This is a genomic window from Pseudoalteromonas sp. 2CM32C, assembly GCF_023161925.1.
Lineage (GTDB): Bacteria > Pseudomonadota > Gammaproteobacteria > Enterobacterales > Alteromonadaceae > Pseudoalteromonas > Pseudoalteromonas marina.
In genome coordinates this window covers 1-57671 of sequence record NZ_JALNTI010000005.1, presented here as the reverse complement: position 1 = coordinate 57671, position 57671 = coordinate 1, and the positions used below count along the sequence as shown (strand labels likewise).

Annotated in this window: 53 protein-coding genes, 1 tRNA gene and 1 pseudogene (1 of these 55 running past the window's edge); 21 read left to right on the top strand and 34 right to left on the bottom strand. The window is 39.6% G+C overall.

The window, feature by feature from the left end:
* The 6 genes from MTF67_RS11010 to MTF67_RS10985 form a co-directional block, all read right to left on the bottom strand.
* Positions 1-1587 carry the 5' portion of an efflux RND transporter permease subunit gene (locus MTF67_RS11010; protein WP_248519550.1) on the bottom strand. Its footprint begins 1533 nt before the window's first position, so the window shows 1587 of its 3120 coding nt (coding positions 1-1587); the start codon lies at positions 1585-1587; its stop codon lies off the left edge, out of view.
* Positions 1584-3077 carry an efflux RND transporter periplasmic adaptor subunit gene (locus MTF67_RS11005; protein ID WP_248519549.1) on the bottom strand — a complete coding sequence of 498 codons (1494 nt, stop codon included), beginning with the start codon at positions 3075-3077 and terminating at the stop codon, positions 1584-1586. Before MTF67_RS11005 ends, MTF67_RS11010 begins: the two co-directional genes overlap by 4 nt.
* Positions 3067-4434: a TolC family protein gene (locus tag MTF67_RS11000; protein ID WP_248519548.1), complete on the bottom strand. Its 1368-nt coding sequence runs from the start codon at positions 4432-4434 to the stop codon at positions 3067-3069. Before MTF67_RS11000 ends, MTF67_RS11005 begins: the two co-directional genes overlap by 11 nt.
* A gap of 149 nt (positions 4435-4583) precedes the next feature.
* Positions 4584-4958, bottom strand: a complete 375-nt coding sequence (locus tag MTF67_RS10995; RefSeq protein ID WP_248519547.1) for a hypothetical protein — start codon at positions 4956-4958, stop codon at positions 4584-4586.
* Between the two features lie 59 nt (positions 4959-5017).
* Positions 5018-5635 (bottom strand): paraquat-inducible protein A, encoded by a 618-nt coding sequence (locus MTF67_RS10990; RefSeq protein WP_006791208.1) that lies wholly within the window; start codon positions 5633-5635, stop codon positions 5018-5020.
* Positions 5636-5637: 2 nt separating this feature from the next.
* Positions 5638-6903 carry an HDOD domain-containing protein gene (locus tag MTF67_RS10985; RefSeq protein WP_248519546.1) on the bottom strand — a complete coding sequence of 422 codons (1266 nt, stop codon included), beginning with the start codon at positions 6901-6903 and terminating at the stop codon, positions 5638-5640.
* Positions 6904-7056: 153 nt separating this feature from the next.
* Here MTF67_RS10985 and MTF67_RS10980 point away from each other — a divergent pair, with 153 nt between their 5' ends.
* Both MTF67_RS10980 and MTF67_RS10975 read left to right on the top strand, forming a co-directional pair.
* On the top strand, positions 7057-7806 hold the full coding sequence (locus tag MTF67_RS10980; protein ID WP_248519545.1) for a transporter substrate-binding domain-containing protein: 750 nt from the start codon (positions 7057-7059) through the stop codon (positions 7804-7806).
* Positions 7807-7880: 74 nt separating this feature from the next.
* Entirely contained in the window at positions 7881-8447 is a 567-nt protein-coding gene (locus tag MTF67_RS10975) for an alkylphosphonate utilization protein (RefSeq protein WP_008130442.1), read from the top strand.
* Positions 8448-8541: 94 nt separating this feature from the next.
* On the opposite strand, the gene rlmJ is transcribed toward MTF67_RS10975, so the two are convergent.
* Positions 8542-9381: a 23S rRNA (adenine(2030)-N(6))-methyltransferase RlmJ gene (rlmJ, locus tag MTF67_RS10970; protein ID WP_039037970.1), complete on the bottom strand. Its 840-nt coding sequence runs from the start codon at positions 9379-9381 to the stop codon at positions 8542-8544.
* A gap of 448 nt (positions 9382-9829) precedes the next feature.
* Here rlmJ and zapB point away from each other — a divergent pair, with 448 nt between their 5' ends.
* From zapB to MTF67_RS10930, 8 genes are all read left to right on the top strand, one after another.
* Positions 9830-10060, top strand: a complete 231-nt coding sequence (gene zapB, locus MTF67_RS10965; protein ID WP_006791213.1) for a cell division protein ZapB — start codon at positions 9830-9832, stop codon at positions 10058-10060.
* Entirely contained in the window at positions 10060-10365 is a 306-nt protein-coding gene (locus MTF67_RS10960) for a cell division protein ZapA (protein ID WP_006791214.1), read from the top strand. The genes zapB and MTF67_RS10960 overlap by 1 nt, the downstream gene beginning before the upstream one ends.
* Positions 10366-10427: 62 nt before the next feature.
* Positions 10428-11450: an MBL fold metallo-hydrolase gene (locus MTF67_RS10955; protein ID WP_248519544.1), complete on the top strand. Its 1023-nt coding sequence runs from the start codon at positions 10428-10430 to the stop codon at positions 11448-11450.
* A 55-nt stretch (positions 11451-11505) separates the two neighbouring features.
* The gene (locus MTF67_RS10950) at positions 11506-12993 is read left to right on the top strand and encodes a LysM peptidoglycan-binding domain-containing protein (protein WP_248519543.1); all 1488 of its coding nucleotides are present in this window, start codon (positions 11506-11508) and stop codon (positions 12991-12993) included.
* Between the two features lie 66 nt (positions 12994-13059).
* Positions 13060-13548 carry a peptidylprolyl isomerase gene (locus tag MTF67_RS10945; RefSeq protein WP_006791217.1) on the top strand — a complete coding sequence of 163 codons (489 nt, stop codon included), beginning with the start codon at positions 13060-13062 and terminating at the stop codon, positions 13546-13548.
* Between the two features lie 20 nt (positions 13549-13568).
* Positions 13569-14297 (top strand): SDR family oxidoreductase, encoded by a 729-nt coding sequence (locus MTF67_RS10940; protein ID WP_248519542.1) that lies wholly within the window; start codon positions 13569-13571, stop codon positions 14295-14297.
* Complete coding sequence (locus MTF67_RS10935) at positions 14294-15133, top strand: amidohydrolase family protein (protein ID WP_248519541.1); 840 nt, start codon at positions 14294-14296, stop codon at positions 15131-15133. The genes MTF67_RS10940 and MTF67_RS10935 overlap by 4 nt, the downstream gene beginning before the upstream one ends.
* 51 nt (positions 15134-15184) lie before the next feature.
* Positions 15185-15553: a hypothetical protein gene (locus MTF67_RS10930; RefSeq protein ID WP_248519540.1), complete on the top strand. Its 369-nt coding sequence runs from the start codon at positions 15185-15187 to the stop codon at positions 15551-15553.
* A 72-nt stretch (positions 15554-15625) separates the two neighbouring features.
* Here MTF67_RS10930 and MTF67_RS10925 read toward each other — a convergent pair whose 3' ends face one another.
* From MTF67_RS10925 to MTF67_RS10910, 4 genes are all read right to left on the bottom strand, one after another.
* Positions 15626-16801 (bottom strand): mandelate racemase/muconate lactonizing enzyme family protein, encoded by a 1176-nt coding sequence (locus MTF67_RS10925; protein WP_248519539.1) that lies wholly within the window; start codon positions 16799-16801, stop codon positions 15626-15628.
* A gap of 26 nt (positions 16802-16827) precedes the next feature.
* Positions 16828-17595: a class II aldolase/adducin family protein gene (locus tag MTF67_RS10920; RefSeq protein ID WP_006791222.1), complete on the bottom strand. Its 768-nt coding sequence runs from the start codon at positions 17593-17595 to the stop codon at positions 16828-16830.
* A gap of 141 nt (positions 17596-17736) precedes the next feature.
* On the bottom strand, positions 17737-18060 hold the full coding sequence (locus MTF67_RS10915) for a c-type cytochrome (protein WP_008128263.1): 324 nt from the start codon (positions 18058-18060) through the stop codon (positions 17737-17739).
* Between the two features lie 180 nt (positions 18061-18240).
* The gene (locus MTF67_RS10910) at positions 18241-18780 is read right to left on the bottom strand and encodes a DUF2058 domain-containing protein (protein WP_006791224.1); all 540 of its coding nucleotides are present in this window, start codon (positions 18778-18780) and stop codon (positions 18241-18243) included.
* Positions 18781-18976: 196 nt separating this feature from the next.
* Between MTF67_RS10910 and MTF67_RS10905 the strand changes: the two genes are divergently transcribed.
* Entirely contained in the window at positions 18977-20125 is a 1149-nt protein-coding gene (locus tag MTF67_RS10905) for an MFS transporter (RefSeq protein WP_248519538.1), read from the top strand.
* Here the strand turns inward: MTF67_RS10905 and MTF67_RS10900 are convergent.
* Together MTF67_RS10900 and MTF67_RS10895 are read right to left on the bottom strand one after the other, a co-directional pair.
* Complete coding sequence (locus MTF67_RS10900; RefSeq protein ID WP_248519537.1) at positions 20092-20592, bottom strand: prolyl-tRNA synthetase associated domain-containing protein; 501 nt, start codon at positions 20590-20592, stop codon at positions 20092-20094. The two genes, MTF67_RS10905 and MTF67_RS10900, sit on opposite strands and share 34 nt — an antisense overlap.
* 2 nt (positions 20593-20594) lie before the next feature.
* A complete protein-coding gene (locus tag MTF67_RS10895; protein WP_039037961.1) occupies positions 20595-20990 on the bottom strand; it encodes a hypothetical protein in 396 nt (131 codons plus the stop codon).
* 166 nt (positions 20991-21156) lie between these two features.
* Here MTF67_RS10895 and MTF67_RS10890 point away from each other — a divergent pair.
* The 4 genes from MTF67_RS10890 (at position 21157) to MTF67_RS10875 (ending at position 27764) form a co-directional block, all read left to right on the top strand.
* A tRNA-Ala gene (locus MTF67_RS10890) sits at positions 21157-21232 on the top strand.
* A gap of 151 nt (positions 21233-21383) precedes the next feature.
* Complete coding sequence (locus MTF67_RS10885) at positions 21384-22646, top strand: extracellular solute-binding protein (protein ID WP_010556683.1); 1263 nt, start codon at positions 21384-21386, stop codon at positions 22644-22646.
* Positions 22646-25510 (top strand): ATP-binding protein, encoded by a 2865-nt coding sequence (locus tag MTF67_RS10880; RefSeq protein WP_248519536.1) that lies wholly within the window; start codon positions 22646-22648, stop codon positions 25508-25510. The genes MTF67_RS10885 and MTF67_RS10880 overlap by 1 nt, the downstream gene beginning before the upstream one ends.
* Before the next feature lie 46 nt (positions 25511-25556).
* The gene (locus MTF67_RS10875) at positions 25557-27764 is read left to right on the top strand and encodes an EAL domain-containing protein (RefSeq protein ID WP_248519535.1); all 2208 of its coding nucleotides are present in this window, start codon (positions 25557-25559) and stop codon (positions 27762-27764) included.
* A gap of 58 nt (positions 27765-27822) precedes the next feature.
* On the opposite strand, the gene MTF67_RS10870 is transcribed toward MTF67_RS10875, so the two are convergent.
* Entirely contained in the window at positions 27823-29070 is a 1248-nt protein-coding gene (locus MTF67_RS10870) for a glutamate-5-semialdehyde dehydrogenase (protein ID WP_248519534.1), read from the bottom strand.
* Positions 29067-30173 (bottom strand): glutamate 5-kinase, encoded by a 1107-nt coding sequence (proB, locus tag MTF67_RS10865; protein ID WP_006791232.1) that lies wholly within the window; start codon positions 30171-30173, stop codon positions 29067-29069. Before proB ends, MTF67_RS10870 begins: the two co-directional genes overlap by 4 nt.
* An 831-nt stretch (positions 30174-31004) precedes the next feature.
* Here proB and MTF67_RS10860 point away from each other — a divergent pair.
* Positions 31005-32846: a sodium:proton antiporter gene (locus MTF67_RS10860; protein WP_006791234.1), complete on the top strand. Its 1842-nt coding sequence runs from the start codon at positions 31005-31007 to the stop codon at positions 32844-32846.
* 100 nt (positions 32847-32946) lie between these two features.
* Here the strand turns inward: MTF67_RS10860 and MTF67_RS10855 are convergent, their stop codons facing one another.
* The 15 genes from MTF67_RS10855 to cutA all read right to left on the bottom strand — a co-directional run bounded on the left by MTF67_RS10855 (position 32947) and on the right by cutA (position 48459).
* The gene (locus MTF67_RS10855) at positions 32947-33585 is read right to left on the bottom strand and encodes a tetratricopeptide repeat protein (RefSeq protein WP_008128241.1); all 639 of its coding nucleotides are present in this window, start codon (positions 33583-33585) and stop codon (positions 32947-32949) included.
* 111 nt (positions 33586-33696) lie between these two features.
* A complete protein-coding gene (locus tag MTF67_RS10850; RefSeq protein ID WP_008128387.1) occupies positions 33697-35010 on the bottom strand; it encodes an adenylosuccinate synthase in 1314 nt (437 codons plus the stop codon).
* A 211-nt stretch (positions 35011-35221) separates the two neighbouring features.
* Positions 35222-36100, bottom strand: coding sequence for a protease modulator HflC (gene hflC / locus MTF67_RS10845; protein ID WP_006791238.1), 879 nt, complete (start codon positions 36098-36100; stop codon positions 35222-35224).
* 14 nt (positions 36101-36114) lie between these two features.
* Positions 36115-37275, bottom strand: a complete 1161-nt coding sequence (gene hflK, locus MTF67_RS10840; RefSeq protein WP_006791239.1) for an FtsH protease activity modulator HflK — start codon at positions 37273-37275, stop codon at positions 36115-36117.
* A gap of 100 nt (positions 37276-37375) precedes the next feature.
* Positions 37376-38665 carry a ribosome rescue GTPase HflX gene (hflX, locus tag MTF67_RS10835; protein WP_010556689.1) on the bottom strand — a complete coding sequence of 430 codons (1290 nt, stop codon included), beginning with the start codon at positions 38663-38665 and terminating at the stop codon, positions 37376-37378.
* Between the two features lie 15 nt (positions 38666-38680).
* A complete protein-coding gene (hfq, locus tag MTF67_RS10830; RefSeq protein WP_006791241.1) occupies positions 38681-38944 on the bottom strand; it encodes an RNA chaperone Hfq in 264 nt (87 codons plus the stop codon).
* A gap of 81 nt (positions 38945-39025) precedes the next feature.
* Positions 39026-39943 (bottom strand): tRNA (adenosine(37)-N6)-dimethylallyltransferase MiaA, encoded by a 918-nt coding sequence (gene miaA, locus MTF67_RS10825; RefSeq protein ID WP_248519533.1) that lies wholly within the window; start codon positions 39941-39943, stop codon positions 39026-39028.
* Between the two features lie 10 nt (positions 39944-39953).
* Positions 39954-41786: a DNA mismatch repair endonuclease MutL gene (mutL, locus tag MTF67_RS10820; RefSeq protein WP_248519532.1), complete on the bottom strand. Its 1833-nt coding sequence runs from the start codon at positions 41784-41786 to the stop codon at positions 39954-39956.
* 36 nt (positions 41787-41822) lie between these two features.
* Positions 41823-43166, bottom strand: coding sequence for an N-acetylmuramoyl-L-alanine amidase (locus tag MTF67_RS10815; RefSeq protein WP_248519531.1), 1344 nt, complete (start codon positions 43164-43166; stop codon positions 41823-41825).
* A 31-nt stretch (positions 43167-43197) separates the two neighbouring features.
* Positions 43198-43662, bottom strand: a complete 465-nt coding sequence (gene tsaE / locus MTF67_RS10810; protein ID WP_248519530.1) for a tRNA (adenosine(37)-N6)-threonylcarbamoyltransferase complex ATPase subunit type 1 TsaE — start codon at positions 43660-43662, stop codon at positions 43198-43200.
* A gap of 126 nt (positions 43663-43788) precedes the next feature.
* Positions 43789-45129 (bottom strand): acetyl-CoA carboxylase biotin carboxylase subunit, encoded by a 1341-nt coding sequence (accC, locus tag MTF67_RS10805; protein WP_006791246.1) that lies wholly within the window; start codon positions 45127-45129, stop codon positions 43789-43791.
* Between the two features lie 26 nt (positions 45130-45155).
* Positions 45156-45623, bottom strand: a complete 468-nt coding sequence (gene accB / locus MTF67_RS10800; RefSeq protein ID WP_008128370.1) for an acetyl-CoA carboxylase biotin carboxyl carrier protein — start codon at positions 45621-45623, stop codon at positions 45156-45158.
* Positions 45624-45666: 43 nt separating this feature from the next.
* Positions 45667-46119 carry a type II 3-dehydroquinate dehydratase gene (aroQ, locus tag MTF67_RS10795; protein ID WP_006791248.1) on the bottom strand — a complete coding sequence of 151 codons (453 nt, stop codon included), beginning with the start codon at positions 46117-46119 and terminating at the stop codon, positions 45667-45669.
* Positions 46120-46348: 229 nt separating this feature from the next.
* The gene (locus MTF67_RS10790; protein ID WP_006791249.1) at positions 46349-48139 is read right to left on the bottom strand and encodes a protein-disulfide reductase DsbD; all 1791 of its coding nucleotides are present in this window, start codon (positions 48137-48139) and stop codon (positions 46349-46351) included.
* Entirely contained in the window at positions 48139-48459 is a 321-nt protein-coding gene (gene cutA / locus MTF67_RS10785; RefSeq protein ID WP_006791250.1) for a divalent-cation tolerance protein CutA, read from the bottom strand. Before cutA ends, MTF67_RS10790 begins: the two co-directional genes overlap by 1 nt.
* A 170-nt stretch (positions 48460-48629) precedes the next feature.
* Here cutA and MTF67_RS10780 point away from each other — a divergent pair, with 170 nt between their 5' ends.
* From MTF67_RS10780 to groL, 3 genes are all read left to right on the top strand, one after another.
* A complete protein-coding gene (locus tag MTF67_RS10780; protein WP_006791251.1) occupies positions 48630-49106 on the top strand; it encodes an FxsA family protein in 477 nt (158 codons plus the stop codon).
* A 110-nt stretch (positions 49107-49216) separates the two neighbouring features.
* Positions 49217-49504, top strand: a complete 288-nt coding sequence (locus MTF67_RS10775; protein ID WP_006791252.1) for a co-chaperone GroES — start codon at positions 49217-49219, stop codon at positions 49502-49504.
* A 49-nt stretch (positions 49505-49553) separates the two neighbouring features.
* On the top strand, positions 49554-51203 hold the full coding sequence (gene groL, locus MTF67_RS10770) for a chaperonin GroEL (RefSeq protein ID WP_006791253.1): 1650 nt from the start codon (positions 49554-49556) through the stop codon (positions 51201-51203).
* Between the two features lie 281 nt (positions 51204-51484).
* Here groL and MTF67_RS10765 read toward each other — a convergent pair whose 3' ends face one another.
* Entirely contained in the window at positions 51485-53017 is a 1533-nt protein-coding gene (locus tag MTF67_RS10765; RefSeq protein ID WP_248519529.1) for a hypothetical protein, read from the bottom strand.
* Entirely contained in the window at positions 53017-53922 is a 906-nt protein-coding gene (locus MTF67_RS10760) for an ABC transporter ATP-binding protein (protein WP_039037945.1), read from the bottom strand. Before MTF67_RS10760 ends, MTF67_RS10765 begins: the two co-directional genes overlap by 1 nt.
* Positions 53923-54764: 842 nt before the next feature.
* Between MTF67_RS10760 and MTF67_RS10755 the strand changes: the two genes are divergently transcribed.
* Both MTF67_RS10755 and MTF67_RS10750 read left to right on the top strand, forming a co-directional pair.
* A complete protein-coding gene (locus MTF67_RS10755) occupies positions 54765-54920 on the top strand; it encodes a hypothetical protein (RefSeq protein ID WP_170865579.1) in 156 nt (51 codons plus the stop codon).
* Positions 54921-55007: 87 nt separating this feature from the next.
* Positions 55008-55514 carry a hypothetical protein gene (locus MTF67_RS10750; RefSeq protein ID WP_248519528.1) on the top strand — a complete coding sequence of 169 codons (507 nt, stop codon included), beginning with the start codon at positions 55008-55010 and terminating at the stop codon, positions 55512-55514.
* Positions 55515-55525: 11 nt separating this feature from the next.
* On the opposite strand, the pseudogene MTF67_RS10745 reads toward MTF67_RS10750, so the two are convergent.
* Together MTF67_RS10745 and MTF67_RS10740 are read right to left on the bottom strand one after the other, a co-directional pair.
* Positions 55526-56992: pseudogene (locus MTF67_RS10745) on the bottom strand (NAD(P)H-hydrate dehydratase).
* 316 nt (positions 56993-57308) lie between these two features.
* Positions 57309-57671: elongation factor Tu (locus tag MTF67_RS10740; protein ID WP_248519527.1), on the bottom strand; the 363-nt coding region annotated here is incomplete at its 5' end.

Below are 57671 nucleotides of genomic sequence, written 5' to 3'. Positions count from 1 at the left end.
TGGAAAATTAAGCACCCATCTGAGCAAAGGCCGATAAGCCGCTACAAGTAATCTATTTACGGGATTTTTATTTTCAGGTATTACCTTTCCTCTTATAAAATAACCCATTAATACAGGCACTAGGGTGATCGCTAATCCTGCTGAAGCCGCCATTGCATAAGTTTTAGTGTAAGCAAGAGGTGAGAACATTCGCCCTTCTTGCGCTTCTAAAATAAATACAGGCAAAAAACTCACGGTAATAATTAATAAACTAAAAAACAGCGCAGGGCCTACTTCGCTTGTCGCTTTAATAACGACTTCCCAACGGTTTTGATCAGTCAGAGGCGTTTTTTCCATATGCTTATGCATATTTTCAATCATTACTATGGCGCCATCGGTCATTGCCCCTATGGCAATCGCAATCCCGCCCAAAGACATAATATTAGCGTTAATTCCTTGCCAATACATCACAATAAACGCCGTTAAAATACCCAGCGGTAAGGTAACAATAGCCACCAAAGATGAGCGCACATGAAACAAAAACACAACACACACAAGCGCTACAACAATCAGCTCTTCAACAAGTTTGCTTGTCAGATTACTTATTGCGTTGTTAATTAAGTTTGAGCGGTCGTAAACGGGAATAATCTCAACGCCCTCTGGTAATCCTTTTTTAAGCGATTCGAGTTTAGCCTTAACCAGTTCAATGGTTTTTTGTGCATTTTCGCCGTAGCGCATAACAACAATACCACCGGTAGCTTCGCCTTCACCGTTAAGATCACTCACGCCACGGCGCATTTGTGGGCCTAGGCGAATATTTGCGACATCACGTAACTGCAAAGCCGTGCCATTTGCATTAGTACCTAATGGAATAGCCTCTAAATCGGCAACACTTTTTATGTACCCTGTGCTGGTAACCATGTATTCAGCTTCGGCCATTTCAATAACAGAGGCGCCTGTTTCTTGGTTTCCTTGCTGTATTGCAGTTTGAATAAGACTCAACGGAATGCCGTAAGCACGCAGCTTATTAGGATCTACATTTACTTGATACTGCTTAACCATTCCCCCTACAGAGGCTACTTCAGAAACACCCGGCACAGTTTGTAATTCAAACTTTAAAAACCAATCTTGTAAGTCTCGCAATTGGCTAATATCAAGCGTATTTGTTTTATCAATAAGGGCATATAGGTAAACCCAACCAACACCCGTTGCATCAGGTCCAAGCTCTGGCGTTGCACCTTCAGGCAGACGGTTTGCAGCTTGGGTTAGGTATTCTTGCACTCGGCTACGCGCCCAGTACAAATCAGTGCTGTCATCAAAAATAATATAAACATACGAGTCGCCAAAAAATGAAAAGCCTCTTACGGTTTTTGTCCCTGGCACCGATAACATAGCAGTAGTAAGCACATAAGTAACTTGGTCTTGAACCACTTGTGGTGCTTGCCCTGGATACGATGTTTTTACAATAACTTGCACATCAGATAAATCGGGCAAGGCATCTACGGGCGTATTTTTAACGGCAAACACACCACCGCCCACTAAAATTAATGTAAGCAACAATACCAGTAACCGGTTATGAACAGACCAGCGGATAACAGCAGTAATCATTTTACTTCCTCGCCCATCGTATGTTGCATTGAGGAGTGATCTATTGCGTCTATATTATTTAAAGCGGTGATCACAAAATCATCATTAATAATACTAAACGTGAAATCAATGGTTTGACCTTTAATAAGAGAGTTAACCTCTATATGCGGTGCCAGAACAAAATTCATTGTTGCTGGACCTCGGTTCCACTTTGGAATAGCTTCACGACTAATATTTACAACTCGATTTGCTGCATCAATTGTATTTATAACGCCATTTACGGTTGCACTTTGAGAGTTGTCATCGTTACTACTATCAGCAGCTGGCATCTCCATTCGCTTAAAGTCTGAAAGTTTACTCGACTCAGAATCTATTAAAAATTGTGCAGAGGTAACCACGCTATCGTTTACCACCACACCTGATAAAATAATCGTTTCATCAACGCTTGTTTGTCCTACTTGCACTTCAACAGATTTAAAGCGCCCTTCGCCTAATGCTACAACTACGCGGTTTTGATGTTGCGTACGAATTACAGCTTCTTTTGGTACTACAAGCTGAGGTTCACTCGCTTTTGTATGAATAGTCACCTGAGCAAACATATTCGCTTTTAGCTTAAGGTCTTTATTTGTAAATCGGAGCCTAACCCGGAGTGTTCTATTTTGAGCATCCAGCGCCGGATAAATATAATCGACCTGTCCTTGCCATATTTTTCCCTTAAAATAATCAAGGGTCATGGTTACCGGTAGGCCAACACTAATAAGCGACGATTGACGTTCAAATATTTCCGCCTCCACCCATACTTCATCAAGTTGAGCAATACTCATCATAGATGTACCCGGCTTTACATAAAAACCTTCTCGCACATTCAGCTCATCAACAATCCCACTTTGACGCGCATAAAAGGTAATATTTTGCATTATTTGCTTATTTTTTTGTAAGCGCTCAATAAATTCAGCAGATACATTTAACGACTCTAAACGTGCCTTTGCAGCACGAATTAGTACATTGTTATTTCTATTTACTGCCAATAAAAACTCTTCTTGTGCATTAACTAGCTGCGGTGAATATAAGGTATACAAAGGTTCGCCGGCGCTTACCTTATCGCCTTGCGCTTTTACATATAAATCTTCAAGCCACCCTTCTACACGAGGGTGAATATGAGTAATTTTATCTTGGTTATATTGCACATAACCCACTGTATTGATGTTACTTTGCAGTGCTTTTAACTGCACCTTAGTGGTTTTAACTCCTAAATTGTTAATTACCGCTGGCGAAATAGTAATCGCTCCTTTTTCACTTTCACTATTACCAACTTCGTCGTAAACGGGCACTAAATCCATTCCCATAGGAGAGAGGCCTGGAGCGTCACGCCTATAATTGCTGTCCATGGGTGCCACCCAATATAAGGGTTGTTTTACGGCCGGTTTTTCATCAGCTATAATTTGCGTAAAACCAGCCCATAAACCAGCCCCTACAATAGCGGCAATGAATAGTTTCAAATTAGTGTTCATCAGGCTGCTCCTCGCGTAGTTCGCCCATAACTTGGGAGTCTAAGCTACTCATATAATAATTTAAGCGTGCAATAATAATGTGTTGATCGACTTGGATGTTAAGCGCGTCAATTTTGGCATTTAACTCACTAATACGTGCTTGCATAACATCAGAAAAGTCACCGTCATCACGCGTATAAGCATTTAAAGTTGCTTGTGATTGCTCAGCCATTTGTACTAATAAAATATTTTGATATAGCGTATTTCGTTTTTGTAACTGGGATAGCTGACTGTATTCTTTAAAATACATACCTTTGAGCTTTTGCAAAGCGACCCTTTTTTGTGTTTTAGTCGCTTCCTTAATCGATATAGCCGATTTAACGTGTTGGTCTTGCCTGTTATCCGTAAATAAAGGGAGATCAATGCTAACACCCACAGAAAGTAAATCGGCTCTTGATTGGCCCATTGGGGTGTCTGCTCGATAGCCATACCCCACATTAACCCCTATCTGTGGCTTATAACTTTGTTTCGCTAAGCTCACTTGTGTTTGCTTTGCCAACACACTTTGCTCTATAGCAACAATAGCTGGATGAGCCATAAGTAATTGCATAAGTTGACTAAATTCAAGGGTATTAAAATCAGTAAGCGCCACAGGAGGTATAAATTTATCGTCTAAAGATTTTACTAACATTGTTATGGGTAACCATTGCGCTAGCCGGTTTTTAGCACTGTGAAGTTGCTGTTCAAGTATGAGTAGCTTATCTTCTAAGCGGGTAAGCTCTAACTGAGCACGAATAATATCTTGCTGGCGTGTTTTACCCTGTGTACTTGCGTAGCTGGCCTCAGTTATTTGAATAAGCTGAGTAAATAACTCTTTGTCTTTCTCAATCAAATTAATACTGTACTGAGCCCTATAAGCATTTAACCAAAACTCAGTAACCATCGCTTTCACTTGAGCCAACCTATCAGCTCGCTGCCATGGATATTGCTTAGACGACTGAAAAAGCGACTTTTGTTTCAGTGATAGACTATCACCGCGGCTAAATTTTTGGCTTAGACTCACTTTAAATTGAGTCATCCCTTCTTGGTCAAACGCATAACCATTTGTTGGTAAGTTCATAAGACCAAGCGTTAGTGTTGGGTCGGGTAAAGTACCCGCCATAATACTTTGCGCCATAATGGCTTGCTCTTGGTGGCGGCTTGCCGATAACCACGGATCATTTGCAAGTGCATAGGTAAGGGCGTGAGATAAGTTTAGCGTACGTACAGAGCTATACTCATCTATTGCGCCAGTCGTTTTTTCTTCTTGGGTATTTGCCGCACTACTGAACAAAGTCAAACAACATAGCACTGCATTTATTTTCAAAGCGTAATTCATCACTTGCTCCATTTAAAAATTAATAAAAAATTTAAATTGGCAAGAAAGGTGTTTATATCAGCCGCACCTAATACGAAAACTAATCACGTTTTCAAAAGATAAAAATCAGCTTGAGGTTCCATAAAATTTAAACACACCTATCCTGCTATTTAAGCAAACATTGGAGGTCGGTAAAGTGATTTGGGAGAGGTTGTTTGAGCAAGCGATTCGCACGCATTAACTTTTTCAGTACTCATAACTGCAATAATCATTAGAATATCAACATTGAGCATTGAGTTAGCGGTACAGCCATTAACAGGGCAACTGCATTCATTTTGAGCAGTCGCTTCATCATCGCAGCAATCCATTTGCATCATGGAATGGTGAGCGCTGTTATTCTCTGCGCTACTATTGCCCAAATGCATATTAACGTGAGCATTAGACTGATGAGGCATTTCACATTCACTTGCTACAGACGCAAACGACTGACCCACGAACGTGAGCAGTAAAGTAAGCGTAAGTAAAATAGTGTACAAGCGTTGCAAAATAGTACCTCAATCAAAAAAGGGGATTTTAAAGTAACTTATAAACGACTACAAATAATTTAGGGCGTGTTTTGTAGTTTGGTTTGGGGTTTAATTAAATAACTGGCAATTACTGTAAATATACAATAGCCACTAAAATACCAAAACCCTTCACCAAATTGTGCATTCATAACAAGTAATTCACCACTTTTACCGTGTGCATTGCCCGCTAAATACGTAACAATTAATGCTATTACAAATACATCAACCATACTCCATTTGCTGAGTGCACAAACAATATTGCCACATACTTGCTTAAGTCTATTCACTGGTAAGCAGCAATACAGTAGCTGTAATAATAGCTTTAAGCTTGGCACCACAACTGAAAAAAGACCAACCAAGGCAGCCACAAGTAAATTATTATTATTTGCTAGGTCTGTGATAGTGCCGTAAATACTTTGCGTTTTGCTATAAGCGCTAATCTCACCGTCTAACTTATCCAGGCCCAACATGTTTGAAAACATCATTAGCATGCTGCGCGTTCGGCCATCGCCCTCTTCAGCTAACATTTCAATCCCCGCTTGAGCAAGTTTTGATTTATCAATATTCCCTTCAATTGTTAGCACGGGTTTTGTAATACCCGGAAATAACAAACATAAAGCAATAACTACACTTACAACAGATAAAAAATTACGCATACTTATTCGCTCATAACTTCTATTACATCATCACTATAAAGCATTGACTCTAATATAAAGCTGTATATTTTTTCTATTTCCATCTCTGGGTTAACCAACTTAAGTTGTGTTTCAACCACTGCCCAGTTTTTAGTTTCAATCGCTTTTGCCAGTAATAAGCAATCACCCAGCAAACCGGTTTGCAGTAGCAAAGCATCTGTTATGCTTTTATCTAGCGTAAACTCTTTTACAATAGTTGCTAGCTCAATATCTAATATCGCATCAAGCATCGAAAACAAACCCACTAAGTAACCTTGCTGAGATAAATTTTTGTTTGTTTCAGCTAATATAAGCTCTATTAACCGAGCGCGTACAAGAGCAAATTTAGTCAACTCTGTTGGTTTATCTATTCCTAAATCGCTAACAGCTAATACACGCACAAATTGGCGAATTACGTCCTCACCTAAATAAACAACAGCTTGCGATATGGACGTAATAACTAAATTACTATTATTAGAACGTGCATTTGCCAAACGTAAAATTCGCGCCGTTATTCCTACATCTTTAGCTACACGCTGATGAATTTCTTCAAAGCATAACGATTCTTTTGCTATTGCTTTAAGGAGTTCGAAAACGGTAACTTTTGAAGGATCGACCCCACTGTAAGTTAGCATTTCTGGGCGGGCAAAAAAGAATCCCTGAAAATAATCACAACCTGCATCACGTAAGTTTATAAACTGATCGTAAGTTTCTATTCGCTCTACTATTATTTTGCAATGAGGGTAACTTCGTTTCAGCTTTTTAACCCGCATATTAGTTTTAATAATAGGCTCTTCAGCCTCAATTTTTATATAACTAACAAGGGCGAGTAACGGCTCCCATTTTTCATCGCCGTCATAATCGTCCAGTGCAAATACATAACCCTGACCTTTCAGCGCTTTAATACGACTAGCAACCGCTGCAATATTTACCGTACGCTCCACAATTTCTATTACAGTATGTTCAGGGTTTAATAGTTTAGGGAATTCATCCAGCAAAGCGTCTGTAGAAAGGTTTACAAAAGCAAGTTGGTGAGCTGTAAGCTTTTCTGCACCAACTAGCATTAAGGTATTAAAAAACAAACGGCTGGTCGCGTGTTCATCGCTAGTACCTATAGGAAACGCATTATTTGCTGAGTTTCGGTAAAGCAACTCATAAGCAAACACTGCCTTGTCTGCATCAAATATTGGTTGCCTAGCAACATATTGTGTCAACGTAGGCGTTAACGACGGAGTGTCAGACACGTTCAATAGAATTCACCTATAAGTTTGTGCAAAATTAAAGCTAATCTTTTGAGTCTAATCTATGTTAAAGATTAAAAGTATAGTAAATGCATCTTAATCGTTGCAAAATTTTGCAAAGTAAATAAAACTAATAAAAAAGTTCGTAGTACAGGAGCGGGTTTGCTTATTTTAAAGTGGTTATTGATATTATGTTTAGCATTGAGCTCGCTTCCTAATATTGCAGCACAAAGCAACAATACCCTAAAGTACAACATTAGCTCATCTGGAAGTCATTACCCTTTCTACACCAACAATCCTAAACGCCCGGGTGTGTTACCAGAAATCATTGAAAAAGTATTGATTGACGCTAATATCTCTGCTTCTCATGAATCGCTACCAGCAAAGCGAATCACTAAATACCTTAATGAAGGGATTATTGACTTTGATGTGATCTCGCTTGATTGGCTACCTCAAAGTGAAAGAACCAACACCCAATATGTATTTTCTGACCCATTAATTACAGTAACAGAAATGCTTGTAACGCTGCCCGAAAACACAAAAAAATGGCAACATGTGTCCAACATGGAGGGTAAAAATGTAGGCACAGTATTAGGTTATTATTATCACAATGCTGATACATTTAAACGCGTTGATTTTCCTTCGGAAAAAGAACTCATAGAGGCGCTAGTTCGAAAAAGAGTAGATGTTGCCATAATAGGTGAGTTGCCAACCTTATATTGGTCACAAAAACTTAATATCAACATTGGTTTTGGTGCTCAATATTCTCATGGTTTTTTGAGAATTCGCCTACTTAGCAAACATAAGCACTTAATGCCTATCATTAATAAAGTAATAAAAAACCTCCACAGCATTGGCTATATAAACAACATAGCTGAAAAATACATGAAAGAAATACCCATACAAAATTAAGGGATTTATAACACACACCCAGTGCGCTGAGTTATACTATGCAAAAATATTAACCCGACCAAAAAAGTAGTCCTATGAGTATTGAAAAAGCCTTAATTGAACGCAGCAACAACCAGTGTGAATTGTGTGCAGCTACCAATGACTTATCTGTTTATGAAGTTCCACCTGTAACCGAAACACATTCAGACAAATGCATTTACACTTGCAAAACATGCAAAGAACAAATTGAAAACACCGTAGATGTAACGCCGACGCATTGGCATTGTTTAAATGACAGCATGTGGAGCCAAACACCTGCGGTTCAAGTTGTTGCCTATAGAATGCTATCGCGCTTAGCACCTGATAACGGTTGGGCACAAGATGCGCTAGACATGGTATATCTAGAAGAAGAGACTCTGGCTTGGGCTAATAAAGCACTTGCTGAAGATGACGATGTTAAACATGTCGATAGTAATGGCGTGGTTCTTCAAGCTGGCGATACCGTGACACTCATAAAAGATTTAGATGTAAAAGGCAGTAGCCTTACAGCAAAACGTGGTACTGCGGTGCGCAACATTGGTTTAACCAGTAACCCTGAGCACATTGAAGGGCGTGTTGATGGCCAGCGCATTGTCATTTTAACTAAGTTTGTTAAAAAGTAGGCAGTCAATAACTCACACTATCTTCGCTTTTAACTGTGAGTAATAAGTTAGAACAAAAATGCCCAGCAGTGCTGGGCATTTTTGTAAGTAGTGGTTATTCATCAACCAGTTGCTCACACCTATAAAAGCCAGTAGGTTCACTTAACAATGACACTAGCTCAGGCAATACATTATCCATAGTTTGTTTAAGCTTCCATGGCGGATTAATCACTATCATACCTGATGCAGTCATGCCATGAACGTCAGTATCGGCCTCGGTTCCCAGCTCAAATAACTGAATATTTCGCATACCGGAATCAATTAAACCCTGCTCCATATTGTTAATGCGCTCCCGATCAACAACCGGATACCAAATCATATAAGTACCCGTTGCAAATCGTTGATGTGCTTTAATTAATGTTTTTACAACGCGTTCATAATCATCTTTAATTTCGTATGGTGGGTCGATTAATACGCACGCTCTTCGAGACGCAGGTGGCAGTAGCCCTACCAAACCAGTGAACCCGTCTTCACCGCGCACTCGAATAGAGCGCTTACCCTGCATATTACTTTCTAGCAAGACTAAGTCTCTTGGGTGCAATTCAAAAAACCAACCTTTATCTTGACGACGTAAATAATGTTCAGCAATTTTTGGTGAACCCGGATAAAAATCGAGGTCACTCGTATTATTGAACGATTTAATTAGGTCAATGTATTCGTTAAGTGCCTCATGCTCACTTGTGTGCGCCCACAACTTTTCAATACCGTCTTGGTATTCTTGCGTTTTTTGAGCATCAGCTGCTGCGAGTTCAAAAAAGCCTGCGCCAGAGTGCGTATCAATGTAATCTAGCGGCTTATCCTTAACTGTTTGATATTTAAGCACCTCAGCCAATACAAGATGTTTTAGAACATCGGCCGGATTACCCGCATGAAATGAGTGTCTGTAACTAAGCATTATTTATTTTCGCCATACGCAATTTAATATCGCAAGTGAACCATAAGCACTGGGCTTTAGCAACTTGCACTAGGGTCTGTTAACCGTTCGAGATTAAAGTTTAAGCGGCCTGTTTGATATTTAGGCAAAGTAGAGCCTACATAGTGCGGTTATACTTACATGAATTTAAGCCGGTAGAATAACGCGGGAGCAGTTACCGAGTCCACTGAGTTACAAACCTCGCGCCACGATTAAATACCCCCTAGTTTGAACAAACTTTAATCCGCAAAATTCAACAACCTCTTGGATAAAGGGTGTTTAAATGAACCATATATGAACAAAAAAGCACGTTGTATGAATTATCCCTTAACAAAGAAGAAAAATCAGCTAAAACTCGCGTAAATGCTAGTAAATTAATGTACTTTGCTTTACATTTGCAAGACATTAATTACAGTTATATGAGCGCCTTATGGACAACAATACTCTTCAACAACTCGAACAACTGATCGATTCACTTATTGAACGCAATAATCAATTACAAACTGACGTTGCTAGCTTAAAAGAACAAAACAGCAAACTTGCTGATGATAATGAGCTTTTACAACTAGAAGCGCTTGAAAACGAAGAAAAGCAAAAAGATGCCAGCACAACATTAACTGGCTTGCTTGATAAATTACAAAGCGCACAACAGGCTAGCTAATGTCTGAGCTGCAAAACCAGCGGGTCACTGTTGAGTTGCTAGGTAAAGAGCAGCAATTTGCTTGTCCGCAAGGACAAGAAGAGGCATTGATAGCAGCAGCTAAAAATCTAAACGACTTAGTTGAACAAATGAAACAGCGTTCAACCGTTCGAAACGATCAAAAAGCATTGCTTATGGCAGCACTTAATTTAAGCCACGATTTGCTTGAAGCAAAAACACAAGCAACTGTTGAGCAGCAACACCAAGACCAACTTGTTGATAAACTCAGCCAACATTTGGCAAGTGACCCCGAACAAAAAAAATAAAAAGCGCAACCTGCGCTTTTTGTTTATCATTAGGGTAATAAATGGCCTGCAAGAGATCGCAAATGAAGTACTCCTTACTCACTATTCACTCATCGTTAAAATATACACTCCTGATGATAGGTTTACTTTTTGCCACAGCCAATTCAAATGCAGCTATTAGCTGGCAAACTATTAATAACAATATCCAATTTTTAAAACAACAGGACGATTTACGCTTTTACGACTCAAACCAAGTTTTAATTGAAGGCGCTGAATGCGCCCTACTTGTTGATACCAGCGGGAATTTTGCCGGTGTTGAACAACTTGTCGTTGAACTAAAAAAACGTCTTAAAACGCCTCTTTGTTATTTAGTTGCAACTCATTATCACGACGATCACTTACTAGGAATGGCGGTGGTTCAACACTACTATCCAAACGCTAAACTCATTACCCACCAGCAAGTGAGCGCTGATTTTAAAACCTATCAAAAAGCCTACATCAATAAACTCGACAGCTATGAAAAAAGCATTGAACTGAGTTATCAGCGTTTAGCTTCAATTCCCAAAGAAGAACAAACAGCATGGCGAGAAAAGCTAGAACTGGCTAAAGCACGACTTTTTCGCTGGCGCGAATATAAGCTTAATCCACCAAAAATAGCATTAGCAGTAAGTAAAACGCTTAATTTAGGGAACTTTGAGATAAATATCACACCACACAAAGCGCATACTACGGGTGATTTAACCATTACTACAAACAATGGGAGCACGTTAATTGGTGGTGATATTGTTGATTGGCTGCCTTACCCAGGCCACGGTGAACTTAAAAGCTGGCAAACGTTGCTTAAACAATACATAAGTAATGAAAAGCTATCACTCATTATACCAGGCCATGGTGATACTCTAAATAAACAACAACTAAATCAACCACTGGCGTTTTTAAATGCCCTGACTGAACACGTCAAAAGTAATCAAAACCTAACAACTGAAGCACTCATAGAATCTTTTCCACAAAATGTGCTCGCTCCTTATCAACAAGACACGCTAAACCAAAAGTCGAGCCAGTTTTTTTTACAAGCAGGACTCAATCGCGCTAAAAGCTCACAATAACCCAACACAACGGATTGTGTTAAAATAATAAAAGGAATTTATTCAAGTGATCACTATGCGCAGTTTGATATTATGCTTTTTAGTACTTTTTTTGTTTGGTTGTGAATCAACTGAGCAAAAGCAGGCAGAGGCACCTCAAATATTTACTCATTTTGAGCCTGATTACGCTAATCACCAAAACGTAGATGAACCGATACCCCAAAAGCAACAAGCACTTCTTATTGAAGAACAAAGCACGCCACTAAAGGTTAAAAATAGAGTCGTAAAAAAGCGCCCACCAAAAACGACTGATTTATGGGTGCACATTGCTAACAACTTACACTTTACGGTTTATCAAAATCGGGCTTTAAAAAAACGCATTAAGTGGTATCTAAAACAGCCTAAATACCTAACAACGGTAAGTAAGCGTGCAGCACCCTATTTATACCACATTGTAAAAAAGATCGAGCAAAGAAACCTCCCTATGGAAATAGCGTTACTGCCTTTTGTGGAAAGTGACTTTAGACCTACCGCTGCCTCATCGCAGCAAGCTGTTGGCGTATGGCAACTTGTCGGTGCAACCGCGTATCACTTTGGTATAAAGTCAGATCAATGGTACGACGGACGCCAAGATGTACTTGCTTCAACCGATGCTGCGCTGGATTATCTGAGTTATTTACATAAACGTTTTAATGGTAACTGGCTACATGCATTAGCCGCCTACAATAGCGGTGAAGGACGCGTAAAACGGGCCATAGAGAAAAATACTAAACGAGGAAAAAGCACTGACTTTTGGTCGCTCAGCTTGCCAAAAGAAACTGCTGATTACGTACCAAAATTACTCGCTTTAAGTTATTTAGTTAAGCATCCACAAACAGGCATGAAGCAACCAAAACTTGCTTATAAACCACTCACCACACAAATGAATATAGGTCAGCAATTCGATTTTTCAGTTATTGCTAAGCTGTCTGGAATTGGCTCAAAGCAGTTACATGCAATTAACCAAGGGTATTTAAAAAATCAAAGTTCGCCAAACGGACCACATACCTTACTACTGCCAATAGGCCAAGAGGCACTTTTAAAAAGTCAGTTTTTTAAATCTAACTTTGCTGGTGAATACATAGTAAAGCAAAACGATACACTTTATGGCATTGCAAAGCGTTATAGTATGTCGGTCAAAGCGCTTAAACAGCTTAATAACAAAGCCAATAACTTTATTGGTATAGGCGAAAAGTTATTGGTTGGGCAACCCAAAACCTTACCAAGCTCTTTAACCATAGATTACAAAATAAGCCCTTATCTAGAACCTCAAGAAGATATTGTCATCCCAACAATAGAAATAGACTACACCGTAAAAACCGGAGATAGCCTGTGGAGCATTAGCCAACTTTACGACGTACCACATAGCGATTTAGCTAAGTGGAATAAATTATCAGCCTCAAGTATTTTAAAGCCCGGCAGTCAGCTAGTACTTTTTATTCCTCAAGCTGAAAAACCTAAAGCCAAGCCAATCAAAAAAGACCTACTGCTTGATCTGCAAAAAACACTAAATCAACCACGTTAAGTTTATAAACCAATCTATTTCGCGTAAAATCACGCCCTAACATAGTTATTATTGAAAGAGATCAGCATGCAAATTAGTAAAAATTCGGCAGTAGAGTTTCACTACACACTCAGTGAAGCAGGTGAGCAAATTGAAAGTAGTGTAAATGATGCACCACTTAGCTACATCCATGGCAGCGAAGGCATGCTTGCGGGTTTAGAAAAAGCCCTTGAAGATAAAAGTGCCGGCGATAAATTTAGTGTAACACTTGAACCAAGTGAATCTTATGGTGAGCGTGTTGATGACTTAATTCAACGCATTCCACTAAAGCATTTACAAGGCGATGTTAAAGTGTGGAAACCAGGTATGACCGCAATGGTTCAATCTAACCAAGGCCGTCATCAAGTCACAATTGTTAAAGTTGGTCGTTTTAATGCCGATTGTGACCTAAACCACCCATTTGCAGGTAAAACTCTAACATTTGATGTTGAAGTTGTATCGGTACGCGAAGCAACCAGCGAAGAAATTTCGCATGGCCATGTTCACGCTGAAGGCGGTTGTGGCCACGCTCACTAATTAGCGAAAAAGGAACAAGTATGTCAAAAGTTGCAATTGTAACAGGTGGTACAAAAGGGATTGGCCTAGCGGTAGTAAAGCGCTTACTAGCTAGTGGCTATGAGGTACATAACCTTGATATCACACCAAGTGATGTAGGTGTTTTTCATCATTGCGATGTAAGTGATGTAGAAGCTGTCCGCCGCTCAATAAGCGTGATACATGAACAATCTCAACGTATTGACGTACTGGTTTCTAATGCTGGAAAACACTTAAGCGCAAATATAGAAAGCACTGATGAGCAAACGCTCGATGCGCTATTTGCGCTTAATGTAAAAGGCGCCTATGCGGCGGTACAAAGCGTACTCCCAACGATGAAGGCAAATAATACGGGTTCTATTATATTAATAGCATCCGACCAAGCATTAGTTGCCAAGCAAAATTCATTTGCCTACAACCTCACTAAACATGCCCTCGCCTCAATGGCAAAAACTACGGCACTTGATTATGCACGCTTTAATATTCGTGCTAATGCAGTGTGTCCAGGCACCATTGAAACCCCTTTATTTCATAACGCAATAGACGCTTACTGCGATAAAAGCGGTGCAAACAAAGCCGATATAGTGGCAGAGGAAGCCAGTCTTCAACCGCTAAACCGATTAGGTCAAGCCGATGAAGTAGCCGCTCTTGTGAGTTTTCTAGCAAGTGACGATGCAAGCTTTATTACTGGCAGCTTACAAAGTATTGATGGCGGCTATACAGCCCAATGAGTACAAATATAATTGACCCGCATGTTCATTTTTTTAATTTACTCGATGGTCAATACACTTGGCTACAAGGAAGCAATCCTCCTGCGTGGCCCAATTTAGAAAAAATAAAACGGCCTATTAGCGCACAACAACTTGCCAACAGTACCGACTTTAAATTAAAAGGCCTTGTACACATAGAAGCAGGCTTTGATAACTCAGCCCCAATTGAGGAGCTAAATTGGCTAAGTAAGCACTTAAGTGAAATGCCATTTAAAGCCATTAGCTTTAACCAAATAAATGCCCCTGCTGAGCAATTTAGTAATGCACTAAATGCGCTTGCTCATTCAAGCTTATGTGGCATTAGAGATATAACCGAAGGGGATGACGCATTAAGGCTAAAAAGCCCTCGTTGTATTCATAATCTTGACTTATTAGCAGCAAACAAATTGCATTTTGAAGCGCAATTTGAGTTACACAATATTAGTGTGGCCAATCATATTGCTCACTGTGCAAAACAATTACCTCACCTACAAATTATTCTTAACCATGCAGGGTTGCCTGATGATTTGATTTCTTGGCAAAAAGGCGTTGAACTACTTGCCCAATATAGCAATATTGCCATTAAGTTTTCTGGCTTTGAATTATTAGACCTGACACAATCACAACAAGAAGCCTGCTTTAAGTGGCTTTTACAACATTTTGGCGAGCAGCGTATTATGTTTGCTAGTAACTTTCCGGTATGCCAAATAAACACGCATTACAATGCCCTATGGCATCAGAATTATGCGTTATGTAATAGCCATAGCCTTTGGCATAAGCTCAGCTACGCAAATGCAAAGCATTACTACCAAGTGTAAGTAAAACTCGTTATATTTAATTTCTATTATGCTTAAAATGGCGTAGGTTTTATGAAAAACACATTATTCATTTCGAGCTTAGCTTTGTGCGCTTTATTAAGTGGCTGTGTATCGCAACACGCTGAACCCACTCCAAAATTACAACATGCATTACTTTTAGCGCCTAATCAAAGCGCGGTTAACAAAGTAATCAATACCCTTATGAATATGCAAAATATAACGTTAGATGACGATGTATTTACAATAAACAGTGTGGTTACGCTGAGTAATTTAAACGAAAATAACATAATAAAAAGTCATCAGCTTAATCCACCCGACCAATTTGAGCTGATGATAAAAAACAAACAATGCTTTATACGGCACGTAGATAGCAAAGCAACTCAAGAGCTCAAAGGTGTTGAGTGCGTAATTAACGAATGACCTTAATTCTGCTAATAAAAAGCCGGTAAGTGAATAGTCACTTACCGGCTGTTATAATAACAAGCTTAGTTATTATTTTATTTCTACACGTTGCGACCGCATTACAATCTCATCGTTTAGCTCAATACCCAAACCTGGCTCTTCAGATACTTCAAAGAAACCATTTTTAGGTTGTGGGTCTTGTAAACACAACTCGCGGTTCCACTTTTTAATTGCGTACGTGTGATGCTCATGAATTAAAAAGTTAGGAATAGCTGTTTCTAAATGCAGTGATGCAGCCGTTGCAACTGGCCCACCACATACGTGCGCCTGAATGCGTACATCAAAAATATCAGCGTAATCGCATACCTTTTTAGTTTCAGTAAAACCACCACATAAACCGATATCGGGCTGAAGTACGTCAATACTCTGATCTTCTAAATAAGGACGAACCCCCCAGCGGTTATACAAGCGCTCACCACCTGCAATTGGCACATTAACTTTATCTGCTACTTTGGCATGCAATGAGTGATTTAAGTAGTTCACAGGCTCTTCAAAGTACATACAATCAAATTCTTCGGCTATTTCACCAATTTGAATTGCAGATGTAGCACCCGGTAAACTATGGCATTCAAAAATAATATCCACTTCATCACCCACGGCTTCACGAATAGCTTGCATACGCGCGCGATACAACTTCATTTCTGGGCGTGAAATAATATTAGTTCGGTCGTAATAGGTATTACCGTCTTTATCGTATTGAATTGGATCTACCTTTACTGCATCGTAACCCTCAGCCATGGCTTTTAATGCTGCCTCTGCATATTCTTGTGGCTGAACTAGCGCTTTAAATTCGCTATCCCAGTCAAACTGCAGTTGCGATGCATAAGTACGAAGCTTGTCGTTAACCTTACCACCAAGTAATTGATATACCGGTAACCCGAGCGCCTTACCTTTAATATCCCAAAGCGCAGTATCAATAGCACTCATTGCAGCGTACACAACGGGTCCACCACCTAAACCCCAAAAGCTTTCTCGTAACATGCGAGACCATAGTTTTTCTGTCTGAAATGGGTCGTGACCAATTAAAAAAGCATCTGCCATTTCTTTGATCATGGCGGCAGCTGCGCTATGACCTAAATCATAAGCAAGACCCGCCTCACCCACACCACTAATGCCTTCATCAGTATGAATGCGAACGAATACAGGTGTCCATGCTGGGCGCTCTGGACAATGAATATCAAATACTTCTACGCGATTTACCTTCATAAAAATTCCTTATTAACCTGTTAAGGTTATTTTGCAAAACTGGGATCAAGCCGATACGCTTTACGTAGCATAGCAGGCCAAGCAAGCTGGCCTCCGGTGCTGCCGCTATGAACCACATTGGCTTGATTATAAATATTGTCGATAATTGGTTGAGGCACGGGAATTACCTCTTGCGAGCTAGCTTGCAGCGCTAATTGTATTTCGCAGGCGCGCTGTAAGTCGTAAAAACGCATAAACGCATCGCCTACAGTAGGGCCTACGGTTAACCCACCATGGTTAACTAATAACATGTGATTAGTTGAGCCTAGATCATCCTGAAGGACTTTGCGCTCATCATCATTAACTGCAAGGCCTTCGTAACCGTGATATGAAAGCGACGGCAATGAAAACATAGAATACTGGCTCAATGGTAATAAGCCCTTTTTTTGCGTAGCCACAGCAATGGTTTCTTTGGTGTGCAGGTGAATAACGCAATGCGCATCTTCTCTTACTTCGTGTATTGCACTATGAATAGTAAAACCAGCAGGGTTAATGCTAAAGGGAGTGTCGTCGATTATATTCCCGTTTAAGTCGACCTTAACTAAGTTTGACGCGGTTACTTCGTCAAATGTTAACCCAAAAGCGTTAACAAGATAATGGTCAGTGCCCGGCAAACGCGCTGATAAATGCGTGTAAATTAAATCTCCCCAGCGAAAGTGATCCACTAGCCGGTAACAGGCAGCAAGGTCGACACGAAGTTGCCACTCTTGAGCAGATACTTTATTTTTTAAATCGAGTTGGGGTAAATCAAACATAGTAAGCCTTTTAAAATACACACATAACAAGTGCGAATAGATGTTTAGAAGTCTAAAACACTCTGTCTTTTATAGCAATCAACAAACAAAAACAGCCACACGTATGCGGCTGTTTTTTAAAGGGTGAATAACTGCTTTGAGTTATTTTACTTTAGATAAGTAGTCTGCAATAGCTTCAAACTCTTCGTCTGTTACTGTAGCAACCATTGCTTTCATCGCCATAGACATACCATTATTACGCGCACCCGACTTAATGTCTTTCATTTGTGCAACTAAATAATCTTTGTTTTGGCCATTAAGTTTAGGGTACATACCCATGATTGGTGCTTTACCATCTGCACCATGGCAGGTTTGACAATTTTTTGCAGTGTAAAGAGCGGCGCCATCGGCAGCAGCTGCATTAAACGAGAAACTTGCGGCTAAACTAATGCCCGCGCCTAGTATTAGTGTTTTCATCTTGCTCATTGTATTTACTCTTCTTTTTTGACGGTTAGAAAAAACTGTTCAATTGATTGTAGTCAACAATCAAATAAAAAGCATACGTTAGAAACGATGCTAGACGATCAACTTAATCCTACACTGCTAGCTCGTTTTATGCTCATAATTAGTTTAGCAAATAAATATGAGCAGACGCTTAACTGATTGTTACCATACTAAATCGTCTGGCACTTCAAAATCTGCGTACGGATCGTCTTCATCTTTTGGTTTATTTTCAGCTTCAACATGAAAAACAATGTATTTTTCGTCAACTTCAGCCACCTTGCGAGCGGGTTCGTCTTCTAATACATAAAACTGCCCTTCTAGGACACAAATTGCTAAACGACCACCCGACAATGCTTTTTGAGTGTTTTCATTCACTTCAATACTTTTAACTTTTTTGTCGTAAGTAAAATTAAAGGTTCGCTCACCACGAATAGCATCTTGGTTGTTGTGCTCTAAAATTTGTTTAACGCGCGCTTCTTGCTCACGCTGTTTAAGGCTAACTTGGCGAACTTGGTTAAGCTCTTCTGCTTTTTTCTGCTGCTCAAGTTTAGTTTGTTGAATATGCTTTTGCAGATCACTAGGGTTACTTGTCGCCCCCTTTTTTTGTTTTTTTTGTTGCTTACGTTTTTCTGATTTAGCAACTTTAGCTTTATGCGATGTTGTTAACCCTGCTTGAAGCAATTGGTCTTGTAATGAACCCATGGCATTGTTCCAGTAAAAACTAATATTACGCTCATTTTAATCATCAACGCGTTTAAATAACAGTGCTATTGGTATTAATCTAACAAACTCCTTCATACTAAGCATGATATAAAACAATAATCGTACTTTTAATTATCAATTAGAGTTAACTTTCAATACAATTAAGTAGCCAACTAGCTAACTCATAAGCCAAATAATGCGCTTAATTCATCTACTTGCTTGCTCCATTGTTATATTTTTTGTGCTTTATGCACCTCAACCGTTACTGAACTTATTTGCGAGTGAATATAATGTATCGCCTGCCGTTGCTGGTAGCCTTATGACGGCAACCATGCTGCCACTCGCTATTGCACCATTAGTATACGGCTTGTTTTTAGCTAAACAGAATCCTTTAAAAATACTTCGCATTGCAATGATAATACTGAGCTTTAGCTGCTTGCTATTTATATGGGTGCCTAGTTTTGAGCTCTTACTGTTAGTAAGGTTTTTACAAGGCCTTACTCTTCCCGCAGCATTAACCGCCATGACCAGTTTCATAGGGATAAGCTTTAGCGCTGATACACTTCAAAAAAATATGACACTTTATATAGGCAGCAGTATTGCAGGTGGTTACTTTGGAAGAGTACTTGCTGCACTGTTTAGTGACTTATGGCATTGGCAAAGCTTTTATTACTTAATTGCTTTTATGCTTGTTTTTTTAGCCATATTAATAAAGCCCCACAGATTCAATAACATGAGCCCCCATGCTCCAAAATCACCTCTAGATTACATCAAACAACTTAAGAAAGGTCCTGTCTTAAAAGTTTACAGCGCTGTGTTTTGTATGTTTTTTTGTTTTGCTGCTTTACTTAATTATTTGCCTTTTATACTGCAAAAAACATTTTTAATTACCAACACTCGTGATATCGGATTAGTTTATAGCGGCTATTTAATTGGTGCTTTGGCATCTATTGCGACGCCTTGGTTACTAAAAAAAGCACCTTCAGCTTGGCACGTATTAGCGGCGACTTTCATTTTTTATAGCCTTAGTATTGTTGCGCTAATAAGCCACCAGCTAAGCGTATTTTTAACTGCATTCACGCTATTTTGTGCGGCTATGTTTATTATTCATTCAACCGCAGCTCCACTGGTCAATCAAATAAGTAAAGCACCACCAAGCGTCACAAACGGAGGGTATGTCTCGTTTTATTACAGTGGCGGGGCTAGTGGCTCACTATTACCGGGTTTAGTTTATCAACAGTACGGACAAACGGCATTTATGTGTACCTTACTTGTAGTTTGTTTGTGTGGCTTTTTTCTTATTACCTGGGCTTACCTTGACGGTAAAAACATGACGCGCGGTTGATGATCCGTATGATTAAAAAAGGTTTTTAGGTCTGATTTACTCAAAATCCATGTCAGCGTATTTTCAAAGGGGTGGCAGTGAAATAACTCCCCAAACCAAATATCTTGATCTAACCATACTGTTACCGCATTTTGTTTATCGTTTAGTAGCGCAAGCATTGATACGCACCCTGGTGCAACTTTTAAATAGGTTGCTAAACGTTCGCTTGAAGCAAACCCTAAACGCGACAAACCTTGCTGATTAGAGAGTGCTTTTAGGTCCAACTGCTTATTGTGAGCTGTAATCACTAAAAAGTGACGTTTACCTTCGTTATCACGCAAAAATAAATTTTTTAAACGTGTACCTGGGCGTTCAAGCAGTAATTCATCCGCTGCTAAGCTAGTATGTAAAGGTGGGTGTTCGAGAACATCGTAATTAATATTTAAATGCGCTAAACACGCCTCTAATTTTGTTTTGTCCGCTAACATAGTTACAAACAACGCCCTCTTAATTGCACGCTTAGATCTCGCCACAGAACGTCTGTTATTTCATGATTATTAGCGCAGTATTCACGCGTTGTAAGCTCTTGCTTTAATAATTCAACGGCCCGGTCTTCTAGTTTTAGCTTTAACACACTCGACTCTTCAAAGTGTTCTTGCTCAATATATTCCTTAACTTCACTGCGAGAAGGTCTGTTATTACGTCCACGATCGAGATTAAAGTTCTCACGGTGCTTAGCTTTAACCGATACAACATAGGCAAATACATTATTTCCTTGCTCATCTTGTTTTTCAAAAAACTGTTTGTTGTTTATTTCAAAAGGCGGCTCTTCATTTGATGCACAACCCGAAAGTAAAACCATCAGTACCAAAACGCTTTTTTTCATTATTTTCTGTCGTTTTAATGAGTAATTAAGCCGAGTCTATCAAAAATTCATCTAAACTGTGAAAATTAGCGAAAAAATACTTGACCAAATTTATAAAAAAACTTAAAGTTCGTCCCGCTTGGAACTCAGCAGCCAAGCGTTTATGTTATGCATAAACTAGGAATGTGGGGCTATAGCTCAGCTGGGAGAGCGCCTGCCTTGCACGCAGGAGGTCAGCAGTTCGATCCTGCTTAGCTCCACCACTTTCCTACTCCTTCCTTAAATATATTCTTTACTTCAAAAACACCCTAATTCATTCATTTTATTTTGTTTTTCATTTATCTCTATTATCTTGAGTCTTTATCAATTATTAGCTATACATACTTGTATATCTATTAATGCCTTAGGTAAATCATGGACTCTCCAAAACGCTCAACACTTAAAAAACTTGCAGCTATAGGCTTAACTGCAGGCGCTATAACCCATGTTCCTTATGTTTTTGCTCGTAACAAGGTCACAATAAGAGTGCTTGGCACACATGTAACCTTACAGGACGCAATTCGTAAGCAAGCCATGAGTGATTTAGGCATTAATATTGAATTTACGCCCGCTGGTAGTGCCGCTGTTTTGCAAAGAGCCTCAATGGACCCCAGCTCATTTGATTTATACGAGCAGTGGTCAAACAGTATTAATGTGTTGTGGAATGCAGGCTCAATACAACCCATAGAAAAAAAACGCCTTACTTATTTTAACGAAATAAATAGCCTTACAAAAACAGGAAAGTTATCAGAAGATGCCAATATTGGTGCAGGTGACGCTCCCTTTAAAATATTAAATGTACAGCCCGATGGCACACTCAGTGAGCAAGAAAGCGACTTAATAAGCTTTTTACCCTACGTGCACAATGTAGACTCCTTTGGTTATAACACTAAATTTATTAAACCCGGAATTGCCTATGAAACTGAAAGTTGGGGATGGTTACTGGATGAGCAACACAGAGGAAAAGTAGGTATTGTAAATGCGCCTACTATTGGTTTATTTGACTTAGCGCTTGCTGCTAAAGCTAAAGGGCTTGTGAAAATTAACAATATAGGGGCAATGACTCGTATTGAATTGGATAACTTATTTAAGGTACTACTTGAGCTCAAACGCCAAGGCCACTTTAGCGGTTATTGGAACTCAGTGCCTGAATCTGTTCAGTATATGAAAGATGAACGCGTTCATATTGAAAGTATGTTTTCTCCTGCGGTATCTGCGCTAAATGGCCAAGGCATAAATGTGCGCTTTGCAGCACCTAAAGAAGGCTACAGAGGCTGGCATGGTGTAATGTGTTTGTCATCACAAACGCATGATAGTGTGAAAGATGCTTCTTACGATTATATGAATTGGTGGTTATCTGGCTGGCCAGGTGCGTTTATTGCTCGCCAAGGTTATTACATAAGTAATCCGCAGCGCTCTAAACCATTACTTTCACAGAATGAATGGGACTATTGGTATGACGGCAAAATCGCAAACACTGATTTACTAGAAACAAATGGTAATATTGCGGTTAGAAAAGGCGAACAAAGAAATGGTGGAAGTTACACTAAACGCTTCAGTAATGTTGCAGTATGGAATACCGTTATGCCAACCTACGACTACAGTTTACAAAAGTGGTATGAGTTAATAAGTCGATAATGCGCTCTATTAAGTCAAAAATAATTGCGACCTTAGCTGTATTAGCTGGACTGCTTCTTTTACAAAGTTATTTATTTAACCACTTGCAAGAGTCGTTAACCAGCCTGCAAAACATTCAAAACAATGCTATTAGTAAAAGTGAAGCTGTCGTAAAGCTGGAAAGAGATGTCATCGCCTTACAAAGTCATGCCGTTGCATTTATTGATGACGCTAATAAAAATAATATTGCAAAGTTTAAAACATATTTAGACCAAGCAAATATTCATTTAGGGCAATTAACATTAAACACGCTAGACAAAACCCCTGAATATAAAAATATGCTTACTCGCCTCAGCGAGCACCTAAAAAACTATGAAACAACATTTGAAAAAGTAGTTATTAACAGACAAAAGCGCGAGCAAATATACTCATCTGGATTTAAACAGCCCATTGAAGCGCTACAAAAAAAGGTAATGGCACTTGAGTCACTATCAAATGAAGATAAAAAAATTCTCTACAATGATATTTTACTAACCATTAGTAACCTTAAGCATGCAGCTGTCAGCTACCTTTATAAACCTAATTTTGATGAAGCTCAAAATGTGAAGCAAAATCTAGCGTTTTTGCACACAAAAATTAACCGTATGTCAGCTATTAATGACTCCTTGCTTGATAAAACAATTAATCTTAAAAAAACACATAACCAACTAATACTGCTAACACGTAGTTACACCTACTCTGTGAATGTTGTGCTGACAGGGATCGAAAACGAACTTTTATACCTAACTAATAAAATTAAAAGCGCTGAAGAAGAAAAGTTAAATTTGGTTAAGTCGCAATTTAATAGTGAATTAACGAAAAAAACCAAGCAAAGCAGCCTATTTACCTTTCTAATTCTGATTATTATTTTGCTGCTTTGTTATTTTATTGTTGCTTTTGTTATTAAACCCCTATCACAGCTTACCTTGCTACTTAATAGTATGAATGAAGGTGAGCCAATTACACTAAAAAATAAGCATACAAAGCTGAGCGAAATTGCATCTGTGTTAAAAGCGGCTAATACACTTTATTTAAAAAGTGAGGAAACGAAGCAATTACTTGATGAAACACGCGCTTTAAATGTAAAAATGGAAGCCATGAATACAGAGCTTACTCAAGCAATAGAGGAAACAAACAAGGCTAATAAAACAAAAATCGACTTTGTGGCAAATATGAGCCATGAACTTCGCACACCAATGAACGGCATATTGGGTATGCTTCAACTCTTACAAAGTAGTGAAATGCCCGCTAAGCAGGAGCAATACGCTAAAAAAGCGTTTTCCAGCGCGCAAAGTTTACTGCAAGTTTTAAACAATATTTTAGACTTTTCAAAACTCGACTCTAATAACGTCAAACTTGAGAAAATCCCTTTCACACTCGATACGATCGTATCTAACGTCCAAGACTTATTTTCGATTAATGCACAACAAAAAGGACTAGCTCTAAATTGTGTTGTGCATGCCGACAGACACCTGACTCTGTTGGGCGATCCTATACAGCTAAATCAAATAATTAATAATTGCATTGGTAATGCCATTAAGTTTACCGATAAGGGTGAGGTGTCATTAACCATAGAAGTCATTTTTCAAAAAGAAAACAAAGTACAGTTGCGCTTTAGCATTAGTGATACCGGAATTGGTATGACGCAAGCCCAATCTGATAGGGTGTTTGAATCATTTGCTCAAGGCGACTCAAGTACAACAAGAAAGTACGGAGGCACAGGGCTTGGCCTAACGATTAGCAAACAGCTAACCAAATTATTAGGTGGTGACATACAAGTAAAAAGCGAACTTGGCAAAGGAAGTGAGTTTTTATTTACTCTTCCATTCACCATTGCAGAACAGCAATTAATTAATAACACTGCTAGCAAAAATAACCCTTTACCTGCAAAGGTAGACCTGCCAAAACTAACTGATTTTAAAGCACTTGTTGTGGACGATAACAAACTTAACCAAGAAATAACCTCTGCAATGCTAGGTAAATTTGACCTTAATACAACAATTGCAAACGATGGGCTAGACGCTATAGATAAAGTATCAGCTCAACATTTTGATATTGTATTTATGGATATACAAATGCCCCATATGGACGGCCTTGAAGCAACAAAACAACTAAGAGCAAAAGGTAACAATATGCCTATTATTGCTTTAAGTGCTGCTGTAGAGCCCAGAGATAAAAAAGCAGCCGCTGATGCAGGTATGGATGACTTTTTGGTTAAACCCATTGTATTTGACGCGCTTTACGAAAGCTTAGATAAACACCTAAAAAGTAGAGATAATTTGCAAACAATAAATTTAGTAAAAGCAAAGCAAAACGTTGATAACAATGAAACCTTACTCATGACATTGCTTACTCGATTCATAAATGATAATAATAACTTTTCAGCGAAGGCTGATTTATTAATAAACAATAATGATGTTGCTACTTTAAAGCGAACGGTGCATACACTGAAGGGGTTAGCGGGTACATTAGGGCTAGAGAAGCTGCAAAAGTGTGCATTAGAGACTGAAAAATCACTACTTGAGGAAAATTCGCTTAATATAGATTTATTAAAAGAAAATTTGGCAGCAACGCTTTTTTCTATTAAAGAATTATTAGCGACACTCAATTTGGAAAATATAGAGCCGAAACGACACAATCTCGAAGATGAGCTGGTAGTGATAAATGAGATTCACTCACTAGCATTAGCGTCTCGTCCTATCCCAAACGACCTAAAAAGGCATTTAGAAGCGAATAGCTATGATACTGAACACGGCTTATCAAAACTAATAGAGGCGATTAATAGTTTCGACTATCCGTCTGTAATTTCGATTATTGAAACATATAAAGCAGACACAAAGCATTAATGATTGAGTGATTCAGAATTTAAATACTATGTAAAAAGGATTAACAGTGCATTTAACTCATTACACCATAAATAAAAGTGAACAAAAAGCGCAGCGACAAAAGCCTTTAATTCTAATTGTTGATGACGAACCAAGTAACTTACATATTTTGGTAGAAGGGCTTTCAACCGACTACGATGTTCGAATATCGACAAGTGGAGAGCAAGCTCTAACGTTTATTGAGTCTACCCGTCCAGATTTAATTTTACTCGACATAATGATGCCGGGAATGAATGGTTATGAAGTGTGCACTATACTAAAAGGGAAACCCAAAACAAAAGGCATTCCCATCATCTTTGTTACGGCGCTTACAGAAGAAGAGTCTGAAGAAAAAGGCTTTGCTATGGGCGCCATAGATTATATTCACAAGCCTTATAAATTAGCCTTGGTCAGAGCTCGCATTCGTACACATATAACAGCACAAGGTATGCTAGACCGATTAATAGAGAAAAACTTTGACCTACATGACAAGCTGCTTGAAATAGAATCTTTAGCAATGGAGCTGGATGTTAGAGAAAAAGAATTAAAGCAGTTATCATCTAAACATCAACTCTTTTTTCACGCACTAACGAGTACAGCTGACGGTGTTGTGATAACTAACAGTACAGGCAAAATAATCGCGGTTAATCCTTCTTTTTGCCGCATCACGGGTTACGATGAAGCTAATTCGTTAAATATGCATATTCACGATATCAAACAAAATAACCAGCCAAATATAAACTTTGAACAAGTATGGCAACACGCAAGTGAAGCCGGCTACTGGAGTGGTGAGTTAGTTACCCGACGCAAAAGTGGTGAGTTATACCCTGAATTGCTAACGTTGAGCCTTGTAAAAAATGAACACGATACTAACGATCACTACATCGGTGTATTTAGCGATATATCAAGCCTAAAAGTGACCCAGGAGCGAATAGATTACTTAACTTGGCATGACGAATTAACCGCCCTACCTAACCGTAACAGCTTCTTAAAGCAGTTAGAGCAGCAATTACAAAGCTGTTCCACTGACAAAAATTTTGCCTATATTTTTATTATCGATGTAGATGGGTTTCACTCGTTTAATGATGGAATGGGCCTGCTAGCCGGTGACCATGTCCTAAAAGAACTAACTAAGCGTATCCATACAAATACTGATAATAATGATATTATTGCTCGCTTGGGAAGCGATGCCTTTGCAACGTTGTCTGTCCTAGATAAAGGCATTGGCAGAGCAAGAGCTCAAATTATTGCAGAGAAAAAAGCACAAGAAATTCTTACATCCGTAAGACTACCTTTTTTTGTTGATTTGCAAGAGGTTAGCCTAACAGTAAGTATTGGTATGTATATATTCCCGCAACATGGGCAATGGGAAAGCGCTATTGAGACTATCAGAAACTGTGAAGCTGCCTGCTATAAAGCAAAAGAGAAAGGGGGCAACCGAGTTACATTTTTTGACACCTCATTTGGTGAACAAGCAAAAAGACGTTTCGAAATTGAGCAAGACCTACGTAAAGCAATCGCTTATAACGAGTTATCACTTCATTTACAGTCTCAATATGATAGTGATCAAATTTTAAAAGGAGCTGAGGTTTTACTTCGTTGGAAACACACGACAAAAGGCTTTATTAGCCCCAGTGAGTTTATTTCTATTGCTGAAGAGTCTGACGTTATTTATGACTTAGATTGCTGGGTATGTGAAAATGCCTTAAAAACATTAGCTAAGATTAATCAAACACACCCTCACTTAAGTTTATCAATAAACATAAGTGGTCGACATTTCCATGAGCCACGCTTTTTAGCCTTTTTAGTTGAACAGCTAACAATTAATAATGTTATTGCGTCGCAACTCACTATAGAGATTATTGAAGGTACGCTACTAAATAATATGGACTCTGCTATTGAAGCTGTGCATAACCTCAAAAAGTTCGGTGTTAAAGTATCAATTGATGATTTTGGAACTGGCTATTCAAGCCTCACATATTTAAAGCAATTACCAATTCAAGAGCTTAAAATAGACCGTTCTTTTGTGCTCGAAGCGCCAACAAATAAAAATGATAAGTTAATAATTGATATGATTGTGAGTTTGGGACGTTTATTTGAATTAGACGTTGTTGCAGAGGGTGTCGAAAACCAATCACACTTCGATTTACTACAGGAATACCCGGAGGTGATACTACAGGGTTATCACTTGCATAAACCTGAGCCAGTAAACGATTGGCTAGCTAAATTAAAGTGATTTTTATCAAAAATAAAAAGCCGAGCTATGCTCGGCTTTTGTAAAATTAATATAAAATTTATTCGCGAACTTGGCCTTCGCCATTCACTAAATATTTTTCTGTTGTGAGTGATTCAAGCCCCATAGGGCCATACGCATGAAGCTTAGATGTAGCAATGCCAATCTCTGCACCCAATCCTAACTGTGAACCATCAGAAAAACGAGACGATGCATTCACCATCACAACTGACGCATCTACACTACGTTGAAATAACTCAGCTGCGGCTTGGTTTTTAGTACAAATCACTTCTGTGTGATTTGAGCCAAATTGAGCAATATGCTCAACAGCGGCTGAAAATGTAGGTACTACGCGTATCGCGATTTCTAAGTCTAGGTATTCTTCACCAAACTCATCATCAGCTAAAACAGTTGCATTATCGAAGTATTTGGCAGCAAAGCTATCAGCATTGATCTTTACACCTTCTTGACGAAGTACTACCGCACATAAATTTAGGAACTCATCTGCGATATCTTCATGTACAACCAAACCTTCAAGTGCATTACATACACCCGTTCGTTGTGTTTTACCATTAAGTAATAAATTAATCGCAACCTCTAGGTCTGCGTCTTTATCGACATACAAATGACATACGCCTTTGTAATGCTGAATAACAGGAATGGTACTGTTCTCGGTAACAAAGTTAATCAACCCTTCACCGCCGCGAGGAATGATTAAATCGATGCTATCACGTTGCTGCATCAACTCCATAAGAAGTGCACGATCGGGATCTGGAATAACCGAGATTAATGAAACGGGTAAGTTGTGCTTTTCAAGTACACTGTGCATTACACTGGCAATCGCTTGTGAGCTTTTAAGCGCCTCTTTACCACCGCGTAAAATAACGCCATTACCCGATTTAAAACACAAAGCACCAGCGTCTGCTGTCACATTAGGGCGTGCTTCATAAATCATACAAACAACACCAAGTGGTACGCGCATTTTACGAATTTTAATACCATTAGGTCGTTCGGTGATTTCACGAAGTTGACCCACCGGATCATCCAGGCTTACTATAACTTCTATCCCTTCAGCCATCGATTCTATGCGTTCATCGTTCAGAGTTAGACGATCAACCATTGCCGCTGGCAAATTGTTGTCGCGCGCAGCGCTTAAATCAATTTCGTTTTCTTGAATTATAAATGCTTTTTGCTCTCTTAATGCCGCAGCCATTTCTGTTAATACTTGGTTTTTTGTCTCGGTGTCGAGTAAAGCAAGTGTATTTGCAGCTTTAGCTGCCTGACGCGAAATATCCGTAATTAAACTCATGACTTCTCCAATAATGCGATATCTTTTTCTGAAATAACAGGTCCAATAGAATCCTGCATTTTTTCACTAAATTCACTTTGTTCGTTGTCTGCAATGAAATTCAACAAACAACTACTGTAATTTGCGGTCGCTTTAGCTAAACGCGTACCATCTTCACTTCTAACGAGTATGGTGTCGCCAATTGCAAACTCACCATGTACTTCAACAATTTCATCGCCGCGAATTATGCCAGTTTCACCTTCGATTGATTCATCAAATGTTCCATCTACCACAACTTCACCTTGCTCATTCGCAGTGTGTGTCATCCAATGCACCGAATCTTGCATTGGTTTTTCGTATGGTAAAAATATTGTTCCAGGGTTGTCACCCTCTAATAAACGATTAAATGTCTCTTCTTTAAAACCATTAATTATATATGTTGCGATTCCGTGTGATGTTGCTTTTTCTGCCGCTTCTATTTTAGTTTTCATACCGCCAGTACCTACTGCGCTAGTAGCACATCCTGCCATGGCGTAAATAGAATCATCAATTGATTTTATTTCAGGTAATAAAACAGCATCGTCATGAAGATTTGGGTTTTTATCGTATAAACCATCTACGTCTGAAAAAATGAGTAAAGCGTCTGCATCAGCAGCTGCTGCAACCATTGCTGATAAATTATCGTTGTCACCTACTTTAAGGTCATCGGTAGTTACCGCATCATTTTCATTAATGATAGGTAAAACACCATGCTCTAATAATGTAAACACGGTTTCACGAATACTTTGATAACGCTCTCGGTCGCGCAAATCACCATGAGTTAGCAAAAGCTGGGCAGATGGAAAATCAAAAAAGCGGTCCCACATAGCAATCATTTCAGTTTGACCAGCGGCAGCCATTGCTTTTTTTAATACAACTGAACGGGGTTGGTCAGAAGGGAATAGGTGCGAACCTGCCGCAACAGAACCTGATGAAACTAAAATGACCTCAATGCCGCGAGCACGACAACGAACAATAAACTGTGCGATAGTAAGAATGTAACGAGAACGACAACCGTCTTGATCCGGTGCAATGAGTGCGCTACCTACTTTTAAAACAATGCGTCGCCAATTTAACTTTTGCATAAGTCTTCTACTTTCCATTTTATCTGTGCTCAGTGTTAATGAGCTAAACTAAATAGCTACCAATATATGTAGCTTCGAATTTGTGTTTTTTGGCAACACTTTTAAACACACACAAGAAAGCCAAAATCTAAAAGCAAGGCTTTAAATTTAAGCTCAGATATAAAAAGCAGATACCTTGCAATGAAAGTAATGCCTATAAGAAAGTTTAAAAAGTGTTGTTTATGCATCGCTGTAAAAAGCCTTGGTGACTTTTTTATTAACAACATACATAGAGCCTCTAAAGTCTGGTACACCAACAGATAGGGTGAAGACTAAAGGACCGAGATTTAACCGCCACGATGGGGGTTAAACATTGAAAGATATCAATTCAACTCAAACTTTAAATGCTTGAGATAAACCGAATCAAGTAATCAAATAAATTATATTTTAGACGTTCAAATACTGAACTAGCTTCTAAATAACGATTATACCTAGCAAATATGACCGTAACATTAACGACGAATTTATTTCCCAGGTAATTTAATTAGATACCTAATTATTTGAACTCGAAGTATAATACGCTAAATTAGGTCGTAAGATCAAGGCTAAAATTCAAACGACCACATTAAAAAGCGTTTAGTAACAAACTTTTTTACTTTCAAATCATGAAGATAGAAGGTGTTATTGATAATTTATAAAATATTTAGCAACGCAAACCATAATTAATACGTACTAATATTTTGTTAGCGGCTAAAATTAAATAGTAATAGTTGATTTTCCCGTGTATACCCCTTTAATAACAACTAAAATCGTTATACTTTAAATAAAATCATAATAAGGAATTCCTAATCTATGTCAGCAATTTACATAGCCGGTATCGCACTCTGCTCAGTGCTTGCCCAATGGGTAGCGTGGGCATTTAGAGTACCCGCTATTCTTTTTTTATTGCTCACTGGCCTGTTACTTGGGCCATTTAGTGGTGTTTTAGACCCTGATGCACTTTTAGGCGACTTACTCTTCCCTGTCGTATCATTAAGTGTGGCTGTTATTCTATTTGAAGGCGCCCTTACCCTTCACTTTAGGGAGTTAAAGGGAATTGGTAAAGTAGTCAGAAACCTATGCTCCATTGGTATGATTGCAACCTGTGTTGTAATTAGTTTAAGTGCCTATTGGTTACTTGAGCTCAATTGGCGGGTTGCTGCTGTGCTCGGCGCAGTGCTTGTGGTAACAGGCCCGACAGTAATAGCGCCTTTACTAAACTCCATGCGCCCCACACAAGACATAGACCGCATTCTACGCTGGGAAGGGATTGTTATTGACCCTATCGGGGCATTGTTTGCTGTACTGGTATTTGAAGCAGTAATGTTAGTAGGCCAAGGCGAGGTACTAAGCCATACTATTGTTGCTTTAGTTAAAACTGTTGGAGTTGGTCTAACAATAGGGGTAGCAGCAGGCTGGGTTACAACTCAATTAATGCGCCGAGAATGGTTGCCATTTGAATTACATAAGTTTGGTATTTTAGCGCTGGTATTAATTAGCTTTTCTGTATCAAACTACTTAAGCCATGAGTCAGGCTTATTGGCCGTAACGGTATTTGGTATTTGGCTTGCGAATCAAGATGACCTAGAAATAGACTCTGTTTTAGAATTTAAAGAAGACTTGTCGATGATTCTTATATCAACGCTTTTCATCTTACTCGCAGCCCGTTTACAGCTTTCCGACTTAATGATGTTAGATAGTGATGTATTTATATTTTTAGCGATTGTGTTATTTGTAGCCCGCCCTTTATGCATTGCTATCTCTACCTTTGGTACCGACTTACCAATTAAATCTCGCTTAGTACTCGCCTGGATTGCACCAAGGGGTATTGTAGCAGCCGCTGTTGGTTCAGTGTTTGCACTTAGTATGATGGAAGCGGGTGTGGCTGATGCAGAAAAAATGGTTCCACTTATTTTTACAGTTATTATTATAACTGTTGTACTACAAAGCTTAACAGCAATACCTGTGGCTAAGTTGTTAGGTGTGCGCCAACCGTCACCTAATACTATTTTAATTATTGGGGCTAACCATGTGTCACGTGCTATTGGTCGGGGCTTAAAAGAGCAAAATATACCTGTTCACCTGTCAGATCCGGCATGGGAAAACTGTAAAATGGCACGTATGGATGGCTTACCTTGCTATTATGGTAATCCGCAATCAGAGCATGCTGAACGATACTTACCGCTTACAACTATCCGAAGTGTTTTAGCGCTTTCACCAAACAGGCATCACAATGCATTAGGTGTGCAGTATTTTTCACATTTACTCAATGAAAAAAACGTGTTTTCGCTACGCTCATCAACAACACACGCTAAAGCCAACAAAGACAGTGCGACATTTTTATCGCGTCAAATATTATTTGGGGATGAAGGTTCGTACGCTCGCTTAAGTAGTGTTATTGCTAAAGGCGGAAAAGTAAGTGCTACACGTATTTCAGATGAGTTTAGCTGGGAGCAATACTTAGAAATGAACCCTGAGGCTATCCCTTTATTTATTCTTAAAGGAGATAAAGACAACGATGACGATACACCAGCTAAAGTAACACCATTCACACTTAATATGGACAAACCGCCTCAAGAAGGTGAGCGTATTGTTGCACTGCACCCCCCTAAAATGTCGTTATTAAAAGACCCTCAACCTAAAGACAAAGAATAAAGTTAACTAAAATAATGCTCACAAAAAAGCCCTAATTTTATTAGGGCTTTTTTCTAAATGTACAGCAACTCGCTTAATTAAAGTTTATTCTTGATTAGTATTACATAGGTAACCGAGCGCGCTCTACTACACTATCAGGCATTTTTTGCGCAAGCTTAGTTAGAGCGTTTTCAATTTTTTTATGCGTTGCTTTATCTGCTACCATTGCATTAAACAACCAACGATATGCATCTTCAAAATCCCGTGGGCTACCGTAGCCATCATTAAACAACTTCACTAAACGTAACTGAGCTTTTAAGTTACCTTGTGCAGAAGCTTCCCGTAAATACGTAATAGCCATGGCTTTATCTTGCTGAACTAGCCTTCCGGTATCGTAATAGCGACCTAACTGCTCAAGCGCTGCCGCTAAGCCTTGCTCAGCAGACTTTCTCATATAATACACGCCTAGCTCTACATTTCGCTCAACACACACATTATAAGCAAGCATATCGCCATATAAAAATTGATAGGATGGCAATGCCATTTTATTGGCTCGCGCTTCAATATCTTGAACTAGCTGGCAATCATCTGCCTTTACACGCTGCAAATGCACATTTTTATTTATTAACGCGATAAGCTCTGATTCAGTGTATAGCGGTACTGCAGCAGGTGATTCATCTGCTAACGTATTGGAAGATATAAATAAAGACACTGACACTAAAGGCACAGCTAATAACGAACTTTTTAAAAATAGGCGCATGTTCACCACGTACAAAAATTATCTTACTAAATAATATACAAAGATCGTTCCAAGGTGAATTTTAGACACAAAAAAAGCTGCATTTAGCAGCTTTTTTTATATTTATGGTAATTAAGCAAACGGGTTGCGAAGTACCATTGTTTCTACACGGTCTGGACCTGTAGAAATAATATCAATTGGAACACCAGTGATTTCTTCAATACGCTTGATGTAATCAATTGCAGCTTTTGGTAAGCCTTCAAGTGAAGTTACACCCACAGTATTTTCAGACCAACCCGGCATCTCTTCATATACCGGTGTTACTTTCTCGTAACCTTCAGCAGCTAATGGTGTTACGTTTGTAACAGTGCCATCTTCAAGCTGGTAGCCAGTACAGATTTTCAATGTTTCTAAGCCATCTAAAACATCAAGCTTAGTTAAACAAAAACCTGAAATACTGTTGATTTGAACTGCACGGCGCATTGCCACTGCATCTAACCAACCAGTACGACGAAGACGACCTGTAGTAGCACCAAACTCATGACCTTTGTCACCTAAGTGCTTACCAACTGGGTCTTGCTTATCAAGGCCATCGTAAAGCTCTGTAGGGAAAGGGCCTGAACCAACACGTGTTGTGTACGCTTTGATAATACCTAACACGTAGTCAAGGTTTAGTGGACCAAAACCAGCACCAGTTGCAACGCCACCAGCGGTCGTGTTTGACGAAGTTACATAAGGATAAGTACCGTGATCGATATCAAGTAATGTACCTTGCGCACCTTCAAATAAAATGTGCTCACCTGCTAAACGTGTTTGGTCTAAAAGCTCAGTTACATCTACAACCATTGCTTTTAAGATATCTGCAACAGCCATTGCATCATCAAACGTTTTTTGGAAATCTACAGCGTCTACTTTGTAGTAATTAACTAATGTGAAGTTATGGTACTCAAGAACTTCTTTTAGTTTAGCTGCAAATAATTCAGGATTAAATAAGTCACCTACGCGTAAACCGCGACGTGCTACTTTATCTTCGTACGCAGGACCAATGCCACGGCCAGTTGTGCCAATTGGCTTGTCGCCACGAGCTGTTTCGCGGGCTACATCTAATGCAACATGGAAAGGCAAAATTAGCGGACATGCTTCACTTATTAAAAGACGTTCGCGTACTGGTACGCCACGCTCTTCAAGCATGCCAATTTCTTTCATTAGCGCTTCTGGTGATAAAACAACACCATTACCAATCACACATTTAACATTGTCACGTAATACACCCGATGGAATAAGGTGTAGAACCGTCTTTTTACCTTCGATAACTAAAGTATGACCTGCATTGTGGCCACCTTGATAACGAACTACTAAAGATGCTTTGTCCGTAAGGAGGTCAACTACCTTACCCTTACCTTCGTCACCCCATTGGGTGCCTAATACAACAACGTTTTTACCCATTGTAAATTCACTTAGAGAAAATTAGGACGAGATTTTACCAGAAAACCCAAGCAAAGATCACCCCTGTTCAGCTTATTTTTTCTGCGAAGAATTATTAAATTAAAATATGAGTAAATAACCACATATATAACAGTGATTTAAAGTTGTAGATTGTATTCAACAAAAAGCCCCGCAAGTGCGGAGCTTTAAATTTTAAAAGTATAAATATAGTCTACTGCGCTTTAGCGCCTTTCATATATTGGAAGAAGTCACTGTCTGGTGAAAGCACCATCACATCTTGCTTACCTTTAAATGTTTTCTTATACGCTTCTAAAGAACGTACAAAGCTGAAAAACTCTGGATCTTTATTATATGCATTTGCATAAATAGCGGCAGCATCTGCATCACCTTGACCGCGCACTGAGCGTGAGTTACGTTCAGCGTCTGCAAGCATAACTGTCACTCGACGGTCAACGCTAGCACGAATAGTCTCCGCTTTTTCCTGACCTTCAGAGCGGTGCTCTTTAGCAACGGCAGTACGCTCAGCACGCATACGTTGATAAATCGAACTACTTACTTCTTGAGGCAAATTAATTTGCTTAACACGTACGTCTAGCACTTCAATACCTAACTCGCGGGCACTTTCAGATGCTTGAACTAATGCTTCTTCCATAAGCTCACTACGCTCACCCGATACAATTTCACGAATTGTGCGTGTACCAAAGTTAGTACGAAGTCCGTTATTAACCTTTTGCTCAAGTAACGTTTCAGCATATTGCTTGTCGCCACGTGCACGTAAGTAAAAAGCACTAAAGTCGTTAACACGCCATTTAACAAACGAATCAACAATTAAGTCTTTCTTCTCACTTGTCACAAAACGATCTGGCGTTCCATCTAGCGTTTGAATACGTGCATCAATACGACGTACTTGGCTAAAAAATGGGACTTTCAAATGCAAACCTGGGCCATAAACAACCGCTTGATCATCGTCATCTTTTTGTACTTTACTGAACAATAGCACAATTGCTTTTTGCCCTTCAGGTACAACAAATACCGATGAGAAAGACATCACAATGGCAACTAGTAGTATTACTAAACTAAAATTTTTCATTATGCTTATCTCCCCTAGTTAAAGCGATCGTTGTTAAAGCGGTCGTTGCTGCTATTAACGGTGCTGTTACGTGATGTATTTACTTTGTTTCTTAAGTCTTGAATGTCACTTGAGCTTGGTAACGCAACACGTGTTGCAGTGCCTTGCTTTTCCATGATTTTATCAAGAGGTAAGTACATCATGTTATTACCACCCTTCACATCAACCAACACCTTAGAACTGCTACCTAACACTTCTTCCATTGCATCAATGTATAAGCGTTCACGCGTTACTTCTTTAGCCGCTAGATACTCAGGTAATAGCTTTTCAAAGCGAGCAACCTCACCTTGCGCTTCCAGTGTAATACGCTCTTGGTAACCTTCAGCTTCTTGTGTCATACGTGTTACTTGACCACGTGCACGCGGTTCAATTTCACGCGCATACGCTTCTGCTTCACGGATGAAACGCTCTTCATCTTCTTGCGCTGCAATCGCATCATCAAACGCATCTTTAACTTCAGTAGGTGGGCGAGAATCTTTAAAGTTAACGTCAGTAACAATTAAACCAAGGTTGTATGGTTCGATTACCTTGTTAAGCTCATCCCATGTGTTTTGACGCACTTCTTCACGACCGTTCGTTAAAACTTGGTCCATTTTTGCGTGACCCACAACATAACGCAATGCACTGTCTAGCGCTTCTTCTAGACTGCTGTCAGCATTCGTTACGCTAAACTTGTAAAGGTATGGGTCAATAACACGGTATTGCACCTGAAACTCAACACTTACCACGTTTTCATCTTCAGTAAGCATAAAGCCAGACGCCGACAGTGAACGAACGGCTTCGATATCAACTGGGATAACCGTTTCAATAAACGTCATTTTCCAACGCAGGCCTGGTTCAGCAATTCGGTCATATTTACCAAACTGCAAAACAACACCACGTTCGGCTTCTTTAACCGTATAAATACCACTTAACGCCCAAACAATAGCGGCGATAATGAGGATAAATGAAATACCGGCTCCGCCAAGTCCGCCACCGCTTCCATTGCCGGATTTTTTACCGCCAAATAAGCCGCCGAACTTGTTACTAAACTTACGGAACACCTCGTCTAAATCAGGTGGGCCTTGATCACGTCCGCCTTTATTGTTCCACGGATCTTTGTCATTGCCATTATTACCCGGTTCATTCCAGGCCATAGCTATACTCCATTGTTATCTAAATAAATTAGGAAATTGTGTTAAATCTATCAAATCTACTGCGTTTCTCATACAAAAACCGACATTTAAACGTCAATTTTTAATCTCGGTTGATAAAACCAACAATTTCAGGACCAAATTCTTTAATTAAGCGATTCCATTCAACCATTGGCATTCTTACATCTAGTAGCCAATTGCCTTGTTCATCAAATCGCTCTTCATGCACCGCATTTAAGCTAAAAAGTGAAGCCCTTAAACGCCCGTATAAAGGGGTTAATAAAAGCGTTTCACTAAACATTTTTTTAGCAAGCAACTCGCTAATGGCTTCGCTTAGTAATTCACACCCTTCACCCGTTTGTGCAGACAACCATACTCTTATAGGTTGACCTTCACTATCTCGATCAATACGCGGAGCAACATTATCAAGCGCATCAATTTTATTATAAATTAATAGCTGTGGAACGTCATCGGCTTCAATTTCTTTAAGCACCGATTGCACTTGTTCAATATTTTCTTTAATTCGCGAATCAGCAGCATCTATTACGTGTAACTGTAAATCGGCTTCACGTGTTTCGGTCAATGTTGCTTTAAATGCAGCCACTAAATCGTGAGGCAAATGACGGATAAAACCCACGGTATCGGCTAAAATCACCTGACCAACATCACCCAACTCCAGTTTACGCAGTGTTGGGTCAAGCGTCGCAAAAAGCTGATCGGCAGCATAAACCTCAGAATCTGTAATACGATTAAATAATGTAGATTTACCCGCATTAGTGTAACCAACTAACGACACCGTTGGAATTTCATTACGGTTACGCGCGCGTCTACCCTGCTCACGCTGGACAGCCACTTTTTGTAGTCGTGCACGAATACTTTGAATACGTACGCGCAGTAAACGCCTATCGGTCTCTAATTGAGTTTCACCAGGCCCACGTAAACCAATACCACCCTTTTGACGCTCAAGGTGAGTCCAACCTCGGATAAGCCGAGTAGACATATGACGAAGTTGTGCCAATTCAACCTGCAATTTACCCTCATGGGTACGTGCACGTTGGGCAAAAATATCAAGAATAAGGGTCGTTCTATCAAGCACACGGCACTGACAAACGCGCTCTAAGTTGCGTTCTTGTGACGGTCTGAGTTGATGATTAAAAATAACGACATCTGCATTGTGGATTTTGACAATCTCAGCTATTTCTTCTGCTTTACCGGTACCGACGAATAGTTTCGGATGTGGTGCTTGACGGCTGCCTTGCACAACCGCCAAACTACTAACACCAGCAGAAGATACCAACATCTCTAATTCATGAAGATCTTCACGATCCCCTTCTTTAGGTAAGTCGATATGAACTAAAATTGCCTGTTCGCCGGATTCATAGCGGTCAAACAAGCATTACGCTCCTAATTAAAAGTTTCCAGCTTCTGGTTCTTCAGTGTCATCGCTCCCTTGAACACCTTGGAAGTTGACTGCGCGAGCAGGTACAACTGTTGAAATTGCGTGTTTGTAAACCATTTGGTTTACCGTGTTTTCAAGTAAAATAACAAATTGATCAAATGACTGGATTTTACCTTGTAATTTTATGCCATTAACCAAAAAGATTGATACTGGAATGCGCTCACGACGTAGTGCATTCAAAAATGGGTCTTGTAACGATTGGCCTTTTGCCATGTTATTCTTCCTTCGTTCTAGGTGTTATTATAATTAAGTGGCTGAACTCATTTAATAAAGCTAAATCATATCCAACTACTACTAGCTTAGCGAACTTACTACATGATGCAAGTTTTCTTCATCGCCGGTTGTTAACCAAGTAACATCAGGCCAACTTCTCAACCAAGTTAATTGACGTTTAGCCAATTGCCGGGTTGCTGCGATACCTCGAAATACCATTTCATCATGACTTACTTCACCCGCAAGGTAATCCCACATCTGTCTATAGCCCACACAACGAATAGAAGGCATATTGTGATGTAAATCTTTACGTAGATATAAGGCCGAAACTTCATTTTCAAACCCCTGATCTATCATTATTTTAAACCTTTCTTCAATTCGTTGATGTAATTCACTTCGCTCTTGCGGCGCGATGGCAAATTGATGAAAAGTATACGGTAAAGGTGGCTGCTTTTGCTTTTGCAGTTCAGTCATTGTTTTACCGGTTAATCGATATACCTCCAGCGCACGGTTAATTCTTTGCGAGTCGTTTTCACTCATTTTTTGTGCCGCTTGTGGATCTATTTTCACGAGTTCTTGATACAAGTGTGGCCAGCCAAACTCACTAGCCTCTGCTTCAAGTTGAGTCCTTATAGCTGGGTCTGCCTCAGGCAGAGGCGATAAACCATCAATAAGTGCCTTGAAGTACAGCATTGTACCTCCAACTAATACAGGTACTTTACCTTGTTGATGAAATTCATCAATTTTTTTTATTGCATCACGTCTAAAATCTGCAACAGAATACGTTTCACTCGGGTCAAGCAGATCAATAAGATGATGTGGAGCGCGAGCCAATTCTTCTGAATCAGGTTTTGCAGTGCCAATGTCCATACCTTTGTACACTAATGCTGAATCGACGCTGATTATCTCTGTATTTAAATGCTCGCACAAAGAAATAGCCAATGCTGTTTTACCTGCAGCAGTGGGACCCATTAAAAATATAACTGGTAATTGACTCAACACGAACACCCTAATTTAATTGCGCTAAATACTGACTTAGCTCTATTTTAACTGCTTTTTCACGCAAGCGTTCAATAGTTTGCGGATTATTTTGTAAGCGCATTTGTTGAGTTATAAATACGTTGCTAGCATAAAAACGCGGCGGTATACATTCGGCCTGCCAATTTAACCAATCTTCTATGTTCTCAAACTGCTTTTTACACGCGCTTAGTAACTCATTAACAGCATTACTTACATCAAGTAAATACAAACATGATGGCAGCTTTTTAACCATGACAAACTGCTTCTCTATCACCAATTCAAAGCCAAGCAGCGTGAACCACGATTGCTGCCCTTCGATTAGCAAACAGTCTTCTTTTGATAAATTAACCCTGACAGGTAATAACAATGCTTTACCTTCAAGGCTACCTTGCTCTTTAATTTGCTCATGCCAATCATCAACTATGGCGTATTTAAAATGTGAGCAAAATAGCTGCTGCTGCGCACTAAAGACACAGTTTCCATCATGCAAACTAATAATAGATACCATACTCACAGCACTTTGTTCCGGTACTGATGAATCTTGCTGAGTGGTTTGCGCCACGACATCAAAGTGCGCAGCATGTTGTTCACCCACTCCCTGATAAAACGCATTCACGTCTTGATGGTTTGCACTTGATGATGCTCTGTATTCACCACCACTACTTTTTGCACCAGTTGAACTTGAACTACCTGAATAATTTGGTTGTAACTGAGATTTAGGATAATCGTAACCGCCGCTAGTCTCATTTTTAGATGTCGACGGATGCATGGCATGAGTAAATGCAGGTAAATGATCATCAGCTGTCGTTACCGCTTCATTGTTAAACTCACCTTGCAATGGCACAACAACTTGCTTGATCGCTTGTAAAATAAAGTCATGTACTAAGCGACCTTGATGAAAACGTACTTCATGCTTTGCTGGGTGTACATTTACATCAACTTGGCGTGGGTCAATATCAATATAAATTACAAACCCTGGTAGCTCTTGTACCCCACTAGCTTCTTCAAATGCCTGACGAATAGCGTGTAAAATGAGCTTATCGCGCATCATACGATTATTTACATACGTGTACTGCGTTGTATTTACAGAGCCTACCGGTAAAACCCAGCCATGCAGTTGAAGCCCTGCTTCCCCAGATTGAATATGAAGTCCTTGCTCTGCAAACGCCTTACCCGCAACTTGTGCAACGCGAGTTATGGCGTGAGCGGGATCTGTTTTTGCGCGGTATTGCCTAACTACTTTTTCGTTATGAGTCAGCGTAATCGATACATCAAACCGGCTAAGCGCTATACGCTTAATGAGCTCATCAATATGGGTAAACTCTGTTTTTTCGGTACGTAAAAATTTGCGCCGTGCAGGGGTATTAAAAAATAGATCTTTAACCTCAATGGTGGTGCCATCAGGGTGAGCAACCGGCTTAACTTGCACAGCCATATCACGGCCTTCTGCAAATGCTTGCCAAGCAGCGTCTTGAGTCTTTGGTTTGGAGCTGAGGGTTAATCGCGATACTGAGCTAATTGAAGCTAATGCCTCGCCCCTAAAACCTAGTGAACAAATATTTTCTAAATCATCAAGCGACTTTAACTTACTTGTCGCATGGCGAGAAAGCGCAAGTGTGAGCTCTTCTTTACCTATACCCGAGCCATTATCACGAATACGAATAAGCTTATGGCCACCACGCTCTATCTCTATTTGAATACGAGTAGCGCCAGCATCAAGGCTATTTTCAACAAGCTCTTTTACTACCGATGCTGGACGCTCAACCACTTCACCTGCGGCAATCTGGTTGGCTAAACGGGCAGGTAGTATTTCAATATTCATGATATTTCCTAGCAAACTGCGTGCAGATTTATGTAATTAACTCTGTGGTATGTCGAGCTCTTGACCAATAAAAAGCGTGTTTGAATTTAGTTTATTTACTTTTTTTATTTTACTTATGCTGACCCCATAACGGCTTGCCAACATACTTAAAGATTCACCCGGACGTACTTTATGTTTTGTAGGGTATTGCGACTTTAATTTTGCAAACAACGAATCATCTGGTGGGTTTTTCAAATAGTAATTTTTAATTGAGGTGAACATAGCCTTGGCTAAACGCTCTTGATGATTTGCACTTTTCAATAATTTTTCTTCTCGCGGGTTAGATATAAACCCCGTTTCGACCAAAATAGAGGGAATATCTGGCGACTTAAGAACCGCAAGGCTAGCATGTTGCGGGTCTTTTTTATGAAGCTTTGCAACTTTTCGTAGCTCTTTAACCACTTCTTCAGCAACGTTTAAGCCGGTTTTCATTGAATGATCCATCGACATATCAAGTAATGCCTGCGCTAAGTATTTTTCGTTAGCCGCATCTTTCATTACATCGGCTGCACCACCGAGCAACTCGGAATGCTTTTCTTTATCTTCTATCCATTTACCTATTTCAGAATTAGCTCTTCGTAATGACAATACCCATACCGATGCACCATTGGGACCAGGGCTTGTAAATGCATCAGCGTGAATAGACACAAAAAAGTCGGCTTTTTTCTCTCGTGCTCTGTTTGTTCTCGTATTAAGTTTTACAAAGTAATCGCCACTTCGTACCATACGCGAAATCATGCCCCGCTCAGCGTCTATCATTCGCTCAAGACGCTTAGCTATTTGCAACGTGACCGTTTTTTCATACGTGCCTGATGGCCCTATTGAGCCAGGGTCCTCACCGCCATGCCCTGCATCGATAGCAATTACAATATCGCGTTCTTGGCTAAGTTGACGTTTTTTAGCAGCTTTTTGTGCAGGTGAAGCCACTGGTTCTGGTTCACTTTTATTATATAAATCGACCACAAGCCTATTTTTGTATGGCCCAGTAGGCGCAAGCGCAAATAGCACTGGTTTTACGGGTGCGCTTAGCTCAAATACTAAACGAACGCTTTGCTTATTTTTGGGCTTTGAGTAACGTAATTTTCTAACAATTTGGTGCTTAGGTGGCACACCGGGTAGTACTTTAAGCTCTTTGGTGTTTTCTAGGTCAACCACTAAGCGGCTTGGGTTTTTTAGCATAAAATAACTAAAATCGGGTTTATCGTCTAAATCAAATACAACGCGTGTACTATCTGGAGATGGCCACACACGCACACTATTTATCGTGTTTTGTGCCCACAAAGAAAAGCTCATGATGAAAATCATAAGAGAAACTGAGAGTTTAACTGCGCCTCGATTCATTTGATAATTACTGCCTTCACTATTTTATTATTTATTTTTTTAGTTTATCGACAATTGCTGCACCACGTTCACTGGTACTTTTGAACACAATTTTACGCTCGTCACCTACATAGCTTAGCGTTATATCTAAATCGGGTACAGGAATAAACTCTCCACCCTTTTCTGGCCATTCAACAACACAAATAGCCTGCGGTGAAAAATAATCGCGTATACCCATAAATTCAAGTTCTTCTGGATCACCTAAACGATACAAGTCAAAGTGATAAACGTTTGCACGGTCAAGCTCATAGGGTTCAACCAGTGTATATGTTGGGCTCTTAACTTTACCTGTATGCCCAAAGCCTTGCACTACACCACGTGTAAACGTCGTTTTACCAGCGCCTAAATCACCATGTAAATAAATCACAGCACCTTGCTCAATAATTGCTGCTACTTGCTTACCCATTGCAACAGTTGCAAGTTCATCATTTAAGTGAGATTCAAAACTATGGGTCATTATTACCTCAAAATTAACTTAAAAGCGCATATTAGCTAATCATACCAGATTATTTATTTATGGCGATAAATTGAAGTTTCAGGTATAAAAAAACCGGCCTAAGCCGGTTTTTTTAATTTAGGAAGATTACAACCCTAACTTTTTCTCAAGGTAGTGGATATTAGTTCCACCATTTTGGAAATTCTCATCTGCAAGAATACGCTTATGCAAAGGAGTATTAGTTTTAATTCCATCAATTACTAATTCGTTTAGTGCATTACGTGCACGGGCAATAGCCACATCACGGTTTTCACCGTAAGTAATTAGCTTGCCAACCATTGAATCGTAGTGAGGTGGTACAGTGTAGTCAGCATAAATATGGCTGTCCCAACGAATACCTAACCCACCAGCGGGGTGAAAACGTGTAATTTTACCCGGTGACGGGATAAACGTTTCAGGGTCTTCAGCATTAATTCTACACTCAATCGCATGGCCACGAATAACGACGTCGTCTTGCGTGAACGATAATGGCTGACCCGCTGCTATTTTTAGCTGTTCTTTGATTAAGTCAATACCCGTAACCATTTCTGTTACTGGATGCTCAACCTGAATACGGGTATTCATTTCAATGAAGTAAAACTCGCCGTTTTCGTATAAAAACTCAAACGTACCCGCGCCACGGTAACCAATTTCAATACACGCACGTGTACAACGCTCACCAATAAACTTACGTGTTTCAGCTGTTATGCCTGGAGCAGGAGCCTCTTCAACTACCTTTTGATGACGGCGCTGCATTGAACAATCGCGTTCACCTAAGTGAACTGCATTACCTTGTCCGTCGGCTAATACTTGTACTTCGATATGACGTGGGTTTTCAAGGTATTTCTCCATGTAAACCATACCATTACCAAAAAACTGTTTAGCTTCTTGCTGCGTTAGTGAAATTGAATTCACTAATTCAGATTCATTGCGTACTACACGCATACCACGACCACCGCCGCCGCCAGCTGCTTTAATAATAACCGGATAACCAATGCGCTTAGCAATTTGCATGTTGCGTTCGTTATCGTCTGTTACAGGACCATCAGAACCCGGTACACATGGAACGCCAGCTTTACGCATTGCGGCAATAGCAGATACTTTATCGCCCATTAGACGAATTGTGTCGCCTTTTGGTCCAATAAATACAAAACCACTTTGCTCAACTTGGTCTGCAAAATCTGCGTTTTCTGCAAGAAAACCATAACCTGGGTGAATCGCTACCGCATCAGTTATTTCAGCCGCAGCAATAATGCGCGGTATATCTAAATAACTATCTGTTGCTGATGGCTTACCAATACAGATGGTTTCATCTGCAAGCAATACATGCTTAAGATCGCGATCCGCCGTTGAATGAACAGCAACCGTTTTGATCCCAAGCTCTTTGCAGGCGCGCAATATACGAAGTGCTATTTCACCTCGGTTTGCTATGACTACTTTATCTAACATTAGAGTTGGCCTTTTACGTTATGCTATTAGTCAATGATGAATAGAGGTTGATCAAATTCAATTGGCTCGCCATTTTCAGCTAAAATTGCGCGTACAGTACCCGCTTTATCAGCTTCAATTTGGTTCATCATTTTCATGGCTTCAATGATACACAGTGTATCGCCTACATTAACTTTAGAGCCTACTTCTACGTAAGCAGGTGCCTCTGGAGAAGATGCTGAGTAAAATGAACCAACCATAGGTGATTTAACTTGATGACCCGTTGGTGCAGCAGGCGCAGCTTCTGCTTCAACTGCTACAGGGGCAGCAGGGGCTGGGGCTTGCTGTGCAGGAGCTGGCGCATATTGTTGTGGTGCAAATTGTGGGTAAGCTGGACCCGCACTCATGTTGTTACGGTTTATGCGTACCGACTCTTCACCTTCAGTGATTTCTAGTTCCGCAATGCCCGATTCTTCTACTAATTCGATAAGTTTTTTTATCTTGCGAATATCCATTACACGACCCGCCTGTTAGTTTGTTAGTGTGTTAATTTCTAAATTAAATTGCGTTTTGCGACCGGTTAACCGCTGCATTTAATGCTGCGTGGTAACCCATTGCACCTAATCCACATATAACGCCTTGTGCCACATCTGAAAAATAAGAATGATGGCGAAAAGCTTCACGTGCGTGCACATTGCTCAAGTGCACCTCATAAAACGGAATATCAACACTTAACAATGCATCACGTAATGCAACGCTTGTATGCGTAAATGCTGCGGGGTTAATAATGATACAATCAACCGCTTGCCAAGCATTATGAATTCGTTCTATGAGCGCTTGCTCACCATTACTTTGAAAGTGCGTAAGTTCAACATTCAGACTATTAGCGGTATTCGTTAGTTCGCTCATAATCTCGCTAAGTGTTTGCGTACCGTATTTTTCTGGCTCGCGCTTTCCTAGCATGTTTAAATTTGGACCATTAACAACTAAAATCTTTAATTTTGCAGCCATAATACGCGATATACCCTCTAAGTAATGAGTTAAGCCATTGCCAGCTATTTTTTAACTTTAAACTAAGCATAAAAAAGCTAAATTGCAACATTTTCTCACGTTAGCTGGGTATTATAGTGATTTCGACGTAAATAACAGCAAAATACTGGTCCAATCACTATTTAAGGTACATTTTGAAAGGTATAAATAACAAAGCCACTTAGTAAACTTAAGTGGCTTTATTGCACTATTATTGTGCGCTGGCACGCACTGTAGCAAGGTGTTTAGCAAAATCCTCAGCATTTAAAAAGCCTGTCACTCGCAACGTGCTTAGCTCTTGCCCTTGAGTATTAAAAAACAAAATACTCGGTAACCCGAACACGTCATACTCTTCCATTAGCTCAATAGTTTTACTATCACTTTCAGTTAAATCGATTTGAATTAACTGATAATGGCTAAACTCCTTTTGCACATTTTCATCAGGAAAGGTGTAATGTTCAAACTCTTTACACGCAACACACCAATCGGCGTATAAATCGACCATAACAAGTCGACCTTGTTTATTGGCATCATCGACCGCGACTTTTAATTCGGCTAAATTGGCAACGTGTTTAAACTCGTTTTTTTGTGCGTTTACTTGGACTTGTACAGGCCAAAAATAGTCTTTAGCTAAACTAAATCCAGTAAATACCAACAACATGGCTGCAAACCATAAAGCTGTTTTTAATTTACTTTGCTGCTGATTACTTTGCCAATGGTGTAAGTACAAAGCAGCAGCTAACGCCAATATACCTGCCATAAGTAATATAATGTTGGCGCTGATCAAACGTTCTAACAATATTAGTGGAACAACCAACATTACAAAGCCAAATAAGGTTTTAACTTGCTCCATCCAACCGCCTGCTTTAGGTAGCAATTTACCACCCGATGTACCAAGCAATAATAAAGGCAACCCCATGCCTAAACTTAATACATACAACGTTAGCCCGCCCACTAAGTAATCACCACTTTGCGCAACGTATAATAAAGCGGCTGATAGCGGCGCCGTAGTACAAGGTGATGCAATTAAACCGGATAATACCCCCATCAAAAATACACCAACATAGTTGCCACCTTTTTGATTATTACTTACCTGCGTGAGTTTATTCATCACACTGCTAGGGAGTTTTATTTCGTACCAACCAAACATCGACATAGCCAGTAATACAAACAATAAGCTAAAGCTAATAAGTACATAGGGGTGCTGTAAATACCCTTGTACTTGTCCACCTAATGCTGCAACAACTAGCCCTAATGCCGCATAAGTTACCGCCATGCCTTGTATGTATACGAACGAAAGTGCAAAGGCTTTTTTAGTTGATAAATTTTGTTGCCCAGCAATTAAGCTCGACAAAATAGGAAACATCGGGAACACACATGGTGTAAAAGCAAGCCCCACACCCACTGCAAAAAATACTAATAAGTTAATAGCTAAACTTTGACTTGCCAGTTGCTCAGTAAAAGAAAGATCTTTTTTAGTTATAGCAGCATCCGGTTGCGATGTTGATTCGGTTAATGCGCTTGCAGCATTAGACGGTGTTGCATTTTGCGATTGCTCGCCTGCAATCACACTCAATGGAATAGTGATAACTTCAGGCGGGTAACAGAGTCCAGCCTCAGCACAGCCTTGATAACGCACTTTGACTACGGCGCCTTCATTTACGTCACTCAGCTTACTGATGATACTAACGCTTTGAAAAAACACCTCTGTTTTACCAAAAAATTCATCTTCGATAATCTCGCCATCACCTAAGCTTCCTACATCAATGCTGGCATCTTTAGCGAGTATCTCTATTTTTTGCTTATATAAATAGTAACCTGGCGCAATATCCCACCCTATAAACAAGGTGCGACCTTGCTGATCAAAGTCAAACTCAAACGCTTGTGTTACGGGTAAAAAGGTTTGCTGCGTGGGCGCTAATAAATCATTAAGCACATTATTTGATGTAGCCTTTGCAGGGGCTATTAATAATGTCACTAATAGCAAAAACAAAAAGCGCATTAATGTAATACCTCATCCATCCAGTTAAAATAAGCCAAGTTCCCGGTTGTTATGTCAATAACTTGTATCTCAGGTACTTCGTAGCTATGCATCGCTTTTATAGTTAAAAACACATCGTTCATTTTCTCTGTTTTGGTTTTAACTAGCATTTTAACTTCTGTCATTTCTTTTACCTCGCCCTCCCACATATAAATAGAAGACATTGCTGGTAAAATATTGACACACGCGGCCAGCTTTTTTTCTACCAAAGCTTTACCAAGCATGCGTGCTTCAGCCTCGTTTTTACAGGTAGTAAAAATTAATTTAAATTGTGTATTCATTATGAACCTTTACTTGTTGAACGATGTCTAGCTTCATAGTATCTGATAGGTAAGCCAATGTGTAGAAATCCAGTTAAATGACACTACCTACGCATTAACCTTGAAAAGAGACCTATTAACCCTCACTTATATTTCATCAACTCTTACGAGTACCTTATTTAGAGAGCATTATGTTTAGATTTTTATTTGTGTTGTTTATTATCATTCCTATTATCGAAATCGCCTTGTTAATTCAAGTAAGCGACGTAATAGGGGGTGTAGCGACGATTGCATTAGTGGTTATTACCGCAATTTTAGGCGCTAAGATGGTGAAACAACAAGGTATGGGCGCGCTTCAAAATGCGCAAACGCAAATGGCGCAAGGCCAGATGCCTGCTAAAGAATTATTCACGGGAATATGCGTAATTATTGCCGGTGTACTATTGTTAACGCCAGGCATCATGACTGACGTTTTTGGTTTACTTTTATTAACCCCTGCAATTCGTAATAAATTAGCTGCAGGCCTTGCAAGTCAGGCAACTGTGAGAATGAGTGCAGGTATGCAACAAGGTCCTTCCCCATACGCTCAACAACCGCATTCGATGCGTGACCAGCAACAAACCGAACAACCAACAACCATTGATGGTGAGTTTGAACGAAAAGATTAAAAATTTATCATTTTTTCTCTTGGAATTTTTTACTCTACCCCCATTAATGAATGCAAATTAGAAAAGCTTTTTTCTGTACTGTTCAGAAACTGTTAGGAGAACTAAAAAACATGAACATTCGTCCTTTACAAGATCGCGTAATCGTTAAACGTCTAGAAGAAGAAACAAAATCTGCTGGCGGTATTGTATTAACTGGCTCTGCAGCTGAAAAATCAACTCGCGGAGAAGTAGTAGCCGTAGGTAATGGTCGTATTTTAGATAACGGTGACGTTAGAGCTTTAGAAGTAAAAGCCGGTGACACTGTGTTATTTGGCTCATATGTTGAGAAAACTGAAAAGATCGAAGGTCAAGAGTACCTGATCATGCGTGAAGACAACATTTTAGGCATTGTAGGCTAAGCCTACTTTTCGTTTAACACACATTTAAGAATTTAGAGGAATTTAAAACATGGCAGCTAAAGAAGTACTTTTTGCAGGTGACGCACGCGCTAAAATGCTAACTGGCGTAAACATCCTAGCAAACGCAGTTAAAGTTACATTAGGTCCTAAAGGCCGTAACGTTGTACTAGACAAATCGTTTGGCTCTCCAGTGATCACTAAAGATGGTGTATCTGTAGCAAAAGAAATCGAACTTGAAGATAAGTTTGAAAACATGGGCGCGCAAATGGTTAAAGAAGTTGCATCTAAAGCAAATGATGCAGCCGGCGATGGTACAACTACCGCTACAGTACTTGCACAGTCTATTGTTAATGAAGGCCTTAAAGCGGTTGCTGCAGGCATGAACCCAATGGACCTTAAACGTGGTATTGATAAAGCAATCATTGCTGCTGTTGCAGAGCTTAAGGCGCTTTCTGTTCCTTGTGCTGATACTAAAGCTATTGCTCAAGTAGGTACTATTTCAGCTAACTCTGATAAAGAAATTGGCGACATCATTGCAGAAGCAATGGAAAAAGTAGGCCGTAATACAGGTGTTATTACTGTTGAAGAAGGTCAATCACTAGAGAACGAATTAGATGTTGTAGAAGGCATGCAGTTTGACCGTGGTTACCTATCTCCTTACTTCATTAACAACGCTGAAAAAGGCGCAGTTGAATTAGATAACCCATTTATTCTACTTGTAGATAAAAAAGTATCTAACATTCGTGAGCTACTACCTACATTAGAAGCAGTTGCTAAAGCAAGCAAGCCACTATTAATCATTGCTGAAGATCTTGAAGGCGAAGCACTTGCAACGCTTGTAGTTAACAACATGCGCGGCATTGTTAAGGTATCAGCGGTTAAAGCTCCTGGTTTTGGCGACCGTCGTAAAGCGATGTTACAAGATATCGCCGTATTAACTGGCGGTACTGTTATTTCTGAAGAAATTGGCCTTGAGCTTGAAAAAGCAACAGTTGAAGACCTAGGTACAGCTAAGCGCGTTGTTATCACTAAAGACGATACAACTATCATCGATGGTGCTGGCGAAGAAGAAGGCATTACCGGTCGTGTTTCTCAAATTAAAGCACAAATTGAAGAAGCAACATCAGACTACGATAAAGAAAAACTACAAGAGCGTATGGCTAAACTTGCCGGCGGTGTTGCAGTAATTAAAGTAGGCGCAGCAACTGAAATTGAAATGAAAGAGAAAAAAGACCGTGTTGAAGATGCATTACATGCAACTCGTGCAGCGGTTGAAGAAGGCGTAGTACCGGGTGGCGGTGTTGCTCTAGTACGTGCAGCTAGCAAGCTAGTTGAACTACTTGGCGATAACGAAGATCAAAACCACGGTGTTAAAGTTGCCCTTCGTGCGATGGAAGCACCTCTTCGTCAAATCGTAACTAACGCGGGTGACGAAGCATCTGTTGTTATTAACGCAGTTAAAGGTGGCGAAGGTAACTACGGTTACAACGCAGCAACTGGCGAATACAATGACATGATTGAAATGGGTATCCTAGATCCAACTAAAGTAACGCGCTCTGCACTACAATTTGCAGGGTCTATTGCGGGTCTAATGATCACAACTGAAGCAATGGTTGCTGAAATCCCTAAAGAAGAAGCTGCTGGTGCCCCTGATATGGGTGGTATGGGCGGAATGGGTGGCATGGGCGGCATGATGTAATAGATTTTTCTATTACCGCTTAATCTACTAAAATTTTTGAAAGCCCGAATAGCAATATTTGGGCTTTTTTATTAGCTATTTATGAATATCTAATAACAGTTTTGATATGTATCAATTGTGAACAAAGCGAAAGCTATCTTCCAGTCAAACCTATTACCTGCTTCACAACTCATCACTGCCGTTAGCAACTTTCCTATAAAGGACTGTTATTGGCTTATCAAACAATTCAACGTATCAAATACAAGCAAGAGATCTACAACGAACCCTACTATATACATAGATTAACGTGTGCTTTTGGCACTAACCGTTAACATGAGTAAGCTTATTGAAATAGCTACAAAATAATAAGGAACTCCGGCCTGCCAACTTGCTTGGCTATTAACACCAAAAAAATCGACATATAATGCTGTTTGAATTGGTCCTATGTACCAAAGTGCAGGATAAAGCACTTCAAACATCCGTTTTGTTCCAGTAAACGCGCCACAGAAATAGGCTAGCGATACGGTAAATGAAATGGCGATAATCAATTGGACGAGTAACAACCACTCAGCACTTCCAGTAAAGCGGATAAAGCTGCCCATGCTTGCTAAGACTAATAATATCGAAGCGGCACAATAGCAGGCCAAGCTTTGTAAAATAGATGATTGTTTACTGTAAGTAACTAACTCTACAGTATTCGCTTGTTTTTCTAATTGCCCTAGTTGAGAGATCACCAAAACACACCATAACCACGAAATAGGTAAAACAAGGCTAACAAGCAAATCTTGACTGATAAACAATTGAAAAATATTTAACACCAGCAAACCGAAAAACCAATACACTGAATGACCTTTGAGTATTAATTTTAACTCTAATCGTAATAAGCGAGTAAAAGAAAAATGCTTGGTTAAAGCAACAAAGAAAATATCAAGTAGGTCAGTCACTCTAGCTTTTAAGGTGAAATTCAACCATGAAGATTGCTTATTTTCAGGTGTTGAATTTTTGCTAAAACGGTCAAAAAATATAAACGCTAATGCTAAACAACTAAGACAAATAAAAAGTAAAGGCAGGGCACCCCATAGGCTGGCTATTGTCGGCTCTATTCCTTGCCAAACGAAAGTGTTTATCTCATCTGCTGCATTAGTGATACTTACCCCTATATTTGTATCACCTTGCTGTAATGGAAAACGTTCGGCAACTTCTGCATCTAAATGATCGAGTAATGCTCCAATCCCAGACATGCTTTCAATGGTTTGAACAATGGAGCCAATCCATAAGAAAAAATAAACGACGTTGCCTAACCCGCCTTTAAGCCATTCAATTGACTCAAACATTATCGCGATAGCGGCAATTGTTAATAGTATTGGCAAGACAAAAACTACCTGAGGCCATATCAACGCCCAAAGATTTATTTGATAACTTTCACCATAATAAATCTGAATCAAAATACTACTCAGTAGCATAACCAGCACAATAGAAACCAAAATAAGTACACTCGTGCACCATTTGGCTAATAAAAAAGTCAGTTTACTAATAGGAGTGGCTGCGATGAGCTCTCCCGTCATTGATTGTCGGTCTAATTCAAGCGCATTTTTGACCAGATAAAAACAGATAATCGGTAAAAATAAAACGTTCAACATCGCTAGGCATACACCAAGCCAAGCGCTATTGTAGATGCCACGATAACCATTAATCACTAGCGTTTGATAATGGGCATCAGGGGAAGGGAAAAAAAGTAATGTTAATACCGACATCGCCAGCAGTGTTACTACAAAGCTTTGCTGGCGGGTTCGTTGTTTAAAATCAGCAGTGATGCATTGCCATACTTGAGTCATTAACTTGCCCTCGCATAGGCAGTTTGAACTTGTCGGTTGCTGGTAAAATAAAGGTAAGCATCTTCTAGAGTCGGTGGTCTTGAAATGGCTCTTGCATCAGGGCAGAAGTCAGCAACAATATTTAGTTCAACCTTAGATTCTTTTCGCACGCTATGGCTTACAATGAATTCATGCTGGATATGTTTAAGTTCACTGAAATTGACCGTTAGTTGCCAGCATTTATTGGCGACTTTATCTTGAAGTTTACTTGGTGATTCTGATTGAATTAAATGGCCTGAGTGCATAATCACAATGCGATCGGCAATTGATTCAACATCTGCCACTATATGCGTAGAGAATAGAATACAACGTTCACCTGCCAACTCGGTTAATAACTGACGAAAATTAGCACGTTCGTGTGGATCTAGGCCAACGGTTGGTTCATCAATAATCAGTAACTTGGGATCATTAAGTAGAGCCTGCGCAATACCAATACGCTGTTTCATACCGCCAGAATATCCCTTTAGTGACATATGCGCAGCATGCGTTAGGTTGAGTTTATGAAGTAAATCTTCAATTATGTGATCTGCGGTTGATTTATCTAATCCTTTTAAGCTAGCAATGTACTGCAAAAACTCGATACCAGATAACTGATCATAGACGCCAAAATACTGTGGCAAGTAGCCCAATTCGTTCCTCAATACTTGAGGTGACTTAATAATGTCTTGCCCTTGCCAGAAGATGTTTCCTTGGGTTGGTTTGGTAATCGTTGCAAGAATTCGCATCAGGCTAGATTTTCCTGCACCATTTGGACCTAACAAGCCCAAAATTCCCGGCTCAACTTGCAGCGACAGTGATTTGATTGCAAACTTAGTTTTTTTGCCACTCTGATATTGATGGTTAAGTGATTGAATATCCAATAACATTGTACTTCCCTTATAAATCAAGATTTAATTACTAAGCAAAAATAACGCCACCAATAACTCCTTTAAATTCAACGAATTAAAAACACAACAACTTAAGTAATAAAAATAAATGGTGAATTTAACTAACTATTGGTGAAATAAGAACAAGTTATGAACAAAATAAAATCCATTTCTCATAGCAATCAATTAAGTCCGAAGTTAACTAAACCGCCCAAACTGATTATCTTAAGAAAAAGAGTAAAGGCGATGTAGTAAGCCATGTTGTTGCCGTTTTAAATGTCCATTTTTTAGGAATAATGAATACGGTGAAACAAACTAAAGCGCACTGAATGGTCATCACAAGACAACTTTTTGACCGGCAGCAATATGAGATTAGCGGACTATTTATTTAGAAGAATATACTTCTTAGCTAGAACTGCTTAGGAACCGAATAAAACGTTATTCACACTAAATAAACTAGTAAAATTGTTACAATTCAGACGGTTAACCATGATTTCGAGGTGGTAGGGTATAAAGTCGGGTATCACTTATTTTCCCATGTAACGAATTTAATAAAAACATTTGGATAAACTCTATATGGGCGGCATGATGTAATCATCACCGTTTAAGCACCTCGCTTATATAAAACCCAGCCTCGGCTGGGTTTTTACTTTTTAGTACTTTTTTATTGTTATTGTTCAATTTACCCCCAAATAGTAATAACGTATAAATTAAAAAACCACACCATGGACATACTTAACAGTAATGGAATTACTTTCATCGCAGTGCTTGTAACCCTAATATCTGCATTGCTGCTTTTAATAGTTTGCCTTTTGTTAAAAATGATTACTTGGGGTAAAAGTATGTCGAAAGGGGCATATTTATTTTTAGCTTTTTTTCCGCTTATTTCCCTGATGCCTATTCCGCCACCTACCTACGAAAATGTTCAAAAGGCGAAGCAAGAGCAGCGTAAACGTAAGGAAGACTCAGGCGACCCGCCGGATGAAGAAATGGAATAAATGATTACGTTTATTAGCTAACAATAGACAAGTGCTTGCGAAACGCTGTACATTTATTATTAAATAATTTATGAAGTTAATTACTAAATGCAGCAACGTAAAAAATTTAAGAACCCTTACATAGGGCTAAGAAAAGAGGATTTTGTTGAGTTAGTTGGTAGTGAAAAAGAATTACTTACGGCCGAAATTGAACTGGCCGACAGTAAAGGTGAGTCACTCGCTTACTTTAGAATCGATGGCGATTTTTTCTATGATGATATTTACTATTCGGCTGATATATTAGTTCCGAAAACACACTGGTTAGGCTCTCACGATGTAAATCAAAAAAAACTCTGGATTGCTGTTATTTACAACGTACCTTACGGTGAGTATTTAGATGCAGAGTTTGATTTTAACAAAGTTGATGACCCTAACTTTGGGGTAGTAAAACCTGTATTGGTTAGTGAGCTGAATGAAAATGAGCTCGCCTATGAAAAAATTACACGCTTGGAAATGATTGCCAATATTGAAAAAGCAGCGACTGAAGATAAACTCCTTAAGGCGGAAAAAGAGCTCATTCTGACCAAGCTTTTAAGCAAAGTGACTAAACACTAATCTAATAAAAGTCAGTTTAACAGCTGTCTCACTATGCTAAATAAATCGGAGGGTAGCATACCTCGCTGCCCGTCTCGCTCACTGGCGATATCACCGGCTTTAGCGTGCAGTGTTACGCCATATCGCGCTGCTTCATCAATATTTAAACCTTGAGCCAGTAAGGCACCAATAATACCAGTGAGTACATCGCCACTACCACCCACGGCCAGTGCCGGATTGCCGTCTTCACACACCCACGTGTTCTCTGCATTATCAATTAAGGAGCCTGCACCTTTTAATACGCAAGTCGCATTATAGCGCTTTGCACACAGTCGGGAATTTTCAAATCTATTAGATTCAATTTCCTGAGTCGTTACACTTAATAGCCTGGATGCTTCTCCTGGGTGCGGTGTAAGTACACATTGCTTTACTGTGTACGATGAGGCTTGCTTGGCTAATAAATTTAGCGCATCGGCATCTATGACTAATGGCATTTTATTATTTTGGCAAAATTGCATTACTTCATCGAACGTTTATTGTGCCCATTCGTCCTGCCCAAGCCCTGGCCCTATTACTACGCAGCTAGCCCACTCAAGCGCTTCTTTTAGATTAGTACTGGTTACCATTAATTCTGGCCTACCAATGCTTACAGGCACTACAGAACTTGAATGTGTATACACTTTTACCATACCCGCACCTGCTCTAAGTGCGGCCTCGCTGGATAATCTAATTGCGCCAGCCGTCCCCTCATTACCACCTACACAGAGGAGTTTACCATGAGTTCCTTTATGGCTATTTAGGTTACGCGCACCAAGCTTTTTAAAGCTCTTAATATTTATAAGTGTGCCGCTTGAAGTAGCGAGCTCAAAAAATGCAGGTCCAATATTTAGATCGTCAAATATTAACTCCCCGCAATGTTGTTTACCTATAGCCGTTGTTAGCCCCTGCTTAGTACCAACAAAGGTTATTGTTTTACTTGCTTGTATAGCAATACCTAAAGGTTGGCCAGTATCTGCGCTGATACCTGAGGGTACATCTATACTCAATACAGGTTTATTACTGGCGTTAATTTCATTAATAATTTTAGCAAAATTATCGCGAACCGAGCTTGTGATCCCTGTACCTAGCATTGCATCTATAATTAAATCACTTCGGTTTAATAACTCACTCGTATAAGCATTAACTTCACCGCCTTCATCACGCCATAACTTAAACGCTTTTGCAGCATCTCCTGTTAGTGATTTTTCAGGGTTAACGGCACACAAAGTTACTCGCTTACCCGCTTGCTTAATTAGGCTCGCGGTAATATAAGCGTCCCCAGCGTTATTACCATGCCCTACAACAACTAACGTATGCTCTGCATTAAAGTCTTGCCAAGCGTTGAATGCAGCGTGCCCAGCGCGCTGCATGAGGGTAAATAACTCACAATGGCTATTTTTAGCAGCCAGTGCCTCGTTATCCCTAACTTCTTTTGCAGTAAATATTAGTTTATTTAGCATGAAGACCCCTCTAATAAGTGACACCCTACCTTATCAAATACACATATCGAGCGGCTAGTTTTGTGAGCTTTTAATCGAGGTAAGTTCGTTTATTCAAACGTACTAAAGATCACATATTTATCCGGGTCAGATAACTGAAAACTAATCACTTTTATTCAGGTATTAAAAACTTAAACGCTAAATATTACTCATTGAACGTTGCTACAAAGCACCTACGCCTGAGGTAAGAGCGCCACCTTCACGTGAGGCAAATTGCAGGCATTAAAAAAGGCCACCTAAGTGACCTTTTTCTAACAATTAACTTAAACGTTAATTATTACTCTACGATAGTTGCTACAACACCAGCACCTACAGTACGGCCACCTTCACGGATAGCAAAACGAAGACCTTCATCCATCGCGATTGGTGCGATTAGAGTTACTGTCATCTTGATGTTATCACCAGGCATTACCATTTCTACGCCTTCTGGTAACTGTACGTCACCAGTTACGTCAGTTGTACGGAAGTAGAACTGTGGACGGTAACCTTTGAAGAATGGAGTATGACGACCACCTTCATCTTTAGAAAGTACGTATACTTCTGAAGTGAATGTAGTGTGTGGATTGATTGAACCAGGCTTAGCTAGTACTTGACCACGTTCAACGTCTTCACGCTTAGTACCACGTAATAGTGCACCAAT

Bases quoted from the DNA above. Each gene is read 5' to 3' on its own strand.
- MTF67_RS11005 (WP_248519549.1), bottom strand. From the start codon at position 3,077: ATGAACACTAATTTGAAACTATTCATTGCCGCTATTGTAGGGGCTGGT.
- MTF67_RS11000 (WP_248519548.1), bottom strand. From the start codon at position 4,434: ATGAATTACGCTTTGAAAATAAATGCAGTGCTATGTTGTTTGACTTTG.
- MTF67_RS10990 (WP_006791208.1), bottom strand. From the start codon at position 5,635: ATGCGTAATTTTTTATCTGTTGTAAGTGTAGTTATTGCTTTATGTTTG.
- MTF67_RS10975 (WP_008130442.1), top strand. From the start codon at position 7,881: ATGAGTATTGAAAAAGCCTTAATTGAACGCAGCAACAACCAGTGTGAA.
- rlmJ (WP_039037970.1), bottom strand. From the start codon at position 9,381: ATGCTTAGTTACAGACACTCATTTCATGCGGGTAATCCGGCCGATGTT.
- zapB (WP_006791213.1), top strand. From the start codon at position 9,830: ATGGACAACAATACTCTTCAACAACTCGAACAACTGATCGATTCACTT.
- MTF67_RS10960 (WP_006791214.1), top strand. From the start codon at position 10,060: ATGTCTGAGCTGCAAAACCAGCGGGTCACTGTTGAGTTGCTAGGTAAA.
- MTF67_RS10955 (WP_248519544.1), top strand. From the start codon at position 10,428: ATGAAGTACTCCTTACTCACTATTCACTCATCGTTAAAATATACACTC.
- MTF67_RS10950 (WP_248519543.1), top strand. From the start codon at position 11,506: ATGCGCAGTTTGATATTATGCTTTTTAGTACTTTTTTTGTTTGGTTGT.
- MTF67_RS10945 (WP_006791217.1), top strand. From the start codon at position 13,060: ATGCAAATTAGTAAAAATTCGGCAGTAGAGTTTCACTACACACTCAGT.
- MTF67_RS10940 (WP_248519542.1), top strand. From the start codon at position 13,569: ATGTCAAAAGTTGCAATTGTAACAGGTGGTACAAAAGGGATTGGCCTA.
- MTF67_RS10935 (WP_248519541.1), top strand. From the start codon at position 14,294: ATGAGTACAAATATAATTGACCCGCATGTTCATTTTTTTAATTTACTC.
- MTF67_RS10930 (WP_248519540.1), top strand. From the start codon at position 15,185: ATGAAAAACACATTATTCATTTCGAGCTTAGCTTTGTGCGCTTTATTA.
- MTF67_RS10925 (WP_248519539.1), bottom strand. From the start codon at position 16,801: ATGAAGGTAAATCGCGTAGAAGTATTTGATATTCATTGTCCAGAGCGC.
- MTF67_RS10920 (WP_006791222.1), bottom strand. From the start codon at position 17,595: ATGTTTGATTTACCCCAACTCGATTTAAAAAATAAAGTATCTGCTCAA.
- MTF67_RS10915 (WP_008128263.1), bottom strand. From the start codon at position 18,060: ATGAGCAAGATGAAAACACTAATACTAGGCGCGGGCATTAGTTTAGCC.
- MTF67_RS10910 (WP_006791224.1), bottom strand. From the start codon at position 18,780: ATGGGTTCATTACAAGACCAATTGCTTCAAGCAGGGTTAACAACATCG.
- MTF67_RS10905 (WP_248519538.1), top strand. From the start codon at position 18,977: ATGCGCTTAATTCATCTACTTGCTTGCTCCATTGTTATATTTTTTGTG.
- MTF67_RS10900 (WP_248519537.1), bottom strand. From the start codon at position 20,592: ATGTTAGCGGACAAAACAAAATTAGAGGCGTGTTTAGCGCATTTAAAT.
- MTF67_RS10895 (WP_039037961.1), bottom strand. From the start codon at position 20,990: ATGAAAAAAAGCGTTTTGGTACTGATGGTTTTACTTTCGGGTTGTGCA.
- MTF67_RS10885 (WP_010556683.1), top strand. From the start codon at position 21,384: ATGGACTCTCCAAAACGCTCAACACTTAAAAAACTTGCAGCTATAGGC.
- MTF67_RS10880 (WP_248519536.1), top strand. From the start codon at position 22,646: ATGCGCTCTATTAAGTCAAAAATAATTGCGACCTTAGCTGTATTAGCT.
- MTF67_RS10870 (WP_248519534.1), bottom strand. From the start codon at position 29,070: ATGAGTTTAATTACGGATATTTCGCGTCAGGCAGCTAAAGCTGCAAAT.
- proB (WP_006791232.1), bottom strand. From the start codon at position 30,173: ATGCAAAAGTTAAATTGGCGACGCATTGTTTTAAAAGTAGGTAGCGCA.
- MTF67_RS10860 (WP_006791234.1), top strand. From the start codon at position 31,005: ATGTCAGCAATTTACATAGCCGGTATCGCACTCTGCTCAGTGCTTGCC.
- MTF67_RS10855 (WP_008128241.1), bottom strand. From the start codon at position 33,585: ATGCGCCTATTTTTAAAAAGTTCGTTATTAGCTGTGCCTTTAGTGTCA.
- MTF67_RS10850 (WP_008128387.1), bottom strand. From the start codon at position 35,010: ATGGGTAAAAACGTTGTTGTATTAGGCACCCAATGGGGTGACGAAGGT.
- hflC (WP_006791238.1), bottom strand. From the start codon at position 36,100: ATGAAAAATTTTAGTTTAGTAATACTACTAGTTGCCATTGTGATGTCT.
- hflK (WP_006791239.1), bottom strand. From the start codon at position 37,275: ATGGCCTGGAATGAACCGGGTAATAATGGCAATGACAAAGATCCGTGG.
- hfq (WP_006791241.1), bottom strand. From the start codon at position 38,944: ATGGCAAAAGGCCAATCGTTACAAGACCCATTTTTGAATGCACTACGT.
- mutL (WP_248519532.1), bottom strand. From the start codon at position 41,786: ATGAATATTGAAATACTACCTGCCCGTTTAGCCAACCAGATTGCCGCA.
- MTF67_RS10815 (WP_248519531.1), bottom strand. From the start codon at position 43,166: ATGAATCGAGGCGCAGTTAAACTCTCAGTTTCTCTTATGATTTTCATC.
- tsaE (WP_248519530.1), bottom strand. From the start codon at position 43,662: ATGACCCATAGTTTTGAATCTCACTTAAATGATGAACTTGCAACTGTT.
- accC (WP_006791246.1), bottom strand. From the start codon at position 45,129: ATGTTAGATAAAGTAGTCATAGCAAACCGAGGTGAAATAGCACTTCGT.
- accB (WP_008128370.1), bottom strand. From the start codon at position 45,623: ATGGATATTCGCAAGATAAAAAAACTTATCGAATTAGTAGAAGAATCG.
- aroQ (WP_006791248.1), bottom strand. From the start codon at position 46,119: ATGGCTGCAAAATTAAAGATTTTAGTTGTTAATGGTCCAAATTTAAAC.
- MTF67_RS10790 (WP_006791249.1), bottom strand. From the start codon at position 48,139: ATGCGCTTTTTGTTTTTGCTATTAGTGACATTATTAATAGCCCCTGCA.
- cutA (WP_006791250.1), bottom strand. From the start codon at position 48,459: ATGAATACACAATTTAAATTAATTTTTACTACCTGTAAAAACGAGGCT.
- MTF67_RS10780 (WP_006791251.1), top strand. From the start codon at position 48,630: ATGTTTAGATTTTTATTTGTGTTGTTTATTATCATTCCTATTATCGAA.
- MTF67_RS10775 (WP_006791252.1), top strand. From the start codon at position 49,217: ATGAACATTCGTCCTTTACAAGATCGCGTAATCGTTAAACGTCTAGAA.
- groL (WP_006791253.1), top strand. From the start codon at position 49,554: ATGGCAGCTAAAGAAGTACTTTTTGCAGGTGACGCACGCGCTAAAATG.
- MTF67_RS10765 (WP_248519529.1), bottom strand. From the start codon at position 53,017: ATGACTCAAGTATGGCAATGCATCACTGCTGATTTTAAACAACGAACC.
- MTF67_RS10760 (WP_039037945.1), bottom strand. From the start codon at position 53,922: ATGTTATTGGATATTCAATCACTTAACCATCAATATCAGAGTGGCAAA.
- MTF67_RS10755 (WP_170865579.1), top strand. From the start codon at position 54,765: ATGTCGAAAGGGGCATATTTATTTTTAGCTTTTTTTCCGCTTATTTCC.
- MTF67_RS10750 (WP_248519528.1), top strand. From the start codon at position 55,008: ATGCAGCAACGTAAAAAATTTAAGAACCCTTACATAGGGCTAAGAAAA.